Source organism: Paenibacillus sp. MAHUQ-45 (assembly GCF_058133325.1).
The window spans coordinates 114,701-172,371 of sequence record NZ_JBYUPV010000003.1; the positions used below are offsets into that span (position 1 = coordinate 114,701).

The window sequence follows — 57,671 nt, forward strand, 5'->3', positions numbered from 1 at the left end:
TTATTTCATAGAAGACTCGCGGACAATAAGCTCCACATCGAGTTCAATCTTTTTAAAATCAGACGCTGGTTCTTTCATTAATCTGAGCAGCTCTTCCATAGCCACTTCTCCCATTTTATAGCTTGGTTGCTTGATGGTTGAAATCGGTGGGTTCGTATACTGGGACATGTCAATCCCGTCGAACCCGACGATGGCTAATTCATCCGGTACCTTACGGCCCCACTCATGAGCAGCTTTTAATAAACCGATTGCCATCAAATCATTGGATGCAAACACGCCATCTATGTCGCTATGACGCTGAAATAATTCTTTCATGCAGAGGTAACCGCTTTTTACACTGAAATCTCCTTGGGCAATCCAGCTTTGATCAAACCAATCGGCATCTTTTACACAGTCCCTGTATCCCCACATGCGCTGAACAGCTGTAAAATCATCCTCTGGACCACGAATAAGTCCGATTCGTTGACATCCAATGTCGAGAAGATGCTTGGTAGCCAATTGAGCGCCTAGCCGATGTTTAACCCCGATAGAAGAAAATTCATGCGTTGTGAATGTCCGGTCAAGTGTAACTATAGGAATCCCGCTGGCATGCAGTTCTTCCAAGTCTTCTTTGTTTATGTTAAGTGAACTGATGATGATCCCATCAACATATCTTTCTTGAAGTGAAGCGAGGTATTTACTTACCTTTTCTCGTTCATCATCTGTATTGCATAGAAAGATATTGAGTCCATAAGCATTGGCTACATCTTCAACTCCGCGGGCCAGCTCTGGAAAGAATGGGTTACTGATTGTCGGAACAAGTAATGCCACTGTGCTGGAAGTCCGGCTGGCCAAGCTTCGGGCTACCACATTCGGCTTATAGCCTAACTCTTTAATGGTTGCTTGCACTCTTGCTATGGTTTCAGGTGTTGCCTGACCTTTATTATTAATAATCCTCGATACCGTAGCCACAGAAACTTTTGCTTTAGCGGCAACTTCTTTAATTGTAGTCAATGAAACGCCCCCTGCATACGCACATACCTTTACGTAACCGATTTCCAAAAGCGTAACACTCTTTAAATTATCCTGTCAACAAGCCACGGCTTATCACGCTTTTAACTGCTGCAACAGCATTTTTTGCTTTTATAGGATAATCCTATTAAGGGTATAATTCTTATATATTTCCAATATTAACCTTTCGTATATAAAATGAAATTGTCATCATTCTTGAAAGGCATTCGTGAAACAGCGCTACCCGAATGCTAAGTTTACCTTGGTGGATTTGAGCGAAGAGATGCTTAAGGTTGCTCGTCAAAGGTTCGGAAAAGATCCTAATGTTCAGTACATAGCAGCGGATTACTGTAATTATCCTTTCACGGAGCAATATGATATCATCATCTCCTCTTTATCCATTCACCATTTGACTCACCCAGATAAAAGCACTCTTTTTCAAAAGATATACAATCTCCTGGCTCAAGGCGGTATCTTTATCAATGCAGACCAGGCAGCTGGTTCATCTTCTTATTTCGATAATCGGTATAAAGAACAGTGGCAAGAAGCCGTGCACAAGTCGGGGTTAGCAGAACAAGCCATTGAAGCTTCCATCACGCGAAGAAAACAAGACATCAACGCCACAGTAGAAGATCAACTTCAATGGCTGCGTGCAGCCGGATTTGCAGAGGTGAATGTTGTATATAGCTATAACGAGTTTACGGTATTTTTTAACTTGAAGTAATTGAATTTCAACTGTAAAAAGCACAAGGGGACTGCAAAAGGCTCTCCATTAGCAACCTGTCGCAGTCCCCGAAACAATGTCCGCTGTGACTTCTTTAGCTCTATTTCGAAAATTATTTACTCAGGAGCTTGGCCTTCTGTAAATCAAATTCTTCTCTTGTAATTAAGTCTTGTTTTAATAGTTCAGACATTTTTAATAATTCATCTGCCACTGAGCCGTTTGAAGTTTCTGGCTTATCAGTGATCTTATCTTGCTTAACATCGCTTTGCAACTCATTTTGTCTCATCAAGATGCTAATAATACTATTCCACTGGGCTACTTGTTCTAATGCTGCTTTTACAACAGGTTCTTCCTTACTTTCCGCAGAAGAGCTTTTAAAAAAAGGGACATAGTAATTTGGTTTTAGAGTATCCTCTACTGTGATCTTTAATTGTATGTTTTTAACTTTCTCCTCTGATACTCTTTCTTTAAAAGGTCCTTCCAATAGCATGTTACTACTAATGATAACTTCATCAATTATTATTTCTGACCCTATAATTTGTTTGAAATCATACAACTCATTATCAAATTGTGAAGTGAAACAAATTCTCTTACTATTTTCATCATAGGAAAGGAGTAAGCTTAGCTCCGGAGTAAAATAGCTTTGACTAGGTGAATATGAAAGTATATTTTGAAGCATACTTCTAAGTCTTCCTTTACGGAATCCGTGAGACAATCACACGAGAGACGTTAGCACCGCCCATTCCACCGCTCAGCTTAATTACGTTGTTCGTACCTGGTTGCAGATCGATTAGCCGGTTCGTCCGGCCGGTGTAATTGCCCCAGCCTCCTGTACCTGGAAGGGAGAGGAAGTACCCATCTCCAGCTGTATCACCGCTGCTATTCACTTTAAAGGCGGCTCCGCTGTCGCCGGAAGCATAAAGAACGGTAAGCAAGGCCTTGCCGCCGTTTGTCCCCCCATTGATGCCGGACAACTGGATGTAGGAGCCGCTAATATGCATATTTTCCACACTATTGCCGGATTTGATAGCCCCGCCTCCGACGGTGACGTTGCTGCTGGTAATCGGATACTCTGTTTTCTGAGTGTATTGATCAAAATTTTCGTTAATTAAGTCATAATACTTTATTTCCGTAGCATTGGAACGAGGACCGACAGCGGAGACTCCGTCTGTTGTCTGAATGACCTTCTGAATCGTTCCATCTGGATTAAAGAATAGCTGATCCACACAGACAGAACGGAGCGTGCCGTTTGAAGAGATTTTGGAATTGTGGTAGAACAGATACCAGTTACCTTTGTACTCTACGATTGATCCATGTGTAGTCTCACTGCTGGTAACCGGGTCCAGCATCACCCCACGATTGACCCATGGTCCCAGTGGGCTACTGCTGGTAGCGTACCGCATTTTGTTGGCACCGGGATTGTTGTCGGAGTACATCAGGTAATAGATACCGTTCCGTTTGAAGACCCATGAAGCCTCATGGAAGTCCTGCAGCTCGGTGAATTGCTTGACCGGGCCATCGATCGACACCATGTCGGCTCCCAGCTTGACACCATAGCTCGTCCCGCCACCGCCAGCATATAGATAGTAACTGCCGTCGTCATCACGGAACACCGCAGGGTCAATAAGGTTGCTACCGGGAAGTCCCTGAATATAGCCTTGGACGGTGAAATCGGCGGCTGGCTTATCGCTGGTGGCGACACCGATCTTCCAGGAGTTGTTCCAATTCGTATCACTTGGGTGAGGGAAGTAGAAGTAATAGGTTCCATCCTTGTAAGCAGCGTCAGGAGCCCACATAAAACCGCCTTCCGGTCGTCCCCACGGCACATCATCCGAGCGCAGGATTTCTCCTTCATCCACCCAGTCGACCATATTATCTGATGAGAAAACATGATATTTATCCATTAGATCGCTGCCTCTGGAAGGAAAGATATCATGTGAGGCGTAGACATAAATCCGTCCGTCATTCCAAACATGCGCAGAGGGATCAGCGGTAAAGATGCTAGTGAAAATAGGGTTTCCTGACTTAATGTCGTTAGCCGAGGCTGTAGAAGAGGGGCCGATCCCAGGCAAAACGGACAACAGCATGGTTCCTGTCAAGAGTAGACGAATAAGCTTTTTCTTCATAAGTGTTACCTCCTCGTTACATGTATTTGTAATACATTCCCGATTTGCAGATTCCAATTCATACCCTAAGCCTGCTTGGTAACGAAAAAGCGATAATCCTCTAATCTTCACCTCCTTAATATTTAAAGTGTAAAAAAATGTAAAATATGATTCAACATCAGTGTACAGCAATTGTAAGCGCTTTTATAATGAGGGAATCTTAAACTAACAAGGTCATTCTTAGCTTGATGAAACCAACTATATTTCGCTGAAGGGGATTGGTAAAAAGCTCCCACTGGCCTTTGAAGCGGTCAAAGACTTGAATTGAGGCATTCTCGGCAATACCGTTTCCTCTGAAGGGCTGCATCAGGAAGAAATCGTTCACAAAATAATCTGTTCCTTCGGAACAGTGGGGCGGAGTAGCAATAAGGGCAAACCCAGCAGGAATATCATCGACTCTGAATAAAAAAGGATACAGACATCCTGGTTTTTCCCACCAGATGTTCTGGACATCATATTGATCGATTAATGTTCTGAACTCCAAACTTTCTTCAAAGATTCCATGTATATTGGGGATGTGGCCCTCAGTCAGGCCATAATGTCCTGATAGGTCGTATAAGTAGAGTGGATATAGATTTTTAATAATGTATGCTTCGTCGTGACTAGTCAGGGTAACTTCTAATTTCATCATAAGACCTCTTTCTTGTAGGAGTAGGAGTAGGAGTAGGAGTAGGAGTAAATCGTTAATGTGCTCACCCCATTTTAAAATAGTAATGCAGATTGGTATGGGTACATTTTCGATATAGCTGATCTTTATACACGCGAACAAGCCATTTATCCACTCTTACGCGCAGATTGACATCAGGAGGATACTATACTACAATCCGTAGTATGATGGAGCGTGATGGTCATGAAGATTAAGAAAATGAATGTCGGCGGTGAGGGGCTGAATCGTTTTTTTGGGCCGCTCGAAGCGAAAATTATGGACATCCTCTGGTCCTCCGAGGGTCTCAAGATCAAGGAAGTACAGTCGATCCTGAATCAGGAAAGCACCATTTCGGTAAATGCGGTGATGACAGTGATGAGTCGTTTGGAGAGTAAAGGACATCTGAAGAAAATGCTAGTCGGAACTGGTAGAACCCAAGCGGCGCAATACAGCACTGTACAATCTAGAGAAGAGTTTGTGTCCGAACAGACGAAAGCTGTATCGCATGGGCTAATCAAAGAATACGGCAGTCTTGTCGTAAGCCACATGATTGATGCGCTGGACGAGGTAGATCCTGAGACTATCGCTAAGCTGGAACGCAAATTGGGTGAGATCAAACGAGGGAAAAAAGAATGAACGCTCGGCTGAAGCTAAGATGGATGTCGGCGCTTATGCTCGTCTTCATCGCTGTGTTCAGTGTACAGATGGGAATCTTCGTTACCCGCCAAGTTGGAGAGAGTAGTCTTAAGGCATGTATCATGTTGTACTGGGCATTCGATCTAATTATTGCCTATACGCTTATCCGGGTGATGTGGCGAATCACAGCGCAAGCGTATTTATCGCGAAAATGGAACAGGCTATTCGGCTCCATGAAGCACGATAAATTAACTAAGACGCTAAATTACAAATACCGCAGCTTGGGAACGGAAATTATAGTCGTGCAGGACGAAGCCTTTGTTGCGCTGGCGCTGGGTCTTTTCAAACCGAAAATTGTCATCTCTACCCATGTCCTCGAACAATTCAGCGACAAGGAAGTAAAGGCTATATTGCTGCACGAGTGGCATCATTGCCGCAATCGCGATAATGTGAAGCTATTTCTGATGACTCTGCTTACTGAGGCTTTCGGTTACTGGCCGATCATGAAGCCAATTTTTCGTTACTATGAGACGTGGACAGAACTGCTGGCTGATCGCTTTGTCATAACCCGGATGGGAACCGAGCTGCATCTGGCAAAAGTTCTGTTGAAGCTATCGAGGTGGGGGAAGATTCAGCCTGCTGTAGCCGTACATTTTGCAGCATCCGCTTTGAATTATCGTATGATACAGGTTCTGGAGCCGAATGAGACGGTAAAGGTTAAGATAGCATTGCTTAGACCCTTGTTGTTCTCAATATCCATGCTGCTGTTGCTCATGTTGGGCGGGGATACGTAAGTCCCCTTTTTTTGCACAATTGTACTACGTATTGTAGTTTAATTAACAGGAGGATATTCGAAATGAGAGTTGTTTTATTTACGATCGGAAATTACCAAGTCCATTCTTATGGAGTCATTGTGGCTTTGGCGGTTTTATTGGCACTGGGGATGGCACATTATTTGGCTAAAGGGAGCATATATCGGGAGCATATCTTCAATATAGTGCCCTATGTGGCTGTGGGGGCGATTGTGTCTGCACGGATCTGGCATGTGTTCTTTTTCCAATGGGGGTATTACTCACAGCATGTAATGGAGATATTGTATATTTGGCAGGGCGGCATTTCTATTCAAGGCGCGTTAGTCGGCGGTTTTCTTGCTATCATCTATTATACGAAAAAGCATCGGCTATCCTTCTGGGAATTTGCAGATATTCTCGCCCCGGCTATTATTTTAGGTCAGTCACTCGGCAGAATCGCTTGCTTCCTTAACGGAGACGCGTATGGTTCACCGACCGGATCGGGCTTTGGTCTTGTTTACCCTCCGGGTTCGATGGCGTATGACGCTTATGGTTCCCAGCCGCTTTGGCCGGCAGAAATATGGGAAGGGCAGTGGGATTTGGTTGTATTCGTCATTCTAATTCTGCTGAAGAATAGAAAATGGCCAACGGGAGTGCTGTTCCTGGCTTACAATATTTTGTATTCGTTCGGGCGGTTTAACCTGGAGTGGCTGCGTGGAGATTCACCGAGGTACATGTTTAACTGGACAGCAGGTCAGTGGACCAGCTTCAGCGTGATTATGGTCAGCGTAGGCCTGATTGTTTATCTGGTTCTGCATGACCGGAGTAAAGTGCAGCTTGCGGGTGCAGGGAAGGGAATCTGATTCATAATGATGAAAAAACGAGCCCTAGATTAATTCTAGTGGCTCGTTTTAATGATCTTTTTAAGGACGCTGTTTTATAACTACTTCATTTCAGTCATGAACGCTCGGAAGTTCTCAGCAATCGCCTTGGACTGGGTGTGGTGTAAATAATGGTCTCCTTCAAGCTTCACCAGTTTCCCGTGTTCAGATTGTTTAATTTGCTCTTCGTGCAGCGGAATCCAATCTTTCACTCCTGTGTTATTAGCGGCTACAAAGAGAATCAAAGGCAGATTTGGCGGGAAGCTTAACTTGCGGGCACCCACGAAATTGTCATAAAGATTCTTCAATTCATTCAAGGTTGTGTCTTCGTTGCTATTTCGGTTCGAAAGCATTTTTAATAGTTCTCTAGTATGTTCATCATAGCCTAGAGAAGCATAAGGGTCGCTGCCCACCTTCAGTATCAATCGGAGCAGACCAGACTTATTAAGAAATTTAAATCCTTGTATTGGTAATTTAGTGTCCATTCCGCCTTGTGTAGGTACACTGGTATCGATTCCGGCAAAGGCAGTGACTTCATTAGGATATTTGTTTACATAATCCAAACCGTATATGCCTGTGATGGAGTGCCCCATCAGAATGAAACGGTTAATGCCGAGCTGCTGCAAAGCTTCATGAATTTCACTCACAATATTATCTGTAGTGCGTTCCTTATCGGTCGGGTCACTCAATCCATAACCAAAAGGCTCTACAGCGACTACTTTATAGTGTGGAGAGAGTTCAGCGATCAGCGGCTTGAAATCTAAAGCTGGACCTGCAGTTCCATAGCCGGGAAGGAGCACGATGGTTTCATCGCCTGATCCCTCAATATATACGTTCATTTTTTTGCCGTCTACAGGTACTAGTTGGCCATAAGCGTTTTCTAACTTCTTTTCCTCCGCTTTGGTACTAATCTTATCAGCAATAAAAGTAATTGCTAGAAAAAGTATGACGGCTGCAATAATTCCGCCAATTACTATAAGAGAGATTTTCCCTATTTTTTTGGCTATCGATCCATTCCTCGTTTTTACTACATCTGTCTGTGTCACAGTCATCTTCTCCTATCCTGATCTGTATATTCAGCTGCTTGAAAGAGCCATTGCAATCAGTCTAACCAACGAACATGTACTCTTCATGACCCTAATATGAACTGAATATGAACAGGTAAAAAGAAACTACGGAACGGATAACCCCCTTTTGATTTGGGTAACTTAGTGGAAAATCGGATGTTTTTTAGACGACTAAACTAAGGGGGATAAGATGCGATTCATTCATATAATCATACTCGTTGTTTCGATGGGAATAACGCAGACTTCATATTGCTACGCAGTGGGGGAACAGCCAACAGAGGATTCGAGAGAACTACAGCTACAAGATATGCTTGTCCTGCAGTTGTTACCGTATATGGACGAAAAACTTGCAGAGGTCTATTCGAATACATTAACGGCTCCGCCTGTTTTGTACCCTTATTATGTTGATGTTACACATACTGAAAGAGTTAATGGATTTCGCGGGTTTGATTTTCTAATTACTCTTGATGCAACCCCAGTAGTTGGTCCTCATATCCCTGTCGGAGAGGATCTTTTTACATATCAGGTATCACCTTTCGGGGTGAAGCTTAAGAAATTCGAACATTTGAAAGGGCCGAATCCCCATGAGTTCCCTCCTAATTACAAGGATTTATTAAAGTAATGGGAGATGGATAGTAAAAAAGGAACTTGCACTTAAATCACGAATCCTAATGTAATAGATCCCTATAATTTAACAGACAGGAGTTAAATCCAATGATAAAAGGTTTCGGAGGCGTATTTTGGAGGACTAAGAATATTGAAGTTGTGAAAAAATGGTACAGTGAAGTGTTGAAGATAGAAATAGGAGATTGGAATGGAACGATGATAAAGCCTCAATCCGGAAATGAGACGATCTTTTCTTTCTTTACCGAGGATGACAGTTATTTTCCAACAGAACAACAAGTGATGTTAAATTTTGAGGTATATAATTTAGACGAGACTATTCAACATCTTGAACGAATTGGTGTTCCACTTGCCAAGAAAAAAGAGAGTGGCGAGTTTGGAAAATTTATATGGATTGAAGATCCTGACGGTCGACTGGTCGAGCTTTGGGAGAGATAGTTGTATTTATTGGCTATTGAGCTCTAACGCGACATGAAAGCCAGTAGTACAAATGAGGGCAGGCAAGTAAAGCCGAGAGAGCGGAGACGCTTGCTGCGGCCGATCCTTTGCCTGCCCTCAACTTTTTTAAGAACGAGTCTGATTTCCAATCACTTCATAGGCTGATTCGTCATAGCGGTTCGCAGGAATGGACAGACCCAAATGATCACGTAAGGTATTACCCTCATATTCGGTACGAACCAGTCCTCTTGCTTGCAGAATCGGAACGACCAAATTAACGAAATCCTCCAGTCCGTCCGGTAGAGACGGTGCCATCAACATAAAGCCGTCAGCGGCTTCCTCCTGGAACCAGCGCTCTAATGTATCTGCAATTTTCTCCGGTGTTCCGACGAGATCATTACTGCTGAAGGCCCCAGTCAGCATAGAATAAAGCTCCCGCAGCGTCGGATTATCTCGTGCGATGATCGGCTGATGCTTTTTGAAATCGGATTTGGAGAGTTGAACCGTATGTAATCCAAGCTCGTATGCTCTCGCATCCAGAGTATAACCGGTAAAGTCGGTATTCGGAAAATAATCAGACAAGAAGTGAAGACCTGCTTCTTCCGTGACGAGAGCTTCAAGCTGCTGCCGTTTCTGCTCGGCTTCTGCTTCAGTTTTTCCAATAATAGGGGAGATCCCTTGTAAAATAAAGACTTTCTCCGGGTCTCGTCCTACCTGTGCCAATTGGTTCTTATATGACCGGTAGAACTCTTGTGCGTCTTCAAGGCGATGTTTGATGGAGAAAACAACCTCGGCTAGTTGCAGCGAAAAGCTCTGCCCTGCATCTGACGTTCCGGCCTGAATCAGTACCGGATGGCCCTGTGGCGAACGGGCAATATTCAGCGGTCCCTCTACCGAGAAGAATTCTCCCTTGTGATTCAGCCGATGAAGCTTGGAGGAGTCAAAAAACTTGCCTTTCTCTTTGTCGTATGTAAAGGTATCATCCTCCCAGGAATCCCATAACCCCCGCACTACTTCCAGAAATTCTGCCGCCCGTTTATAACGGTAGCTATGCTCCAAATGGTCTTCTGCGCCAAAATTCCGGGCGGTATTGCCCGACAAATCCCGGGTAGTCACAATATTCCAGCCTGCGCGACCTTTACTGATATGGTCAACCGACATCAACAGACGCGCCAGGTTAAATGGCTCGATATAAGAGGTGGAGGCGGTGGCAACAAGCCCAATTTTAGAGGTAGCCCCAGCCAGGGCTGCAATGAGCGTAATCGGTTCAAAACGGTTCAAAATATTGGGATGAGAGACTTCATTGATCGCCAGACTGTCCGCCAGAAAAGCGATATCAAATTTGCCGCGCTCTGCGGTCTGGGCCAGTTTCTTATAGTAGTCGATATCAATACTGGAGTTTGCCTGTGCTTGCGGCAATCTCCAGGAAGCGGTATGCATCCCGGTGCCGACCAGGTAGGCAGAAAGCTTGATTTGTCGTTTATCGGTCATCTTATTCATCCTCCGTGCTCTATGATTTAAATATTTCAATAAGAATAGTTGGATTTAATTTAGCGCTTTATGGATGGCGTGTCAATTTAAACTTTCCCTAGAATTTTAATTTAAAACTATTGACGTTTGGAAGATGTGATCCTATACTTTGGGAATAAGCACACTAAAACACTAGGAATAGTTATTATTCGGTTGTGATCGAACATCTGACTTCGTCTAATAACTAATGTAGTGTGGGTTCACATCATATGAGTTGTTGAATCGACAGCCAAGATCAAGCGAGAGGGAGGTTGCAGCAATGATTACCGTTGAGGGACTTAGCAAGAGTTATAACACCGTGCAAGGCTCTATCCAGGTGCTGGACAATATTCAGTTGAATGTTAGACAAGGGGATATTTTCGGTATTATCGGATTTAGTGGCGCTGGCAAATCTACGCTGATCCGCTGCCTGAACCGGCTGGAAGAACCTGATACCGGGCGTATTGTAATCGGTGATGAGGAGATCACGGCACTGAAGGGTGCAGCACTTCGCAAGGCGAGACAGAAGATTGGTATGATCTTTCAGCAGTTTAACCTTTTGGATGCCAAAACGGTCTACCAGAATGTGGCCTTTCCGCTCGAGGTTGTAGGGCACGACAAGGCACTCATTCGCACAAGAGTAAGGGAAATTCTGAATCTCGTTCAGCTGTCTGATAAGGAGAACAGTTATCCTTCACAGCTTAGCGGCGGACAGAAGCAACGTGTCGGCATTGCCCGTGCACTTGCAAATGACCCGACTGTGCTGCTGAGTGATGAAGCGACTTCGGCGCTTGATCCGGAGACCACCTTTTCCATATTGGAGCTGCTGAAGGACATTAACCGTCAGTTGGGTCTGACGATCTTGCTTATCACGCATGAGCTGGATGTGCTGCAGCATATCTGCAATCAGATGGCAGTAATCGAGAAGGGGAGAATCGTCGAGACAGGTACGGTCGACAAGCTCTTCTTCAACCCCGAAAGTCAGACGGCCCAGCGCTTTATCAACATTATCCATCAGTATCAGAACAGGCGATTCGCTGTGGAAGGGGTAGGGTCAGGCATATGAAGGACGATCTGTTTGATTTACTGCTGGAAGGGCTGGGTCAGACGCTGTATATGGTGTTCTGGTCTTCGATCTTTGCGATATTATTGGGGCTTGCCTTGGGCATTAGTGTAGTTGTGACGGAAAGGGGAGGGATATTGCCGGCTCCAGCGGTACATAAAGTCATCGGAACCTTCATTAATACTGTACGATCACTGCCATTCATTATACTAATTGTACTCCTACTCCCCTTATCCAGATTTATCGTAGGTACATCGCTTGGACCGACTGCTGCGATTGTCTCGTTATCCATCGCAGCAGCGCCATTCCTGGCACGAATTATTGAGAATTCTCTCAAGGAGGTTGATACAGGCAAGATTGAAGCAGCCAAAGCGATAGGCGCCTCTCCATTTACGATTATTTTTCGGGTGCTTATTCCTGAAGCTTTACCTGCACTCATTCGCGGGCTGACCATCGCTGTCATCGCTATTACAGAGTTCACAGCTGTCGCCGGAGCGATCGGGGCTGGGGGACTGGGGAGTTTGGCTATTCGCTTTGGATACCAGCGGTTCAGGGAGGACATTTTATTTGCCACCGTCCTCATTATTATCTTACTTGTGCAGAGTATCCAGTGGACCGGGGATTATACGGCCAAGCGGATTGAACGCAAGCGTTTCAAGATGGACTAGAGAACAATTTTCATGAAATGGATCTATACTTTAGACGAAAGCAGGGATTTATAATGAAAATGAAAAAAACGTATGTACTGACATCTGCACTTATTCTCTTGTTCACGCTGGCTCTGACCGCTTGCGGTTCGAACAATGGCGGTAATAAGGAAAGTAAAGCAAACACATCGACCAAAGCAGAAGAACCAGCTAAGAAGACTGTGCTCAAGATTGGATCGGCTGCTGTACCGCATGCTGAAATCCTGAACTTTATTAAGCCAAAGCTGGCGGAGGAAGGCATTGATCTGGATGTCGTTGTCTTCGATGATGAAGGACAGCTTAACCCGGCGCTGAAGGAAAAACAGATTGATGCGAACTTCTTCCAGCACGTGCCATACCTTGATTCTGTGAAGGGCGAGCAGGGCTACGACTTCGCTGTGACAACAAAGGTCCATGTGGAGCCGATCGGTTTCTACTCCGAGAAGATCAAATCTATTGATGAGCTGAAGGATGGCGCACAAATTGGTATCCCGAATAACCCTTCCAATGAATACCGTACGCTGGTACTGCTTCAAGAAAAAGGTCTGATTAAGCTGAAAGACGGACTCACTACATATGAGGCGACTCCAAAGGATATTGTAGAAAATCCGAAAAACTTGAAGTTTGTTGAAGCTGATGTTCCTACACTTCCACGTGCTTTGAAGGACTTGGATGGCGCGCTGATTAATACGAATGTGGTACTGGAGTCAGGAATTGATCCGAAGTCGGCCCTGTTCCGTGAAGATGCCAATTCGCCTTATGCCAACGTAATCGTTGTGCGCAGTGGCGATGAAAATCGTGATGATATCAAAAAACTCGACGCGGCTCTAACCACGCCTGAAGTGAAGAAGTTTATTGAAGACAAGTACGGCGTAGCGGTTGTCCCAGCATTCTAATAAAAGGTTGCGCTCTGTGCGTTGTATCAATCGAAAAACCGGTTCGTTCTGCCTGATGGCAGAGCGACCGGTTTTTTTTATAATATAAGAATTTATATGTTTTACGCTATAAAGCATCCTTATATTTCTCGCAGAAACGGATATCGTCCCTTACCGGACGGTAAAGCCGTTTCTACTTGGGCTGATGTAAATGCTGAGATGGCACCTCAAGTTTATTTCAAACTCAGGATGATTATTGTAGTTTCTTCTTCAAGAAAAATTGTTTTATCCCGTCAGGATATTCATCATTCACGGCGAAAATCTCATAGCCCATACCTTTATAAAATTCCGGGGCTTGATAAGTAAATGTACATGTATGAGCGAAAATACAACCCAGCTCTTTTCCCTGGCGTTCAGCCTCAGCAAGCATGATCTTTCCGTAACCTTTACTCCGGTATTCATCCGCGATCCAAAATACATCAAGGTACAAGCCATAAGACCAGGTCTCACAAAACAACCCGCCGACCACGTTGCCTGCGTCATCTTTGAGATAGAGATTAATATCTTTCCCTGGTTTCTTGAGCAGCCCGTTAGTTGCACGAACATTGTATTCATAGAGATTATTACATACCTGTTCATAATCCGTGTCAGTAGACTCCGTTGTAATCTTGATATTGTCTAAAGTGATCTCCAGCATAATGCTCCCCCCAATAGAAAATCTGTGATTATAATTTGAAAATTATACCACGCCCGTTGTGTGCCTCTTTGGTAGAAAATAATTTAACCTAAAAAGTCCAAGGGGTATCGGATATCATGTTTGTTCTATACCACAATGCAAGTACCCCCTGGTTTTCATGCAAGAATAGTTTAAAGCATTTTTTACCAATACATTTGAAAGCTGACTGGTACAATGAAGTGGAGGAAAATATTGGGGGTGCTTCACATGGAACATGGATTGGATACATTATTTGACCAGTATGCTAGGGACCATCATTTTGCCGGAGCTGCTTTGATTAAAGGCAGGGAACAAACCCAGTTCGCCCGTGCATATGGCTTCGCACATAGAGGCTTCAAGATTCCGAATACGATCAGCACGATGTTCGATACGGCGTCTGTCACAAAGCTGTTTACTGCAGTAGCGATTCTGCAGCTTGTGGATCGGGGAAGTCTTAAGCTGGACGACCGTATTACAGATATTATTGATCTAACCGGTACGAGAATTCCACAAGATGTTACGATCAGGCATTTGCTTACACATACTTCTGGAATTGCCGACGATGCCGACGAGGAACTGGGGGAGAGCTACGAAGAGCTGTTCGTAGATAAACCCAACTATTCGATCAGAGATTGCGTGGATTTCATTCCGCAGTTTGCCTACAAGGAACCGAAGTTCAAAGCAGGAACGGATGTTAGCTATAACAATTGTGCGTTTGTTCTTCTTGGGCTTGTCATTGAAAAGAAAGCAAACACAAGCTACCGAAACTTTGTCATGCAGAATATTTTTCAAACTTGTGGGATGAATTGTACATCCTTTGCGGCTAAAGACGAGGGCGATATCGCGGTGGCGGAAGGTTATGCTGCAATTTTTAACGAGAATAATGAAGTGACGTGGAAAAAGAATATCTATTCATTTCCTCCGATCGGCACTTCTGATGGGGGAGCTTTTACAACCGTAGGTGATCTGGATCTCTTCATGCGGGCCTTGGTGAATGGGCAACTGTTGTCAAAAGAGAGCACAGCAGAAATCATGAAGCCGCAAACGGAGCACGTACGAAGATATGAATGGGGAAGTATCATCAACGGCTTTGGTTTTCATTTTGTCTACGATCAAGCAGGAAAGCTTATGCGCATGTACAAGGACGGTTCTAATGCGGGAGTAGCTGCAATGTTGGCCTACTATCCAGAGATCGAGACCACAAGTGTCATATTGGGGAACCAGAGCTGTAATATATGGGAGCTTCATTGGAAAGCAGAACAGCTGATAGCACCATGAAATTTTCAAGAATAAATAGGGGGTGGGTATGTTGAATTGGCAATCATCATCAACGGATATGATGTTCATGTGGTCATTGTGCAAGGAGATCAGACCTGAAAGGTATTGGACAGAACTCAAAAGCAGAACAGATGATAAAAGCGATGAAAGGACTTATTTAGATGCAAAAGAAAAACACGTGGCCGATATTAAGTCCAGAGAAGCATAACATGGATCAGGAGTATCTGGACAAACTCGATAAAGCTGTGAAGAAAACGCAAGTGAAGAGTTGTCTGATTCTGAAAGAAGGATCATTAGTCTATCAGTATTACAAAAACAATAAGATTAGAGACAATCTGCAGCGGCTCAATTCATGCACCAAAAGTGTGATTTCTATCCTAATCGGAATCGCAATAGAGAAAGGATTTATACCTTCGGTGCATATGACCATGGAGCATTATTTTCCGAAAATCGTGAATGCTCAGGTAGATACTCGTAAGAAAAATATTACGATCGAACACCTGCTACAGATGAGCGTAGGCTTGGACTGGCCGGAATTTGGCGAATGGAACTACATGCCGCCTATGTTTGTTCACGATGTAGTAAAGTTTGTATTCGACAGGCCGCTGGTGGATGAGCCGGGGGTACGAATGAATTATAACTCGGGCTGTTCTCATGTTCTTTCTGCGATTATTACGAAAGCAACGGGCATGAAAACGTCAGCTTTTGCTGAACAATACTTATTTGGGCCGTTAGGGATTAAGGATTATCTCTGGTTTGAAGATGCAAAAGGCATTAGTCAAGGCTCAGACGGTCTCCGGCTACTCCCATACGATTTGGCTAAAATTGGCCAGTTGTATTTGCAGGAAGGAATGTGGAAGGGGAAGCGGATTGTGTCTGAAGAGTGGGTTAAGGAGTCCACGGAGCCCCGCCTTTTGACTTATGATTATATTGGCCATTACGCTTCTCATTGGTGGGTAGCGAAGTTAGATTCTGATCAGGATGATTTTTCTATGAACAACAGAATGATTTTTGCGATGGGAAGGAGCGGGCAATTTATTATTGTCATTCCAAGTCTGCAAACGGTCGTTGTATTTACAAGCACGCTGGAGAATACGATCAAACCTTTGGAGTTCGTACGTGAGTATATTGTGAAGTCGATGGTTCCGTGAACATGATGACGTAGGATAAGTACATGCAAATTAGCTAACCATTAATATGAAATAAAACATGCTTGCTTAAAGGGCTGTCTATCTCAACTTTCGGGTGATTGAAGGTTGAGATAAAATGCATGCCGATTTTTTGCATTACATTTTTCGAAGGAGTATTCACGTCGGCAGTAAAACTATAAATATCGCTAAAGCCCAATGTGTTAAATCCATATTGTAAGCAAGCAGCGGCCCCTTCCGTTGCGTATCCTTTTCCCCAAGCCTCTTTCTTCAGTCGCCATCCAATTTCTACGCAAGGTGTAAAATCCGCCTCAAAGGTTGCCCTATGGAATCCTATAAAACCTATGAACTCGTTACTTTCTTTTACTTCAACGGCATATAACCCAAACCCACATTCTTTAAACTCGGAGAGTATTGTTTTATAGAATGCAGCTGTTTCTTCGAATGATAACGTTTTGGGGAAATAGGTCATAACCTCTTCGTCCGCATTTAGTCGGCTAAATAGCTCTAAGTCACTTTCTTCCCAGTCGCGGAATAACAATCTCGCTGTCTCAAAATATATCATGAGTGTGCCTCCTTATTATCAGCCAGTTATTTTGATGGAAGGGATCTTGGCGAATCTCGTTTTGAAACGATAACTATATAATACGCTATTTTCAGATCCTTATCTCTATAAGGGTTAATGGAGAATGTAGCAAAAATAAATCAAAGTAAAATAATATGAATTTAAGGCTATTCAAATTTTAAGGTTCATGTTATAGTAATTTTGTAATTTAAATTACAAGTAAGCGATGAGGAGAATCATGCCGAAGAAAAAAAGTACCGCAGTGCTCTCCATCAGACTGGACGAAGAGGCCATCAAGGCCGTAGATCTGCTTGTCGAGTCGGGGCTTGAATCCAATCGATCGCGAGCGGTTGCCCACTTCGTGAATATGGGGGTGCGCGCATCCCATGACCTGCTGGTGCGGGCAAGGGAACAGGCTGACAACCTGCAGCGATTGCGCAATGAGATGTTCGAAGCGGTTAAGCTGCGCGATATCGACAAGGTTGCCGAACTGATTCACAAGGATGTAAGTCTGGTGAACGCCAGTAATCAAAAGGGGGAAACTCCTGTTCTGCTGGCTACGTTCATGAGGGCAAATGACATTAAAGAACTGCTGCTGCAGAATGGAGCGGGCAAGCTGAACGTATTCGAAGCCGCAGCCGTTGGGTATAGCTCACGGGTAAAAGACCTGCTAGACCGTTCCCCAGAGCTGCTGAACAGCTACAGTCACGACGGATTTCCGCTGCTATCTCTGGCTGCACACTTTGGGAATACCGAGACAGTTGAGCTATTGCTTAGCCACAGTGTTGATATTCATGCCCGCAGTCGTGACGGCAGTCTTAACAATATGGCCATTCACGCTACCATATTCGGTGGATACGGACATCTCGTGGACTTGCTGATAGAGGCTGGAGCAGATATTCATGCCAAGTGTGAAGGCGAACTGAGAAAAGGCTTCAATGTTTTGCATGTTGCCGCTTATTTTGATAACGTGCCGCTTATTGAGAAATTCCTCAGCTATGGAGCCGATATGACAGAGACGAATGCCAATGGTGAGACACCTTATGAGCTAGCAATCTCTCTTGGTCATACAGCTTCTGCGAATTTACTGCAAATTTGACCTAAGACTACCATTTTATTTACATACGACAACTCGACCGAACAGACGGAGAGACGCTGAAATTGTGAAGCGCGCTCGATGTCTGTTCTTTTTGTTGTATCCAAAGGAGAGAGAATACGAAAATGCAGTACAGGAAATTAGGTAGAACGGGTGTGAAGGTATCCGAAGTTAGCCTGGGAACAATGGCGTTCGGAAGATGGATTGATGAGCAAGCATCTGGAGCAGTATTGGATACGGCGCTGGAAGCAGGAATTAACCTAATTGATACCGCAGATGTGTATGGCAGCGGGATGGATAACTTTGACCATACAAGATTTGGTGAATCCGAAGCCATTCTGGGACGGCTCTTACGCGGCCGCCGCGATGACATTCTGCTTGCAACAAAATTCAACGCTCATATCGGACCGGGCGTTAATGATGGCGGACAGAGCCGGTACCATATTTACCGGGCGCTGGAGAACAGCTTGCGCCGGCTGCAAACTGATCACATTGATCTTTATCAGGTGCACGCATTTGATCCTGAGACACCGATCGAAGAGACATTGCGGGCACTTGACGATCTGGTCAAGCAGGGCAAGATTCGTTATCTGGGCTGCTCAAACTATGCAGCTTGGCAATTGGCCAAGGCGCACGGAGTTAGTACGCTGCATGGTTTGCACCGGTTCGAGAGTGTCCAGCCGGAGTATAGTCTTATTACAAGAGGAATTGAACGAGAACTTGTACCATTCGCTCAATCCGAGAACGTCGGCATTATTAGCTACAGTCCGCTGGGCAGGGGGATTCTGAGCGGTAAGTATCGTCAAGGTGAAGCGCCTCCGACTGACTCCAGGCTTGCGCTGGGTGAGAAAAGACTGGAGCTGCTGCTCGAGTCCAATCCATCCTATGAGCTAGTTGAGAAGATCGCACCACTGGCCGAGGCAAGAGGGTGGACGCTGGCTCAATTCGCGCTCTCCTGGGTGCTAAGTCATTCTTATGTAACCTCTGCTATTCTTGGAGCGTCGAAGCCGGAACAGATTCGGGACGCATTGCAGCATGTCGAAGAGAGGCTGACGCTGGAGGAGCTAGCAGAGATCGATCATATTTCCCGCAGTATCGGTCTTTTTTCGGCCTAAAACATACTATTCATATAGAAAAAATTAGATTCAGGAGGATGAACATCATGACTCAAACGAAGCGGCAACTCCATCTCGGCTTGTTCCTGTTCTCAACGGGCTACCATCCAGCAGGCTGGCGGCTGCCGGAAGCGGTAACGGATGGAGCGTTCGATCCGAAGTTCTTGCACCGGGTCGCTCAGCGACTGGAGGAAGCGAAGTTCGACTTCTTCTTTCTAGGGGATGCTCTGGCAACAAGCCCGGACATGCAGCATACCTTCCCTTCACAGATGGTTCGTCTCGAGCCGTTCACGATGATTGCCAGCATTGCGGCGGTAACAGAAAAAATCGGCCTTATTGTTACAGCAAACACGACTTACTCGGAGCCTTATACGATTGCACGCCTGACAGCGTCGCTTGATTACCTGAGCGGAGGTCGGCTGGCATGGAATGTCGTCACTGGCGCAGATGGGCGTGCGGCGCAGAATTATAGCCGTGAGAAGCACTGGGACAACTCCAAGCGTTACGATTATGCGGAAGAATTCGTGGGAATTGTACAGGAGCTGTGGGATTCATGGGAAGATGACGCATTTGTTCGCAACAAGGAGAGCGGTGTGTTCGTAGACGGGAGCAAGGTGCACCGAATCAATCACGTAGGGGAACACTTCTCCGTTGCTGGTCCATTGAACGTGGCCCGGCCCCCACAAGGACAGATTCCACTTCTGAACGCGGGAACATCGGAGCGCAGCCGCGATCTTGGCGCCAAGCTCTCAAGTGCAGTCTTCTCGGGACAAATTCTGTTTGAGGTGTCCAAGCAGTTCTATGCTGAGGTCAAATCAAAGGCTGTGAAGTATGGAAGAAATCCTGATGAGGTATTCATACTCCCGGGCCTTGTTCCCCTCGTTGGTCATACCAAGGAGGAAGCACATGCCAAGTACCGGGAGCTCAACAGTCTGCTTGTGACGAACTACGATTTAGCGCCTCTGTCAGCCAGAATTGGTATCGATTTATCCCCTTATCACTTGGATGGACCGTTGCCGGATTTGTCATTATCGACCCTCTCGGGCGACGAAGCCAAGTGGCTTGTCGAATTGGCACAGCGAGCGGAAGGCCGTGAGGACATCACTGTGCGTGAATTGTTCCACTACTTCGCCGCTACATCAAGAGGTCATCTGCTAATTGTCGGTGATCCGGAGGAAATGGCAGATCAGATGGAAGAATGGTTTCTGCAAAAAGCAGCCGACGGATTCAATATTTGCCCTCCATATATGCCGGGTGGAATAGACCTCTTCATTGATTTAGTCATACCGATTCTTCAGGACCGCGGACTCTTCCGTACGGAATATGAGGGTGATACGTTCCAGGGACACTTCGGCCTCTCCCGTCCGGAGAACCACTTTTCCCGAAAGGCAGCGCTGGAAGGTGCAAGCGAGTAACGGAAGAAGCTACTGCAAGGCGGCGGGCTGGAAGAAGGAGAGAATGTTATGAGCAACCAGAATCATAGGAATCGCTATAGATGGCGTATTTTAATTGGACAAATCGTGCTCTTGATCGCTTGTCTGGGCATTATTGAATACCTCGTACGGGCGGGAATTGTCGGCAGTTTGTATCTGTCGAAACCAACACAAGTGATCGAAGAGATCTACAAACTGTTTTCGAATGGTGAAATCTTTCATCATTTAGCTATTACGCTTAAGGAATTCGCTGCGGGCTATCTGCTTAGTGCGTTCGCTGGAGTCGCAACGGGACTGCTTCTCGTACTTATTCCACACGCGGAAGTGTTCTTCCGGCCGTTTCTCTCAGCGCTTCTTGCCATCCCGAAGGTGACGATTATCCCGCTGCTGATGCTCTGGCTCGGCATTGGGTTGTCACACAAAGTCGCAATTGTATTTCTCTTTTGCTTTTTCACCATTGCGTTCAATACCATTACAGGGATCAAGCAGACAGCAGAAGCTCATCTCAAGGTTGCCAGGGTGTTCGAGGCTTCCAAGCTACAGACGATTATGAAGGTCATTCTTCCGTCAGCAGCGCCAACCATCTTTGTTTCCCTGCGGGTATCGGCGGCAACGGGGCTTGTCGGGGCCTTGTTCGGAGAGATGGTGGCATCGAAGGACGGACTCGGCAATCTGCTGGTGCAAGCGACGTCTTTGTATGATACGGCGAAGGCTTTTGCGATTATTACGATCGTGACGGTGATCTCTGTGCTTATTATTGCTGTGATCGATCTGCTGGAAAAGCGGATTGTGCTTAAATGGAAATCATCATAAAGAAGCTTTAATTATAGGAGGAGAAAGAAACCATGTTAAAGAAAAAATGGATAGGAACCGGAATCGCAACGCTGACACTTGTACTACTTCTCGCAGGCTGCGGCAGCAGCAATACTCCGCAAGGAGCTGCTCCTGAAGCTTCGAGTGAACCAACAAAGGCAAATTCAGCGTCGGATAACACTTCAGCCGGACTTCAGAAGATTAAATATGCATCATTTAACGGAGTGAGCGGCCTCGCTGTACGGTTCGGAATCGAGAAGGGATTTTTCAAGGAAGAAGGTCTGGACGTTGAGCTGATCTCTACGCAGAACCCGATTGAAGCTTTAACAAGCAATGATGTTGATATCGCCGACAGCGCGACAACGAACGTTATTGTGGCTGCCGGTAAGGGAGCACCGCTCAAGATTATTTCGTCGTTGTTCCGTACAAAGGGACCGTTCTATCTGATTGCGAAGCCGGGAATTGAGAGCATTGAGGATTTGAAGGGCAAGAAGGTCGGAGCGGCAGCACTCGGCAGCGGTCTTGACGTATATACCCAGACGATCCTGAAAAAACACGGCTTAAGCAAGAACGACGTTACGTATCTGGCCAACGGTGTGAATGATGCGGCCTATGCGAGCCTGACTTCAGGACAAGTGGATGCGACTATTATTCATGAGCCGTTCGCTTCTCTTGCAGAGAGTGAGGGTACAGGCAAAATTCTTGCCAAAGGTTGGGATTATCTGCCGACCTTCCATACTGGCGTGCTAGTTTCACGCGATAATTTTATCAAGGAACACCCCGATCTCGTAGAAAAGCTGTTGAGCGGATACTTTAAATCCCAGGAATATGCGAAGAGCCATCTGGATGAATACAAGAAATATTTCCTCGAAAATGTGAAGGTAGATGCGGCCGTAGCCGATAAAGCGTTCGCACGCGAGGACGTGCTCTGGGAGAACAACCCGGACGTGGATTTGCAGGCGCTGGAGGATACTCAGAAAATTCAAGTTGAGCTTGGCTTCCAGGACAAAATTTATGATGTCAAGGATTTGCTGGATCTAAGATTTATTCCAAAAAAATAAGTGGAGCGAGGTGATCGTATGGAGGGGTTCTCAATCCGTGGCGTATCCAAGGTATACGGGGGGGCGACTCCGACGGAGACGCTCTCGGATATCAATCTAACGATCGAAGACGGGGAGTTTCTCAGTATTCTTGGTCCAAGCGGTTGCGGTAAAAGCACGCTTCTGGAAATTCTGGCCGGACTCCAGCTGCCCACTTCGGGAGAGGTATGGTTCAGCGGGAAGAAGCTTAAGGGACCGGGGATTGAACGTGGGGTTGTTTTTCAAGATCCATCATTATATCCGTGGAGAACGGTGTATAAGAACGTCGAACTGGGGCTAGAATTCCGAGGGGTCGCCAAGAGTGAGCGTAGAGAGGCAGTCCAGCGGTATCTCGATCTGGTCGGGCTGTCAGGATTTGAGCACAAATATCCCCATCATCTATCAGGTGGTATGAAACAGAGAGCGGGTATTGCCCGGGCGCTGGCGAACAATCCTGAGGTACTGCTGATGGATGAGCCCTTTGGCGCGGTCGACCATCTGACGAGGCTGCAACTGCAGGACGATCTGTTAAACATCTGGGAAGCGGAAAAGAAGACGGTCGTGTTCGTCACCCATGACGTTTCTGAGGCAGTGTTTCTGGGGGACAGGGTGGTGTTGCTATCCCCGAGACCGGGGCGGATCAATCAAATCTTTCAAGTACCGAAGCCTCGTCCGCGTAAGCGGGACGACATTGAGCTGCTGAAGATTCAGAATGATATCTATGCGGCTATTCATGAAGTGAAGTCTTCGGACAGTCTTGAATTTACCATTTGAGAAATCAATACAGAGGAGTGTGCGAAATTATGTCATCTAACATAGTGAGCGTGGAGCAATTGAAAGCCAGACTGGAAAATGGAGAGCGAATCGTGCTGCTGGATGTTCGATTTAATCCGAAGGAGTCGGAGTATGGTCATGAGGCTTACGCTAAGGGACATATTCCGGGAGCATTATTTATCGACTTTAAGGCCGATCTGACCGATCCAGCCGAAAAACATGGAGGACGGAGCCCGCTTCCTTCGCCAGAGCGACTTGCAACATTGTTCGGGTCGCTTGGCATCGATCGTGATACGGCTGTTGTCGCGTATGAAGATGGCAATGGACCGGCCGCTTCAAGGTTATGGTGGGTGCTTCGCTATTTGGGTGCGGAGCAAGTTCAGGTACTGAATGGAGGTTATTCCGCTTGGACTGACGCGGGTGAAGCTGTTTCAGTGGAACAGGTCATCGTCACAGAACCGCGCGAATTCGTGGTAGCGCCGCAAGCCGATTGGCTCGTCGGCGTAGAAGAGGTACGCGAAGTGGCCGGTGGTCAAGGCAGCGCGAGACTTGTTGACTCGCGTGATGCCGCGCAGTACGCAGGACTTGAGGCGCCGTTCGATCCAATCTCGGGGCATATTCCTGGAGCGGCGAATTACTTCTGGAAGGACGCGCTTCAAGGTGACGGCTTCTGGAAATCGCCGGAGCAGCTTCGCCAGCGGTTTGCTAATCTACCGAAGGAAGACGAGATCATCGTCTATTGCGGTTCTGGCATCTCGGCAACTCCGAACGTGCTAGCACTGGACGAGGCGGGCTACGAGAATGTGAAGTTGTATGCGGGAAGCTGGAGTGATTGGATTAGCTATAGTGAGAATCCGATTGCGACTGGGGAAGAGTAGAAGTATTTAATAAATATACAGGTTATGAACTGGAGTACATCGCTCATGTGGCGATGTACTTTTTTGCGTAATGCAGGGATGTGCCGAAATCAACAGAAAGTCAACGCTTGTTTCTTAAAACATTTTCAGAAAGTCCCGAATCCCTGCCGTTGGTTGGTCATAATAAAACTACACGATGTATTCAATCCGTCTCCCTCGCTTACCTAAGCATAAATACAACGTTCTCTAGGAACGGTAGTTGAAGCGATGCATTCCCTTGGTGCATTCATAGTGATAACTTAAAAATAAACAAGTATCTGGGATGGTCAACAAGGAGTAAACAAAGCTTGTTCGAGAGTATCTGTTGTCTGCTAGTAGATATTAATTCTCACATATATTCCATATATGTGAGCTGTTGTCCTCAGTTATGGCAGCTGATGCACTAGAGAGATAAGTATAACGTTGATCATGAGATATCATCTTCTGATTACAATTATACATGTTATCGTTAGCAATTCTTATCAAGATGCGAGGAGATAGTTACTAATACTGACTTGACCTTAGGTCAAACCTAAGGTGTATGCTTCTTTATATAACCATGATTATTAGAAGGAGGTTATCTGGATGAAAAGAGAACTCACCATAAGCGAGTTAGCAAAACTGATGAACGTGTCTGTTCATCAAATTCGTTATTTTGAGGAAAAAGGCGTATTGTTTCCTGCTTACTTAGATGAAAACAAATATCGTATGTACGGTACTGACCAGATTTATCGACTGGCACATATATTACTCCTGAGAAAGATGGGGTTATCTGTACAAGCGATTGCAAGTTGGAGTGAAGATGGGACTCCAGATGAGATGCAGGATTTGCTTCTACAATCTGTCTCTAGAATAGAGTCTCAAATAGACCAATTGCAAACATTAAATAGTCTTATTCACAAAGTGTTGGATGAGCACAAGCGCTTTGGGCAAGAAACTTCTTCAATTAAAATCATTCATCGTGATGCATTTGTTCTATCGTCATGGTTCGAAACTGATCTCGAAGCGGACCTTGATGCACGTATGTTAGCTCAACAGGATAATGTGCTGCCAGAGTTGTTTGAAGCGGATATCCATTACGTGTATGGGGAGGAATCTCGATTAACAATTTGTACGGAAGCGAATGGTGTGGAAGGGGATATGATTCTGCCAGCAGGAGAATATTTGTCTTTTACGTTCTCCATTCAGAGTGATACAGACCTAGAGAGACACTTCGAGTTATTTCAAACCTTTGCTGAGAAATCTTCTTTTATTCTCACAGGTCCCGTAATTCTTGTGGAGAAATCGTATCTGTCTCTATTTGCTCAGGAAAGTATACATTATGAGTTACTTGCATGTATTGATCGTGGTTCCGATTTAGCTATTAAACAGGAGAAGAAACGATGAACATTCATATTGAGTGTATGAAAGAGGAGTATGGCGTTACAGTCAGCCAATTGCTTGTACAAGGATTTCGCAGCAAATTTCAGTTTGGTACGAAGATGAATGATATGAAATTGCAGTTGCTATTAGAAAAAATGCTTGTGTTGGACAAACAACTAGGCAAAGGCAAGCGTTTTGTTGCTGTACAGGAATCGTCTATAATAGGCAGCTTCTCAATAAAATTTCAGGAACAAGTGAAAAAGCAACACTCGAGTATGACGATCACAGAGCTGTTATCTTTCTGGAAAGGAATGAAAGAAGTTGGTTTGGGAAATGCGCTTGGATTTTCTGTACGATTAATATGCTTGAACCATCGTCTAAGACGTGGTGAAGTGTACATTTCTGATCTAGTTGTTCATGAGAGGTGCCAGGGATCTGGTGTGGGCAAAACCATGCTGGAATGGGCGATTGGACAAGCAGCATTGCAACCAGGAAACCAATTTGTTAGCCTGCATGTTTCTGATAGCAACGTAGGAGCCAAACACTTATATGAACGAATGGGATTTAGGACATTGGAAATTCAGAACAGCACACTTTTGGCATGGTTGATAGGCGAAAAAAAATGGAATTACATGATTTACAAAGGCTAAGACTATTATCAGAAAAGGAATTTCATAAAAGCATGAAAAAGAATTGGGGAATAAGTCTATTAATTATCCTACTGTTTTTGGGAGGTACAGGCGCGTATGTTTTGCACCAAAATACCTTTGCTATGGATGAAAAAACGGTGGTAATCGAGTCACCACAAGGTAAGTTGACGGGAATTCTCACGCTACCTAAGACATATAAAGACAAGGTTGGTCTAGTATTGTTCATTCACGGAGATGGTCCAATTGATGCGACCCATAATGATGGATATAAACCACTTTGGGAGCGCCTTGCCTCACTTGGTTATGCATCACTCTCATTGGACAAGCGAGGCATTGGAGGTTCAGAAGGCAACTGGCTAGATCAGAGTATTGATGATCGAGTGCAAGAAGCACAACAGGCGTTGGTCTGGGCAAGACAGCAACCAATAATCGATACAGATCGTATTGGCATATGGGGAGCAAGTCAGGCAGGATGGGTTGTCCCCAAACTGGCAGATAAAGAGTCACTAGCTTTCAGCATTCTTGTATCGCCTGCGATCAACTGGTTGAGGCAGGGTGAATACAATACACGCAGTCAAATGGTAAAGGAAGGACGATCCTCAGATGAGATTGAGCAGCAGGTGAAAGCAGATAACAAAGTCAAAGAACTCCTAAAATCAGGAGCTTCATATGATGAATACATGAGCCTTGTGGGTAAGAAAGATACCATGTCAAGAGAACGCTGGACGTTTGTTAGTAAGAATTACACAGCGGATGCAACAGAAGATATTGCAAATTTCAACTCCCCAGTCCTGCTTATGCTAGGTGATCATGATGGTAATGTAGACGTGAAGGAAACGGAGATGGTATATCGGGAACGTTTACGACAGTATGAATTATTGCGTGTCAAAGTGTTGCCCGATACAGAGCACTCCATGCTTCCTACCAAGACAGCCAACTCGCCGATACGTGCGTTGTTAATTAGCTTATTTGCGCCAAGGGACATTACCAAGAAGGGCTACATGGATGAAATCACAGATTTCCTACAAAACGATTTTCCTATACAAGGAATACAGTAGATAACATAAATTGAAATTCTCTGTGTTAAGGTATAGTCAATGCGAAAATGTATGCGGGTAGCTGGAGTGATTGGATTTCGTATAGCGAGAATCCGGTGGCGACAGAGGAAGAGTGAGAAACGGGAGTCCGTGACTGACGCGGGTTTAGGGGTTGTGACAGGTTGCTAAATGGTGACTTGTTGCGGCCCTTTTTGTTTTTTGTCAACAGCTTGCAAACAGTCCTCCCAAAGTCTACATGCCGCTTGAAACCTTGCTACTCCTTGTGTCGTAGAAAAACAAAGGATACGTTTCTTACGTACATATGGAGGTGTTACAATTGCGTTTGGTCATTGAGGATATCGTTAAACAATTTGGGGATAAACAGGTTCTTCAGGAAGCAGGATTCACTTTTGAAAAAGGGAAGATTTATGGTCTCCTCGGTCGTAATGGAGCGGGTAAGACGACGCTGTTCAACTGCTTAAGCGGAGAGATAGCTACAGAAGGTGGACAGATGCTTCTGGAGGACAATGGTCACATACGTAAGTTAAGTGGGCAGGATGTCGGGTATGTCTATTCGCTACCGATTCTCCCAGAATTTCTAACAGGTTATGAATTCGTCAAGTTTTTTATGGATATTAACCGGGACAAACTGCAGATGGACAAGAGGATTGACCATTATTTTGATATAATGAGCATGACCATGGAGGACCGACACAGACTTATTAAAAACTACTCGCACGGGATGAAGAATAAGCTGCAGATGCTGTTGTTTCTTATGACAAAGCCGCCAGTAATTCTACTAGATGAGCCACTCACTTCCTTTGATGTGATTGTTGCTTTGGAGATGAAGAATATGCTGCGGGAGATGAAGCGAGATCACATTCTGATTTTCTCTACGCATATCCTTCAGTTAGCCTCGGATCTGTGCGATGAACTGGTCTTATTGAACAATGGAAAATTATCTGGCGTGCCGTCTGAGCTGCTGAATAGCAATGAGTTTGAGCAATCTGTCATTAATCTGCTGAAGGACGATACTCATGTTTAGAACGATTAATATACTGTTGGCTATTCGCATATCCATTATGGTTAATCTGCTCATTTATTACAATCAGAAGTTGCCACTGATCGGCAAGCTGATAAAAGATAGCTTCTACGAAAATCGTAATTTCAAAAAAGTCGTTTCTGTCATCGCAATTTTGCTTACCCATTTGTGGGGATTTATGACTAGCTTCGCTTATGTAGGGATACTTGTCTACTTGCCTGTTGCCAGTTTAGGGGAAGGGTTGACAGAGGAACAAAGCTTGCGGCAGTTTGTTCATATTTTTGCACTTATCAGCTTTGTGGTGGCTAGCGTTAGCAGTGTGACCGTTCTAGAGCCGAAGCGGGAAAAATATGTAGCGGTGAAACTCATGAGACTATCTCCAACGAGGTACATGAAGGCTTCACTTGGATATCGTTATGTGACATTTCTAGTCTATCTATTACCTGCCGTGCTCCTGTTCACAACGCTTGTGGGAGCCACTATTACAGAGGGAGTTCTACTGACAGCCTTGGTAACGCTGTGGCGAATTTTGGCGGAGTATGCGCATCTCAAACTTTTTGAAAAAACTGGCATGGTGCTGGTCAAGCAAAATGTCATCGTCTGGAGCGTCATTGCTCTTGGATATGCTGTTGCGTATTTGCCGCTGCTGATCAACTGGGTACCGCCAACTGAAACGTTTCTGCTGAGTCTGCCTGCCTATCTCGTAATTGCGGCGGGTGGCCTATTAGCAGCGGTTAAGCTAGCCCGTTATTCCGGTTACAGAGAAGCGGTTGATGCCGCTAGCAAAAGGGATGACCCGCTGCTGAACCTAGGTAAAATGATGTCGGAAGCAGAGAAGAATAGCGTTAGAGTGAAGGACGGCGATTATAAGGCGGAGCGGGAGCAGCAGGGCAAGCTAGAGTCAAAGAGAGGCCATGCCTATCTGAACGCTCTCTTTTTCGTCAGACATCACAGTCTGATCAGAGGACCGGTTAACAAACGTTTAGCCATCATCGGTGCTCTCGGAGTAGTAGGTGTAATCCTTATGGTTGTATTTCAGGAGCTAGTACAGCGCCTTAATTGGGGATTGGAAAAAATATTCCCTCTCTTGAGTTTTTTCATGTATTTCATGACCGTAGGAGAAAAGATATGCAAGTCAATGTTCTACAATTGTGATCTCAGTATGCTACGGTATGGCTTTTATCGAAACGCGGCTTATGAACATTTTCGGATTCGGTTTGGAAAAGTGTTAGGAATGAACCTATCGATTGCGGCCGCCCTTGGGGTGTCAGTGACAGCTATCGCCGCTTCAGCCGGAGGAGAGTGGCTTAGTAGAGAACTCATCATGATTTGGATATGCGTTATTTCTCTGTCTGTCTTTTTCACTGTTCATCATTTATTTATGTATTACATTTTCCAACCGTATTCTACGGAGTTGAATGTAAAAAATCCTCTGTACTACTTAGTAAATATGGCCGTATCATCCGCGTGCGGAGTCAGTATTGTTTTGCCAACGCCAGGCCTCCTTCTTACAGAGATTATTTTTATTTTGACATTGATTTACCTATTAGTCGCGTTTGTTTTGGTACGCAAGTATGGGTTTCGCACTTTTCGCGTGAAGTAGCTACGTGCCCTGCTGCAGCCTTCTTTGGGCTTTTTTATCAATAGCTTTCAAACTTACTGAATTAATTTGTATTAGAGCTCCTGCATAAAGAAATCATGTTTAGAAACTATTCCAATGGCAAAATGGATACGGAGACCAGAGGGATATCAGAGTTTAGGGAGCTGGCGAAAAAGTCTGCAGAGATTTTTTCTAGTTGGTGTCAAACGGTCAATAACTATAGTGCTATTCCCGGCAAAGCCGAGGTACAAATTGATTATGAGGCGATGTTGTCAGTAGATTTACCCAATGGATTGAAAAAAGGAGATAGGCTCCAGCTTAAGGGGAAGTCTGTATTTGAAATCCTAGAAGGAAAAATATCGGTAATAGAAGATTATAGTTAAGTAGGCTGTATGGTTGGTGAAATAATGCGCATTGCCATGTAGCTACTTTCAATGAAAATATGACAGCTGGAGTGACTGGATTAGCTATGAGGAAAATCCGGTTCGATGATCGGCGCGCATCAAATGAATCTAAAGGCGATTTGTAACAAAACACCTTCAAGTCCCTGACTAGATCAGTGGGTTCTTGAAGGTGTTTTTAATTTTATTACAGTTACCATGTGCTGCTTTTAACCACATCTTACCCTGTTGTCCGATATACTTCACGGATTGCGTCCTCAATATCCGGCTCTTGAACGCTAAGGTCTCGAATTGGCAGCTTGCCTGAAAGGTCGGCGATCAGTTCAGCTGCCGTAATTCCAGCCTTGTCAAACTGATACCAGAGCTTTAGACCTTCCTGCCGTACAAGCTGTGCCCGCAAATGTTCCGGTGCCTGGGCTTCCTCTGACAATTCAATAACGAGCAGGCGGCTCGGAGCGAGCTTATTAACGATCGTATCCAGTGGACCATCTTCTACGATGTGGCCATGATTGACGACAAGCAGGCGTGAGCATAATTGCTCGACATCGTCTAAGTCGTGTGTGGTGAGGAAGACGGTCATGCGGCGCTCCCGGTTCATTGTCTTAATAAACTGCCTGATCGCATGCTTGGCATCAGCATCAAGTCCAATGGTGGGCTCATCGAGGAACAATACAGAAGGCTCGTGGATCATCGAGGCAGCCAAATCGCCGCGCATACGTTGTCCAAGTGACAGCTGTCGTACCGGTGTATCAATGAAATCCTGAATGCGTAGCACATCGTTTAACATGTCCAGCGTATGTTTGAACTTTTTATCTTCAATTCTATAGATCCGTTTTAGCAGCTCGAATGTTTCTCCAAGGCGCAGATCCCAGTACAGCTGTGTGCGCTGGCCGAATACGACACCGAGCTGTCGTACGACCGCTTTGCGTTCTTTTTGCGGAGACAATCCGCAGACTCGGATGTTGCCTGAGGTTGGGTGAAGGATGCCCGTTAGCATCTTGATTGTGGTGCTTTTTCCAGCCCCATTAGGGCCGATATATCCTACAATGTCGCCTTGCTCAATATTGAAAGATAGGCCATCTACACCTCTTACAATCTTCTTATCGGGCATAACTAGACTGCGTACAGCACCTGCTAGCCCTGTTTTTTTGCGGACAACAACGAATTCTTTAACCAAATCATTGACTTCAATAATGGACATCATCAAGCCTCCTATGAACCAGCACTTTCATACCTGCGCAACCCTTGGCGAAAAACCATATAAGCGACAGCCATACATACAAGCCCCACAATCAATGTTCCGATGGTCATATCTACCGGCAGCTCAAGCGATGTCTTTTTCTCCAGAAAGCTCTCTGCAGGGTAGAAGCTAATGAACCCGATAGGTAGCAGAAAAGTCAGAACTACTTGCACTACATAAGGGTATAGTGTGAGCGGATACATTGTTGTTCGTTCTAATGTTGCAATGGTCATCCCAATGAGGTTGCCGCTGCGTTTAGTCCAGAAAGCCACTGCCCCAACAATCGTATAGATGCCTCCCCGTATCAGAACACCGCCGATAATGGTAATGATAAGCTTAAGAATATTAAGCAGCTCCCAGTTGAAGCCTACTGCATGTGCAGCATACAAGAAGATGACAACACCTGGAATTAGATCAATCAGACCGATAAAGTTAAAGTAACCGGTGATGAATTGGAAAAATACGTTCAGCGGACGCAGCAGAAGTCTATCGAACTCTCCACGTAGTACCGCCGACTCAGTACCCCAGGTGGGAATGAAGAATACAACAACAAGCCCATGGCTTAATAGACCGAGACCATATAAGAACGCCAGATCATTGAAAGTCCATCCTTCTAAGGGCTGGAACTTGTCAACAATTATACGAAGCATCCATATTCCGGCAAAATACTGTGTCGGGATCATCAGCAGCCAACTGACGAGAAATAACGGATATTCAAGCTGCCGCTGAATCGCAAGCTTCGCATAGTAGCCAAATACAGTGAAATAATGTTTGACCCCACTCATGACTGTATCATCCTCCTTGCACCATGACTTTGCCGCGCGCTCTTGACCATATCCAGCTGAGTAGAGCACTGAGCAGAACGATCCAAATCAACTGTATGCCCATTCCGCGTAGTGCTGCCTCTGGCTTCATGAGTCCGATGTACACACTGAGCGGCAACTGGTACGTATACTGAAACGGCAACCAAGCCGATACTTGCTGCAACCATTCCGGAAACAGCCATAGCGGAACAAGACTTCCAGATAGTATACGGATAAAAGCATCCTTCACCATTCCGAGATTACCTAGCTCTGACACCCAGAATGCAACAAGTCCGACCATGGCACTCATCAGCCATAGAATCAGAAAGCTGAGTATGCAGCTGATAACGAACAATACTGCTGCTATCGTACTATCAGGCATCGGAAAGCCAAATAGCAGGGTAGCCATCAGTACGAGCGGAATGGCTTTATTCATCACTGAGCTGACTATGTTGCCTAAATCCTCGGAAAAGTAGATGGCAAGCAGATTCAAAGGACGCATGAAATCAAGAGCGATGTTGCCATCGCGCACTTGGTGGTAGATAGTATCCTGTACACTGGTACTAAATACTGAAGCCATTAGCGTAGAGACCACCGTATACGTAATCATACCGTTCAGTCCGATCACGGAAGCGCCTGAGCCGAGAATGTCACCACCGTAAGCTGCTTTCCAGATGAATACTGACGCTGCAAGCAGAATAATATCGCCGATCATACCAATCCACACATCGAAACGATAGGCGAGTGCAGTCAGCATTCGCATTTTCATCAAATAACCGTAAGCTCTCATTTGCAACCTCTCCATAATTAGAAAAATAAGGATAGCAAAAAATACAATATCAGAGAAAGAGAGATCGGTCACGGTAAATTTTACTTTAATGGGTTTTTTACCAAATGATAATCGAGCTTGTATTACATAAAGCTGAAAACGAAAAAAGCGGCTCTTGTGTATGCAAGGCCGCTACTTGGATATTTTTGAATCGACGATTCTGTAGGTTAGAGAGCGAATCTGTTTTTAATGATTTCGGCAACTTCATCAGGGTTTAGCTTCGTGTTGTTAATTCTGATATAATTTTCCCGCTTAATTTCGCCTTCGAATGAGTTCAATCGATGATGCTCCATCGTTTGTTTCAGATCATGTTCAGAGCGAGCAATATCCCTCTTTGTGGGTTTATGTTCAAGTCTGTGAGGGGTTTTATTACGTTCAATTCTCTCTTCAAGATCGGCTTCAAGTTCAACAAAATAAATTTCTCTGCCTTTGTCTTCGAATATTTTACAAACACCATCTATATAGTCCCAGTCGTCCTGCATATCGAATGCCCACACATAAGTGAAAATTATTCCATGCATATCGCTTGCAGCGGTAGCTTCAAAAATGTCTTGCCGAAACTTACTTACTAATATCCACATTTCAGGACTAAAGTTAAAATAGGGAGCTAACAATTCAATAGTCATATGGTTGTGGAATAACTTTAACTCAGTGATCTTTTCAAGCTCATGTCCGACTGTCATTTTCCCTACTGCCTGCGGACCAAATATTACAACAAATTTCATGAGGCCACCCCTTTGGAATATATTACAATATAGTATCATAATTCGAATCAAGCAGGGTGTTTTTAACAAAACATCTTAATCCGATCGGATAAAATTAAATTAACATTGACAAGGAAAATTGCGGAATGTAATATGAAACCATAGTTATCTACTATTAATAATTTATTACCGCATAACGATACTCACCATACAGTTGGAGGTTCGGAAATTTCGTTAACAGATGGATGTTAACGGAGTTCTGCTGACCTCCTTTTTGTATGCAAAAAAAGGAGTGGAAATCATGAGTAGTCAGTCCAATCAGAACAACTTTCCAAATGCTGCAGAGGCATGTGGGCGAAGCGAGGAGGATTCCCTATCCCAGCGTAGCGTACTGAAGTTGAGTGTTTGCCAATTTTGCGGTTCGAAGATTAGGCTTGAAAAATTTGAAGGGCGTCTGCAGGTGCTCGTGGCTGATGAAGTGATTGCCGACAGCACACGCGCGATCTTGTTCCGTGAAGCGGAGCGGCCGCCTGCCGTGTATTTCCCTCCTGAAGATGTACGTGTTGACTTGCTTCAGCCAACGGATTTACAGACGGTTTGCTATTACAAGGGAGATGCTTCTTACTGGTCCATCCATACAGGCGAGCGTGTAATAGAGAATGCAGTTTGGAGCTACAAGGATGCGTCGGAAGATAGTGTTGCTATTCGCGGATATTTGTCATTTTATTGGAATAAAGTGGATGGATGGTTGAAGGACGGTGAGCCTTTCGAGGATCGTCTTCAGTCTTTATACGCAATATAATGCTCCTAGTAGCTATCAAAAAAACGGAGACCCCTAGTGGTCTTCGTTTCATTTTCTGGTGATTACAACTAAGAAGAGCCCGAAGGTCTTAGCTTTTGGACTGTTCGTATACTTTACTACATCATTAGTGTTTTTATGTTATTGCTATATTATATAAAAGTTATATATATTAGGATGTGTGGGGGTGGAGTATATTTCCGCTGGAGGAGATGCAATGAAACGTATTTACCTGTTGCTAGGGATTTTATTTACTCTTAGCGCATGCGAACAGGCTAATACAAATATTAGCGAAAAGAACACTGCCGTTGTGGCGGGAGATGTTAATACGAAGGATGCTGAAAACACAGAAGTATCATCCATCACGAAAGAGGATTTATCGAAGAATCCCTCTGTTTTTTTAGCTGAAGACGAAAGCGATCCCTTAGTTTGGGATTTTGAAACGGCTTATAAAATGTGTACGGAGGCTCTGTCTGAATATTATAAGGCGATTTGGAATGGCTCGGATATTGATTTGGATACTTATATCGATAACGAAAACCTTAAACAATACATGCACACAAAGATAACTTCTCAATATGAGCTTTTCCTCAAGAACAAGCTTACAGATAATCTGGTGACCGGTATTGATATTAATGCTAGCAAAGTAGAGCAAGTTGGCGGGGATAAGCGTTTTTTCTATTTGAAATTAGATGCACGAGTTGAAAAGGATGTAGGCAGCTTTGCTGAACCCACTGAATTTCTTGTGCAGTATTTGAATGGAAGGTTAGTTATTGTGGATTGGTATACCAATGGAAAGGATAGTTATGATTCTATTGTACGTGAGAAAACCAGACTATAGATAATCCTGAGATCTGGAATAATAATGATTGGGCAAAAAAACTAACGAATTAAATTTTATGTGCGAAAGATCTTTTCGGCTTGTTTCAAAAACTAATGAGTGCTGCCGCCCAATTTGGCGGTCTTTTTTAAAATTACGTTCTATTGTATAATACCAAGTAAGTATATATGTATTATATAATATGGCGTATAGGAGGGCGAGGGCATGAGTAACAAACTAGCGGTAATTCTAGGCGCAGGACCAGGGGTAAGTCTGCATGTAGCCCATAAATTTGGTCAGAATGGCTTTCGCGTTGTATTGGCAGCACGCAATAAAGTCGCTCTTGAGGAGTTTACATCGCAACTACGAGAAGAAGGTATTGCCGCCGACTATATCCTCGTGGATGCGGGCAGCACGGCTTCCATTGAAGCTGGCTTCAAAAGTATCAAAGAGCAATATGGCTCACCAGATCTATTAATTTATAACGCAGCAGTTATTGCGGGCGGCAAGCCGTCTTCCTTGACAAGCGAAGTACTCACTCAGCATTTGCAGGTGGATGTTGTTGGAGCGCTGGAAAGTACACGTCAAGTATTGCCTGATTTACTTGCCAAGAAATCCGGCACCATTTTGTTTACGGGTGGCGGCCTATCCTTGTTCCCTTCAGCCCAGAATGCTTCTTTATCGATTGGCAAAGCCGCAGTGCGCAATTTCGCGCTAACACTTGCTGAGGAATTGAAGCCAGAGGGGATATTTGTCGGTACAGTAACCATTGCTGGTACAGTGAAGCCTGATACGTATTATGACCCGGCGATCATAGCAGATGCTTATTGGAAGTTGTATACCGAGCGCGAGGAACATGAAATTCTGTTTAAGCAGCCATAATAACTAATCTTTTATAGAATAGATCAGGATTTAAGCCAGTCATTCTCATGTAGAGTGAACTGGCTTTTTTGCTTTATATCTGATCAATGACTCACATAGAACAGGTACCTATTTTTGACGAACTGACTCACATAGGCCTTGTTCACATGATATGAAACGACGATTGACAAAATAGAGGATCTACCTAATACTAATTGATAATGATTATCAATAATTGAGATAAAAACCTTACATAGATTGTGGAGCAGAACGGAGTGAAAGGCAAAAATGAAGCTGGAAGATCATATTGTCGCATGGAATCATGCTGCTGTTAAAGTATTGGACATCCGACACACTGTGATGGAGCCTGGGGACAAGCTGCAAGGCTATATATTACCTGCATGTGGATTTATCTATACTGTGAAGGGCAAGGCCAGCATGAATCTGGGCGGCATAGATTACGACGTAGACAGTTACTTTATTATGCATGGTGGCAAAGGAATGAGACTCAGCATAGAACCAGAGGAGATTTTTGAATATTACCTATTATTCTATAGAGCTTCGTTGCCAGGGAGAAAGGATTTAGCAAGACTTTTGGAACGCAGCAATCCATTTCGGATGCAGTATGGCTTCGAGTTATTGGAGCCATTGCCATTGCACTATCAACTAATGGCAATGGAACAACTCTGGGCCCAAGGAAGTCTATTGGATAGAATCCAAGTTAAGGGCTTGTTCTATCAGTTCGTGCATGAATTAATGAAGCAGTTTGCCAAGGATGGGATTAACCGCAGGCAACCGGATGTTATTGGGCAGGTTGTTCGCTATATCGAGGAGCATTATCGTCACAATTTATCGCTAGAATCTATAGCCGAGCAATTTAATTACAGCCCGCGTCATTTATCGACGCGCTTTAAGGGAGAGACGGGCTTCAGCTTGATCGAATATTTGATCCGATTCCGGCTTCAACAAGCAGAAGAACTATTACGATTTACCGATGCTCCACTTCGCGCTATTGCAGAAGAAGTTGGATATAACGATGTATATTATTTCAGTCGTATGTTCCGTAAATATAATGGTCAATCTCCTATCCGATTCCGCAAGGAAAGCAGGCAGATGATCCCATCGGAGAATTCTCCATTTACCGCCGCCGGATTGTCCATTGGCGAGAACATATCATCTCGCTATAATGTGTTTGAATATGATAATCATTATCAACACAAAAATATCGGAGGGTCTTCACCTATGCGAGTAACAAAGACATCAAGTTTTATTGTAGTGATGCTATTGAGCTTTACCTTGCTTTTAAGTGCATGTGGATCTGCAAACGTGGGCTCGAATGCCGCGAATTCTAATGGATCTAAAGCTTCAGAAGTCACAACATCAGCAGCTAATAATGCAACTGACCATACCAATAAGGAGGCACAGACAAGAACCATCTCTACGCTGAAGGGAGATATTGTCGTGCCGGCTAATCCCGAGCGGGTTGTCGTGTTATATCTTCAAGGAGATCTTATTGCACTTGGCATTAAGCCGGTAGGTACTTCGGATGTCTTTGAAGGAGCGCCCTTTGCAGAAATGATGGAGGGTGTTAAAAATCTGGGTGCATGGTATGAGCCTAATCCAGAGGCTATTATGGCACTAAAGCCGGATTTGATCTTAGTTCCTTCTGAAGAAACTTACGATAGGGTTAAGGATATAGCACCGACCGTTTATATTCCTCAAGATACAATGGCGACGGATGAACGTGTAATGAAGATTGGCGAAGTGTTTGGTAAGGAGCAGGAGGCACAAGCTCTATTAGATCATTTCCACGAGAAGGTGGAGAAGAGCAAGCAGAAGCTTGATGAACTGGGAATTTTGGATAAGACAGTAACCATTATCGAAGGCGGCAAAAAAGAGATGGCGGTGATCGATAGCAAGCTTTACGGAAGGGGCTCTCAGATTATCTATGAATATTTAGGACTAAAGGCGCCAGAAATTATTCAGAAGAAGATTGATGGAAGAGAGAAGGCTACTGGAGGGTTTGTTTCCTTAGAAGTGTTACCTGAGTACATAGGAGACTTCGTGTTCCGTTCTGTATGGGATGGGGCTGATGATTTGACGGACAATCCAATTTGGAACAGCATTCCAGCCATCAAAGAAGGTAGATTGATCGAAATTGGATTTGATTTTTCATATTATTCCGATATCTACTCTCTTGATAAACAGCTCGATTTTGTAGTTGAGAAGCTAGTGTCAGCGTATGAAAAAAAATAGAAAGCTAGATGATAGAACAACCGTAATACCTCATCTTGAGCGGAAATCGTATTTCGGTCTGTTTTTACTCATAGGGATACTGCTGCTGCTGCTTTCGGCAGCAGCTTCTATCTCTTTTGGTTCTGCTTCCATGAGCCTGACAACGGCATGGACAGCGATTTTTAATTTTGATCCAGAATTGACTGAACATCAGATTATTCATGCCCTTCGTATTCCGCGTACGGCGGCTGATATTATTGCAGGCATGTGTCTCGCGGTAGCAGGAGCGGTTATGCAAGGCTATACGCGAAATCCGCTGGCTGATTCGGGATTAATGGGAGTAAATGCAGGAGCAGCTTTTGCAATGGCCGTTACACTAGCTTTCCTTCCAGGGCAGCTGCAGACAACTACACTGCTAGTTAGTTTTATTGGCGCAGGGCTTGGTGCAGGATTAACGTATCTTGCCTCTTCATTGAATCGTTCAGGAATGACGCCGCAACGACTGGTGCTAGCTGGAATGTCAATTACTATGCTATTTGGCGCTATAGGATCATTTATCTCATTAAACTATGGAATTGGTTATGCCCTTGCTTATTGGACATCAGGTAGTGTGGCAGGAGCGACATGGATGGAGATAAAACTAGTCATTCCTTGGTTCTTGGGTGGGCTGGCTTTGTCACTATTCATTTCACGCTCCATTACTGTTTTAAACTTGGGAGAAGAGATCGCGAAAGGATTCGGGCAACGGATCGGTTTCGTTAAGATGCTAGCTACGCTTGCAGTTCTTTTACTTGCTGGTGTATCTGTTGCACTTGTAGGGCCAATCGGCTTTGTAGGGTTGATTGTACCGCATATCATGCGTTTTTTTGTAGGCGTAGATTATCGTTACATTATTCCGGCGTCAGCCATTTATGGGGGCGTACTTATGGTTGTAGCGGATATTGCGGGAAGATTGATTAATCGTCCGGCAGAGACAGCGCTGGGCATTATTTTTGCAATGATTGGTGTGCCTTTCTTCTTGCTAATTGCGAGTAAAGAGAGGAGAGCTGTCAAATGAGTGTTGTTAAATCTTATAAGGCGACAATATGGGTTCTATCTCTCTTAATACTGCTTATTGTAGGAGCTATTCTAAGTCTTAATATGGGGAAAATGTCTCTCAATCCACTTGAAGTATTCCAAGTATTGATTGGACAGGGCCCTGAAGAGCATCATCTCGTTGTTTATAAGTTTCGTCTTCCGCGAATTGTATTAGCGATACTTGTTGGATTTGGGATGGCCCTGGCAGGCGCTGTTATGCAGGCGCTGTTGCGCAATGATCTAGCTGATCCCGGCATGCTTGGTATTAGCTCAGGTTCAGGTCTTATGGTGCTATTAATTATCTCGACTGTAGGCATTCAAGGTGCCACTACAGCATTTTTATTGCCGTCTATGGCATTCGTGGGTGGTTTGCTGGCAGCCGCGCTGATTTATGTTCTAGCTTATAGAAAACATCGTATGATTTCATCTACACGACTTGTTCTGACTGGCGTTGCGATTAATGTGGGGTTAAGTGCACTAACGTTATTTCTGACGTTAAAGCTGGATGACCAAAAGTATGAGTTTGCACAGCGTTGGCAAGCGGGATATTTATGGGGAGACAAGTGGCCCTATATTAGTTTGTTGTTACCATGGGTATTGTTATTATTCATATACATTGTGGCCAATGCACGAATATTAAATGTTTTGGTGTTAGGCAATGAAACATCGATAGGACTAGGAGTTGCTTTAAAGCGGAAATTTCTATGGCTGTCGATTGCGGCTGTCGCCATTGCTTCTGGTTGTGTAGCGCTGGGGGGCTCCATTTTCTTTATTGGCTTGATTAGTCCGCATGTGGCTCGCAAGCTGGTAGGTCACGATTACAAAGTACTTCTACCAGCTTCAGCGCTAATTGGTGCGATATTGCTGCTTGCAGCGGATACGATTGCTCGAACGGTCAGCTTTAAGACGGATATTCCCGCAGGGATTATTGTTACGATGCTGAGTGTGCCTTACTTCCTATATCTATTAATGCGTTCCAAATGAATATGGATTATGTTAAAAGTCTTTGAGCATGCTCGAAGGCTTTTTGGCATACGAAAAAGATACGAAGCTGTTTGACAGTGAGCTGTAAGCTAGCAATGCATAAATAAGTAGTAGCAGGGCTGTATTTGTTGTCTATGCTGAGCCTAATTCGGGGTTTTGGAGAGCTGTAGAGGCAATGTTATTGCATCCATTTTCGGGAGAGAACGTAGCTTATCTTTCATGTTTCTGTTTTTTGACGTATAATACCAAGTAAACAGATGCGCATTTTATTTATTGGGAGGGTATACTTATGAGTACACAACAAACAGCAATTTCAGCTGAGAGATTGCAAAAGGCTTTTGCAGAGGCGCTGACATTTGAACAGTTCGTCGATCAGGCTGAAGTGAATCAGGAAAGATTACAAACGAATTTTGAAGGCTTTGCGCTAAACGATGAAGATCGGGCTTATTTTGCATCATGGGCTGAACCGGTAAATGTGCTGGTGTTGGCTCACGATTGGTGCGGCGATGTTGTGTCCAATTTACCGCTCTTCGCAAAAATTGAGCAGGAAACCGGTAAGCTGAAGCTGCATATTTTGAACCGTGATCCTGATAATTTAGATATCGCAGAATTATACCCGCATCCAGACGGCAAAAGCCATATTCCTACTTATGTATTTTTTAATGATAAGGGAGAAGAGCAGGGCATCTTTATTGAAAGACCCGAACAAATTACAGCTTTGTTCCCTAAGTGGGGAGAGCAGTTCTGGGACCTGAATCCGGAATTGGAAGGACGGAATCAAGCGATTGCTGAATTAGACCCGGCAGTGAAACAGGCTTATTATAAATATTTGCTTTCACAGCGTGCAGATACTAAGGATGTCGAAAAACAAGGAATCATCAGCATCATTCAATCCATCGTAAAATAAAGCTTTTTTACTTTAATAATACTGACATACTGATTAATACCGCCGCAGTTTGGCGGTTTTTTTGTGCAGTCACAAACGTTAAATGGTCTTTACGAATCATTTTCCTAGGAAGGACTTGTACCTCCACCCACTGGAGAATGTAAGCTGTGTTTTAGCTAGCGGCTAGCATTTAACTATAAACGGAGGTTCAATGCTTATGAGGTTATTTGAAGTTTTGATTATTGTTTTCAATATATTGTTGATCGGCTGGATTCTATTATTCAAGAACAAATCGCAACGAGGACTGCTTATGGGCTTCGGTGTTTCCGCCATCATTATGTTGGTGCATGGGGTCGTTGAAGGGATGCGCTGGCCGATGATTCCGGCTTATGTCATGACGGCGTTGCCACTCGTGATCTTCGCTGTCAGATTGAAGTCGAAGTCTCGCCAAGCGGGGGAACAATCAGCTCGAAAAAGATCCATTGTAAAGCTCGTCTTGCTGACCTTGCTGACCGTTATTTATTCAGCAGTTACGGTAGCCTTGCCGGTATTACTTCCCGTATTCACCTTTAACAAGCCGGCAGGTCCTTACAAAATCGGCACAGTCACTTATGATTGGAAAGATGATCAGCGGGACGAAGTCCTCACGCCAGATACGAGCGACAAGCGCGAGTTAATGGTCCAAGTCTGGTATCCTGCTGATGCAAAAGCGAAAGGAAAAACAGAATTTTATCATCCTGAGCCTGATATTTTTGCGGAAGGATATAGTAAAGTTTTTAAGATGCCCAAGCTATTGTTTACGGCTTTCGGTAAGGTCCGTACACATGCCATAGAAAATGCGGAGATTTCCAATGCGGAGTCGTCTTACCCGGTGCTTATTTTTTCGCATGGCTTGAGCGGAACTAAAATGCAGAACACCTTTCAAATTGAACAATTAGTTAGTCATGGTTACATTGTAGTGGGCATAGATCATACCTACAGCAGTACAGCTTCCATTTTCCCGGATGGGCGTGTGGCGTATTATCAACCGATAGACATGACCTCCACTGGCCCTATGGACCAATTGAATGATCAATGGGTAGGGGATGCTGAATTTGTGCTGGATCAAGTGGAGAAGCTGGCGGCGAATGATCCGGAACATCGTTTTACAGGCCGAATGGATATGAATAATGTGGGGATGTTTGGCCATTCCTTTGGCGGGGCAACAAGCGTTCAAATGGTAATGAAGGATGCTAGAGTGAAGGCTGCTATTAATATGGATGGAGTGTTATATGGTAAACTGCGTATTCCGGAAGAAGGACTGAACAAGCCGTTTCTGATGATGAGTGCGGATAGCAGTCTGGAGGCTTTACAAAGCACGGATAATAGTGAGCTCTCTTATCTTGGGAAGAAGCTCATGGAGCGCTTTGATCATATAGCTGACGGCGGTAACTACTGGATGACCATAAAGAACATGACACACATGGGCTTCACCGATATTTATCTGCTCTCACCACTGTTTCAATTGCTTCAAAAGGGTGATATTCGAGAGGCGCACAGCCTTATTAATGATTACTCGCTGGATTTCTTCGATCATTATTTAAAAAAGAAGCCACTTCGGCTATTAGAGCAAAATATTGGTGAGCATCCGACGTTCACGCTTCAAAAAGACTGATATGAAAAAAAGACTTGAATCTCCACCTACTGGAGATTGTAAGCTGTATATTAGCTAGTGCTAGCAACTTACTATCAACATGGAGGTTCAATGCTTATGAGGTTTTTTGAAATTGTGTTGCTTGTTTTCAATATTTTGCTGATCTGCTGGATTTTATTTTTCAAGAACAAGACACAGCGTAATTTGCTAATTGGATCCGGGATTTCCGTCATCCTCTTGCTGCTGCACGGGGTCATCGAAGGTATGCGCTGGGCGATGGTTCCGGCGTATGTGTTGACGGTAGTGGCATTATTGTTGTTCGTTGTCAGATTGAGATCGAAGTCTCGTGAAGTGGGGGAACAGCCTGCTCGAAAAAGATCCATTGTAAAGCTCGTCTTGCTGACCTTGCTGACTGTTATTTATTCAGCTGTAGCGGTAGCCTTGCCGATATTACTTCCCGTATTCACCTTTGATAAACCTACGGGCTCTTACAAAATCGGTACAGTTACTTATGATTGGAAAGATGATAGTCGGGACGAGGTCCTCACGCCAGATCCAAATGACAAACGTGAGCTAATGGTACAAATCTGGTACCCTGCTGATGCCAAAGCGAAAGGGAAGATTGCGGCCTATCATTCGGATGCCAATGCTTTTGTTGAGGGATATAGCAAGATGTTTAACTTCCCTAAACTGTTATTTTCATCTATAGGTTATGTCAAGACGCATGCTATAGAGAATGCAGCGATTTCTAATGCGGAGCCGTCCTACCCGGTGCTTCTATTTTCACATGGTCTGACTGGAAATAAAATGCAGAACACTTTCCAAGTCGAACAATTGGTTAGTCATGGTTACATTGTGGTCGGCATAGACCATACCTATAGCAGTACCACTTCTGTTTTCCCGGATGGACGGGTAGCACCATTAATTATGCAAGACATAAAGTCTATTACCGATCTGGATAATGCCAATGAACAATGGGTAGAAGATGCCAAGTTTGTATTGGATGAGGTCGAGAAGCTGGCCGCGAATGATCCAGACCAACGTTTTACCGGCCGGATGGATATGAATAATGTGGGGATGTTCGGCCATTCCTATGGGGGAGCGACAAGTACGCAAGTGTTGATGGCGGATTCCAGAATCAAAGCAGCCATTAACATGGATGGTGTGTTATATGGTCAGCGGCGTATTCCGGAAGAAGGGCTTGGCAAGCCGTTTATGATGATGAGTGCAGATTCCAGTGTAGAGAATATTAACTCCACTACAGAAGGCAGCCCGATCGATATGAAGCAGGAAGTCCTGCCGCGGTTCGCTAATATCACTAAGGGTGGTAACTACTGGATGATCCTGAACAAGACGACGCATATCAGCTTCACTGATTTTGTTTCGTTCTCACCACTTTTCCAACTGATGCAAGGACGCAATATTGGGGAGGCTTACAGCCTAATTAACGATTATTCGCAGGATTTCTTTGATCATTACTTGAAAAATCAGCCTTTCCGGCTATTGGAGCAAAATATTGGAGAGCATCCGGATTTTACAATTTTGCATGACTAATGAAAACTGCGAACAGCCCGAAGCCTTAGCTTTTGGGCTCTTCGCAGTTATAGGTCATATTACAAATTCATTTTTCGCTGCAAGTTTTGAAAGAACACGAGATTCCCTTCTGAGAATAAATTTATTTGCGGACTCATGATGGAACATAACCTGTTGAGGCGTTCAATAAGAGGTGTACGAGTCTGCCGGGCATGTTTCATATAGGATTTAAGGAAATCCTCGTTATAGATGGTTTGTTCAACATTGCCGTATAGCGAGAACGACTCTTCAATGATCGCCTGAACTTCAGGACTGTCAGCTGATTTTTTTGTCTCCACCGCCTGGGTCAATCGAAGATAGAAATGATCCAGTTTCTTGATCCATCTAGCTGCATCATAACGGGGCTGAAGTTCTTTAATGAAGAATGTATAGTTAGTGTTCTTCACATCTTCGAAATATTGAGGATCATTTAAGATTTCTTGCAGCTCATTCCAGGCAGCTATTTGTTTCGCTGTTGTTTTCTCTTGATTGACAATATATTTATTGAAATAATGCAGCATAGGATCCTGCCATTCTGCGGGAACTCCATCAAAGAGATCAGAAGATTCCACTTTCTCGCCAATAAATTGTTTGCGTTTATCAGTATTCGATGCTTTAGCTTGAACAAGATCGTAAATGTAATTAATGGACGAATCCCCTTGTTGCTGCTTTGCTTGTTGTAAAATAGAGATCATATTCGTAAGTGCGCTAACCTGAATGGACAGTGATTCAATCTGCCAATCGAGTGCTTTGTCAACCGATAAGGCTCCAGATAAGAGCTGACTGATATCTTCAATACTAAAATCCAAATAGCGCAGCGTTGTAGTAAGCTCTAAACGCCGAATATCTTCCATCGTATATAACCGGTGCCCTCCCTCCGTATGAGTGGAGGGCTTAACCAATCCAATCTCATCATAATAGCGGATGGTTCTGACCTTAGAGCCAATCATTTTGGCAACTTCCCCGATTGAATAGGTCTGTAGTTCTGTATCGCTGTCTGAATACAAATGCTGTACCTCCAATGCTAGAACTTCTGTCTTCATGATTAAAGTTTTACTGCAATTATACTGCGCACTGCTCATTGAATTCCAGCCGTATTTCCTGCATTAAGATAGAATCAAAAGGACTCGAATCTCACCTACTGGAGATAATAAGTTGTATTAGCTAGTGCTAGCAACTTACAATCTGCATGGAGGTCATTACATATGAGGTTTTTTGAAATTTTGTTAGTGGTTTTCAATATTTTATTGATCGGCTGGATTCTATTCGCTAAGAACAAGACGCAGCGTGGCCTGCTCATTCTATTCGGGATTTCCGTCATCATCATGCTGATGCATGGAATCATAGAAGGTATGCGCTGGCCGATGATTCCGGCGTATGTGCTTACGGCTGTGCCACTTTTGTTTTTCGTTATCAGATTGAGATCGAAGTCTCACAAAGCTGGAGTACAAACACCTCGAAAAAGATCAACTGCAAAGCTCATTTTGGTGACCTTGCTGACCGTTATTTATTCAGCTGTTACGGTAGCCTTGCCTTTGTTACTTCCCGTATTCACCTTTGAGAAGCCGCGAGGTCCGTACAAAATTGGTACGGTTACTTATGATTGGAAAGATGATAGTCGGGACGAGGTCCTCACGCTTGATCCTAATGACAAACGTGAATTAATGGTACAAGTCTGGTACCCTGCTGATGCTCAAGCGAAAGGGAAGGTTGGGGTCTATCATTCGGACATCAAAGCCTTTGCTGAGGGATATAGCAAGGTGTTTCATGTCCCTAAGATGTTGTTTACTTCTATAGGTTATGTGAAGACACATGCTATAGAGAATGCAGAGATTTCTAATGCAGAGCCGTCCTACCCGGTGCTTCTATTTTCACATGGTCTAACGGGGAATAAAATGCAGAACACCTACCAGGTCGAAAAATTGGTCAGTCATGGTTACATCGTGGTCGGCATAGACCACACCTATAGCAGTACCGCTTCTGTGTTCCCTGATGGGCGGGTGGCACCATTAATCCAGGAAGAGAGCAAATCCATCACCGATCTGGATCATGCCAATGAACAATGGGTAGAGGATGCCAAATTTGTACTGGATCAGGTGGAGGGGCTGGCGGCGAATGATCCAGACCAGCGTTTTACCGGGCGGATGGATATGAATAATATGGGGATGTTCGGTCATTCCTACGGCGGAGCGACCAGTGTGCAAATGTTAATGACGGATTCCAGAATCAAGGCAGCTCTTAACATGGATGGTATATTATACGGACAGCGGCGTATTCCGGTGGAAGGCTTAGGTAAGCCGTTTCTGATGATAAGTGCGGATTCCACTGTAGCGTATATTCACACAACCACAGATGGCCCGATTGATATGAAGAAGGAGGTCCTGCCGAGGTTCGCTAATATCACTAAGGGCGGAAACTACTGGATGATTCTGAATAAAACGAGGCATGGCAGCTTCACCGATTTTGTGCTATTCACACCGGTTTTCCAATGGATGCAGGGAAGCGATATCCGAGAGACCCATGATCGCATTAGCGATTATTCGCAGGATTTCTTTGATCATTACTTGAAAAAGAAGCCTTTCCGGCTATTGGAGCAAAATATTGGAGAACGTCCGGCTTTTACGATTTTACATGACTAAATATAACTACGAACAACCCAAAGGCCTTAGCTTTTGGGCTGTTCGCTTGTCTGGTTGTGTGATTCCAGCTTCCGTTGCAAGTTTTGAATAAACACAAGGTTTGCTTCTGTGAGCAAGTTTAATTGTGGGCTCATTATGGCACATAACCTGTCTATGCGTTCAATAAGCGGTGTACGAGTCTGCTCGGCCTGTTCGAGATAGGATTTAAGGAAATCCTCGTTATAGAATGTTTCCTCCGTATTCGCATACAGCGAGATTGTTTCTTCTATAATGGCCTGAACCTCAGGACTGTCAGCAGATTTCTTTTTCTCCACCGCTTGCGTCAATTGGACATAGAATAGATCCAGCTTCTTGATCCAGGTATCTGCATCATAACGGGGCTGAAGTTCTTTGACAGAAGAGGCAAAGCCCGTATTTTTCACATCGTTAATAAACTGGGGATCATTGATGATTTCTTGCAGCTCATTCCAGGCGGCTATTTGTTTTGGTGTAGTTTTTTCTTGTTGAACAATGCATTTATTGAAGAAATACAGCATGGGATCCTGCCATTCCAAGGGAACTTCGTCAAAGAGTTCAGTAGCGGCTACCTTTTCGGCAATAAACTGTTTTCGTTTTTCAACATTTGAGGCTTTGGCTTGAACAAGATCGTACAGATAACGCATGGAATCCCCTTGCTGCTGCTTCGCTTGCTGTAAAATAGAGATCATATGAGTAAGCGCATTAACCTGGATGGAGAGGGATTCCATCTGCCAATCGAGTGCTTTATCGACAGATAAGGACCCTGATAGGAGCTGGCTGATCTCTTCAATGCCAAAATCCAGATAGCGCAGCGTTGCTGTAAGTTCTAGACGCCATATATCTTCCATTGTATATAAGCGATGCTTACCCTCAGTATGGCTAGTGGACTTCACTAATCCAATTTCATCGTAGTAGCGAATGGTTCTGATTTTAGATCCAATCATCTTGGCCACTTCCCCAATCGTAAAGGTCTGCGCCGGAAGGTTTGAATCCATGCCTTCTTGATCTTGCAGTTCGGTCTCGGTGTGCGAATACAAATGATTTCCCCCCTAATGATATCACTCTCTATCACTATCAACTATAGGTTTAGTAATCATTATACTGCTCAGAGCACTCATCTTCTACTTGGGGGAGTATTCCAGATTAATATATGCCAAATGGGATGTTAGTTTAATTTTTTTGTAAGGAGTATTTCCAATGGTTGTGTATCAAGGATTAAGCATCCTGCATCTTTGTAGCCTAGTTTTCTATAAAAATGTTGGGCTTCCTCATCAGCCTGAGTGGATGTCATAATCAGATTGTAGTCCTTTTGTTTCATTTCTTCTTCCCAGAAAAGCCGATATTATTTTCATCCTGATTTCGCAGAATGTATATCTCTTTTTCCTTTATTTTTGATAGTATTAAGCTCTCAGAAATATGCTGGTCACGGTTTCGGATGTATTCATAGTCTGAGTCATTTGCATAGACGATCCTCAACTTTATTCCTCCTATATACGATACTAAAATCTAATGATATTCTAACAAAACCCAATTAACACAAACAATAAAGAACGTTTTTAATTAAACTCTACTGTCCGTTAACTTAATACCTTCGACAGTCTAGTGCTTTATTTTTCGATCTTAAAGAATCGCCCAATCGTCCTCTGTTTACATAGAATACATTAGAGATATCAATCTTGAGGAGCTGATATTTTGGTCCGTATTCTAGATAAAGCTGCTGTCCAGCCGCGTAACAAATTCAACTTAGCAAATTCATTTATAATCCGACGCTCACCAGCAAAAAGCCGCATTGCAACAATCAATATTCGGATCCCAAGAAATGCTCAACCTAATCGGGTAGATTTGGTAACAACCGTGGGTGTGCGTGGTGTCACTGGCATTGCGCAAATTCTCTTTAGAATCTTCCGTGATGGAAAAGAGATATTCAACACACTACAAGGTATTGAATCTGTTGGTTCTGAACAAAATTATGCAGTTACGTTCCAAGCAGAAGATCGGAATGTAAAAGCGGGAACGCATGTTTACACAGTCACAGCAGAAAACCGTACTGCCAATACAAGGGCTGATGTTGTCGGTCCTATATCGTTTAGTGGATTAGCCGTAAAAACGAGAACCTAAAAACCACTTACATTAATAACATCTCTAGTTGTCTCATTTTCGTTGCCGGGGAACTGTACTTCATGCTTATATGAAAAGAGGTTGCATGAAAAGCCACTTCATGATGAAGTGGCTTTTTTAAAAGACCGATGGGTACTATCCTTGTTTTTTTCTACCAAACAAACGTCTATCAATAAATGAGGCGATAATTATAGCTAGCATACTCAGTAAAGCAGGTAGACCAAAGGCTTCAATGGAAAAAGGTTTACCTTCCAGCTTCAAGTGGTCTGTAGCACGATATTCAAGACGTTTTGCGGCAAATTTGGCAGTTTGGATATCCTCCTGTTTGGCTAAATCCTCAAACGCAGGGTCCATTGCAAAGCGCTCGGACATATCACGGTGCAGGAACAATAGCTCCGCATTATGGTCACTGTTATTCCATTGCTTGATGTCGTCAGCTGCTCTCGTCTCAGCATCGTGACCAACGACAATCATTTTACTGAGCTTAGGTGCATTCGGTGTTTGATAACGCGCGACTAGGTTCAGACCATGTTTCGTTACGATGGGTTCATTTTTATTGGATACCGTTAGTGTTCTTGTCGTACCGGAAGCACCATATGTATCAAATGCAGCAGATAAATCCAGTTCATCTGCGCCATTGTACAGGAGTACGCCTACGTTGGCTTTTTTCCATTGAAAAGCATTATTTAATACGTATGTGATATCGCTAAGTCCGGCATTAAAGGGTTTCATATTTGGATCTAATACATACTTATAAGAAGGATAGTTCATATTATCTGCTACTTTTTTTGCAGCTGCATCGCCCAACTGCTGGGAGATGACATATAACGTAGCATCAATTCCTGATGTCAGACCCGCGGAAGATACGATATTTCCTTGCGGAACATAACGTTGATCCTTCACCCACTGAATGTCTGGATATTTTTTAATAAGTCGATTAATGTCTCCCCAATGTGTAGCAGCTGATTTACCCTTCAACAAACCAGTATCGGCCAAGTTCTCTGCCCCGTTACAAATAGAGAGTAAAATCGTTTGCTTATTCGCATGCTTTTGAATCCATTCTCGAACAGGAGCATGCTTCTTATCGTCTAAAATCGGCATGAATGGAATGACAATAATATCTGGACTTTTACTTAACAGCTGATCCATCTCGTCGAATGAATAGTGAGGTATAACATCGAGTCCCCCAGTAAGAGATTTGATTTTACGGTCAGGTGCAACCCCATATACATTGTAAGACTCTGTCATCGCAAACATTTCGTAAGGAACGAGGAAATCGAACACCTCTGTCACTTCGTTCGCTAGTAGTACAGCCACTGTTGGTTTTTTAGCGTCATATTGTGGTATTTGGACATTCGTTAATGAGGGCGGGGTTTTATCGTAAACTGACATACCGGAATTCATTGTATTGATAAATCCGACGGCTCCTGTTCCTCCCACGATTAATATAAAGACGATTAGATAGATGGTGATGCGTAATACGGTTTTCATTTGTTGATTCTCCTTCGCTGTATGAATATATAGATTGAACCTAGGAGTATACATGGGGAAGTTTGGCATTGCGGAAAATGTTTGGACTTTCGGCCGCTGTTGTCTCCAGATTTCTTGGGATTGTACCGCTATTTGCGGATGAAATCCGGAGAGCTTAAGCTACCGAAGCGAGCTTTCCTTCGGAAAGCTTTTAGGCCGTCGCTAGCGCTCCTTCAGTTCCAAACTTTTCCTCCATTCGCTCTCCTTATGTTGAATTTTTTAATTCAATCTATCTAGCTAGTAAAATATAACAAGCGGGGCGGGATTTATCATCAGTCTCGGGAGTGTAACGGAGCTGGACCTAAAGAGGGGAAGGGGCTAGCCTTAAGTCTGTGCTGTTTCTTTCACAAGACTATTTCGGGCATTGTGATCCTTTTATTGTGAAAAATCTCGTAGGATTACCTCAAGAATAACTCCTTGCGGTGATTGCTAGAGATGATATAATACAGTCACCATAAATTATGGAAGTGAGGTATCTTGTTGAGAAAAACTGTAAGTATATTACTTGGAATAGCCTGTCTTATCTTTATAGTCCTTACTGTCATGTCAGCCAGCCGCCTATTCTCGCTTGACCAAAAGCTTGTTCAATCCTCGAATCAAGTGCAAGAAAGTGACAAGCAGGCGCAATACCGGCTGGTTCTGATCACGCGGGATCTGGACACACCATTCTGGAACCAGGTGAGCTATGGAGCCAAGAAGGAAGCAAAGAAGGATGGGGCGAATGTTGAAGTGTGGGGGAGCTATGGAGAGGATCAGGATAATTTCCTTAAAGGGATTGAAATTGCGATTGAATCACGGGTCGACGGAATTATTGTTCAAGGTCTGGATAGCGATGAATTCAAGAACTTGACCAAGATCAAAGCAGCTTTCTATGGCATTCCGATTATTACAGTTGCCAATGATGTCCCTATGAGCGAAAGTCTTCGTAAGACATATGTTGGCTCTGATCAGTATTTAGCTGGAGAGATGATTGCTAAGCAGCTGGTTGCTGATATAGATAGTCAGGGGATCGTTGTAGTCATAGGGGACAGCCGTAACGAATACTATCAGCAGCAACGGTTACGGGGCATACAGGATGTTCTTCGCGGGTATCCAAAGATTGTGTCGGAATATGTGTCAACGGGAGCTGCAAGAGAACAGGTGATAGCGTCTATACGCGAAACGATGAATATGCAGCCTGGTGTAAACGCGTTTATCTCAGTGAATGCTAATATTACGGGTTCAATGATTCAAGAGATCAGCAGAAGGTCCCGAATTGAGCCCTATGCGATCTATTCGTTCGATGATAGTCCAGATGCGATGGTCTTACTCAAGGAGGGTAAGCTTGACGGAATACTCAAGCAATCTCCGGAGGAGATGGGGAAGATAAGCGTGGAAATGATGATGAAATGGCTAAAGGGTGAAGTCGTTCCCTTGAATACGGCGGGATATCTAACGGATATAGAAATCCTGAAGGAAGTAGGCACCCCATGATTAGTATCCAGCGTAAAATATGGACACTTGTTGCCGTTATCATTTTTTTTATGGCTGCGATCTGGATTGCTCTAACCTATTACAATCAGAAGACGCAAGACCAATATAATCATATTCTGCAGCGGTATTTAAGAATGAATGAGGTGACAACAGCGAGTCAGAAGACAATTGCTGCGCTTTATAATTTCCTGAAAGACCCTTCGCCAAGCAATCGCCAGCAACTGCATTGGAGTGAGGAGCAGCTCCGGAGTGCCAAGGATAGTATAAGCATTTTGAAAAACAATGAGAACGCTTTCACTTTAATGAATTATATAAATTTAATTGACAGTTTGTTGGAGACTGCAGATAGGTCGGTGCTATTTCAGACTGAGAAGGAGACAGAGGACTCCAGTAACGCATTTTCAGAGGCGACGCGTATCTCGAACTATATATCTGAGATGACGTTGTCCCTGCTTAACTCGGAGCTTAAAACCTATGACCGTTTCTATCGCGGCATTATTGAACAATCTACAGAGCTGAAGAAGCTTGGTATATGGCTGTTGCTATCCATCACGTTCTTCCTCCTGTTATTCACTTATTGGTTCTCGCTAGGCATTACCCGGCCGGTTCTTAAGCTGACACAGGCGGCGAAGGAGCTGTCCAGAGGGCGCTTTGATCTGAAAGTAGAAGTATCCTCAAGGGATGAAATTGCTTTTCTAGCAAGAATGTTCGAGCAAATGAGAGTTAACATTAACAATTTGTTTCAGGAAATCAAGGACAAAGCACAGTTAGAGAAGGAATTGCAGCAGAGCAAGCTGCTGCTCCAAGAGAGTCAGTTACGTAGCCTGCAAAGCCAGATTAATCCGCATTTCTTGTTCAATATGCTGGATACCATATCCAAGAAGGCATATCTGGAAGGCTCTGAGGAGATTAGCGATCTGCTTGTCAGCATAGCTGGGCTACTTCGTTATAACTTGAAGCGACTGGACCGTTCAGTGACACTTTATGAAGAAGTTAAAGTATTCAAGCAATACATGGAAATTCAGTCCGCTCGATTTACGGATCGACTTAGGCTGATTGTTGACATAGAGGAAGATTGTCTACATATTCAAATCCCGGCACTTACCTTACAGCCGATTGTTGAAAATGCGGTTATTCATGCTATTGAGCCTAGTGAAGACGGTGGCATCATTAACTTTGTCATTCGTGATGAGGGAGAACGCGTAAAGATTGTTATTAGTGATGATGGTCCTGGAATGGCTGAGCATAAAATAAAACAGATATTAGAAGAAGAACCTTCGCCTGAGAATGAGGGACATTCCACGGGGATTGGGTTCAGTAACGTTGTACGCAGGCTGAGATTATTTTACGGCCTGGAAAATGTTATTGATATAGACAGCCGGTTAAATGAAGGAACCAAGGTGATATTGCGCATACCGAAGACAAGGGGGATCGGCGGACATGGTTAAGCTTATGATTGTAGATGATGAGCAGGTGGTACGTGAAGGCTTGGTAGCGATATTGGGTAAAGGGTTTCCAGAGCTTGATCTGGAGATCTGGCAAGCAAAAAACGGTAAGATGGCAGTTGAGATGGCTCGACTGCACCAGCCGGAGTTGATACTGATGGACATCAAAATGCCGGGAATGGATGGTCTTGAAGCGACAGAAGAGATAAGCAAAGAGCATCCTGCCATCAAATTCATTATGGTAACTGCTTATGACACCTTTGATTATGCAAGAAAGGCAATTCGCCTTGGAGTGAAGGATTATTTGCTTAAGCCTAGTAAGGCGAGCGAGATTATAGCGGCTGTAGGAGCGGTATTGGCACAGATTGAAGAGGAACAACTGCTTCACTCCGTTAGTCAGCGTGAACGAGAAGCATTACAGAAGGTATTGCCTGTTGTAGAAACGGATATCGTTACCCAATTGTTATTCGATCATGTCCATGAGGTTCATTCCAATGAGTTAATGGCGCTGCTCGGAGTGACGACAGCGGATGCTATGTTTACTTTGAATGTGCTGTTGCCCCCTGCGTCAGAGGGATTGTACCCGTTAGTGAAGAGCAAGATCAGAAGCATGGGCAGCGGCTGGGTAGGCGCCTTGTTTGGCCGCCAAATTGCTGTCATTGTATTCCGTGAACAAGGGAAGACATATCGAAGCCAGGCAACAGCTACAGTTCAAGAATTGTTAGGCTTGGCTGGACGTGCGAAACCTCAAGCAGGCTGGTTTGTTGGCATTGGCGGAGAATGCCGGTCACTGGACCATATTCGCCAATCCTACCAGGAGGCCATGCTGGCTTCAATGGACCTGACGCTTCCTGGCAGGTATCGTTTCTATGAAGATATGCCAACACTCGGCGTTGTCCCTGATGGAAACTCAGCTATGCAGTGGGAACGTAAAATCGCTGAACGCATTCGGCTGGGCGAATGGGAGCAAATCCAGGAGATCATGCTGGAGATGATTCGTCGTTATGAGAGTGAAGGTGCAAGTCTGCTGCAAACTCAGCAGCGAATGCTGGAGCTGGTATGGGTAGCTGCCAGGGGGATGATGGAGATGGGAATTGAATTTGAGAGACCGTTATATTCATTCCAAGCCCAGGACTATCGCCAGCTACGAAGTGAAGCCAAAGCTCTGCTTAAGGGCATGGAGCGGACTTGTGCAGGACACTTAGAGCATATGAATCCTGATGCTGTTCAACAGCTAAGACAGTTTATTGTTGAACATTCACATGAGGACATTACTCTGGAGAGTATGGGGCAGATGGTAGGACTAAGTCCATTTTACATTAGTAAGATGTTCAAGGAGCAACTCGGGATTAATTATATTGATTTTTTAACGGAATGCAGAATTGAGCATGCCAAGCGAATGATGAGTGATCCCGCCAAAAGTCTGAAAGAGATTACCTTTGAGATAGGCTACCATGATCCCAATTACTTCAGTAAAGTGTTCAAGAAAATGAGTGGTAAGTCTCCAACTGAATATCGCAAGCAACTGCTAGGAGGTAGAGGTTGAGATTCAGGAGCATGTCCTGAGCAGAAGCAGCGAATAATCGAAGGGGGCAGTGTAGATGAAAGTGAATTGGAGATGGGGAAGTGCAATATGTGGTGTACTGTTGGTGCTGCTGCTGATTTCGTATTTCCCTGCCCCAAGCAATCCAGAAGATCCCAGGGATGAGTCTGATATAGTAGAGACCTCCAAGCCAAGAGAGCACAAAATCAAGGTGGGTTTTGCAATGGATACATTGATCGAGGAACGGTGGTTAAAGGATCGGGATTTATTCTGTTCAGCTGTTGAAGCTTTAGGGGCTGAGGTAGTGGTCATGGCGGCGAGCGGCGATGATGCCTTGCAGATCGCGCAGGTGGAGACAATGATTAGCGAAGGCGTAGATGTGCTCGTTATTGTGCCACATAATGCCGAAGCTATGGCAACGATTGTGAAAAAGGCGCATGCAGCTGAAATTAAGGTACTGTCTTACGACCGGCTGGTGAAGAATTCCGACCTTGATTTGTATGTGTCGTTTGATAACGAACAAGTTGGGCGTTTACAGGCCTTAGCCATGACAAGATGGGTTCCCAAAGGCAAATATGTCTACATCGGCGGGGCTGATACCGATAACAATGCACTTATGTTCAAAAAAGGGGTGTTTGAGGTGCTGCAGCCATACATTGATAATGGGGATATTGTTGTGGTCTATGATCAATGGACCAAGGATTGGAGACCTGCGAATGCGCTGGAGAATATGCGGCAGGCACTGAAGGCCAATCATAACGATATTGATGCTGTAATTGCAGCTAACGATGCTACCGCCGGTGCAGTCGTCAAAGCACTCGCCTCTCAAGGGCTGGCAGGAAAAGTTCCGGTTGTAGGGATGGATGCGGATCTTGCAGCCGCCCAGCGAATCGTAGCAGGAACACAAGCGATGACCGTCTACAAACCGATTAAGCAACTGGCTATCGAGGCGGCTGTGCTTGCCGTGCGGTTGGCACAGGGAGTAAAGGTGGAAGCCAATAGTAAAGTGAATAACGGCAAAATTGAGGTGCCTTCCGTCCTGTTATCTCCGATCGTGGTTGATTATACGAATCTGAAGGAGACTCTCATTAAGGACGGATTTCACCGGCAGGAAGACGTATACGGTGTAACTCACGAGAAGGACGAGCCTAGCATAAAAAAGTGAAGATGTTTACAAAAAAATGCTAATGATAAGCGCTTTCAAGCCCCGGAAGAGATGATATAGTTGCTCTTGTTAGAACAACAGATCATATCGAAAGGGGCTTATTAAATGAAGAGAAGGTTCAAAGTAATTTCCCTGTTATTGATCATTACAGTATTTGGGGCCATGCTGTCAGCTTGTAATAACGGTAGCGGCAGTGGTAGTGGCAGTGGCAGTGGTAAGAAGGTAGATGTGGGGATCGTACTCCCGACAAAGGATGAACCAAGATGGGTGCAAGATGAGCAACGCTTCAAGGATGCGTTGTCGAGTACGAAATATTCTACAGATATTTTATTCAGCCAGGGCTCATCTGCTAAAGAGAAAGAGAATGTGCAGACTTTAATTAACAAGGGCATCAAAGTATTGATTATTTGCCCTCAAGATGGAGATGCGGCAGCATCAGCTGTAGAAGAGGCTAAGAAAGAAGGCATTACTGTAATCGCTTATGACCGTCTGATTACGAAGACAGAAGCCGTTGATTACTATGTAACTTTCGACAGTAAGGCCGTAGGAGCGGCGCAAGCACAATATTTGGTGGATCACGCCAAAGGTAATGGTCAGCCGCTCTACCTTTATGCAGGTGCTGCATCTGACAACAATGCCTTCCTATTCTTCGAAGGTGCTTGGACAGTGCTGCAACCTAAAATTGCTGACGGAACGTTTAAAATTGCTAATTCCAGTGAAGCTGTAGCTCTGCAAGGGTCTAAGGAGCTATCCCGTGACCAGCTTGGCAAAATCATTGGTCAGGTAACAACGAACTGGGATGCGAATGAAGCCAAGAACAAAGCACAGACTCACCTGACTTCTGCTACAGCTGATCTTAAGGGAGATGTCTCGATTCTAGCTCCTAATGATGGTACGGCTCGTTCTATCGCCGATGTATTCGCTGCAGATTCTGCGATTACTAGCTTTGTTGTTACCGGGCAAGATGCTGAGAAGGCTTCCATTCAATACGTCATTGATGGTAAACAATCCATGACCGTATTCAAGGATGTACGTACACTCGTTAAGGATGCCATCAATACAGCAGTTAGCGTTCTGGATGGTCATACGCCAGAGACAACCGGTGAATACGATAACGGGACAAAAAATGTTAAGGCGAAACAAACGGATGTTATTAGTGTGGATAAGGGCAATGTGAAGAAGGAAATCATTGATTCCG

General features: G+C 44.4%; 55 protein-coding genes and 2 pseudogenes (1 of these 57 cut by a window edge). 41 read left to right on the forward strand and 16 right to left on the reverse strand.

Annotated elements, in window-relative coordinates; translation table 11 throughout:
* A complete protein-coding gene (locus AC3Y23_RS07790; protein ID WP_379197400.1) occupies positions 1-993 on the reverse strand; it encodes a LacI family DNA-binding transcriptional regulator in 993 nt (330 codons plus the stop codon).
* Positions 994-1,219: 226 nt separating this feature from the next.
* Between AC3Y23_RS07790 and AC3Y23_RS07795 the strand changes: the two genes are divergently transcribed.
* A complete protein-coding gene (locus AC3Y23_RS07795; RefSeq protein WP_379197402.1) occupies positions 1,220-1,714 on the forward strand; it encodes a class I SAM-dependent methyltransferase in 495 nt (164 codons plus the stop codon).
* A gap of 112 nt (positions 1,715-1,826) precedes the next feature.
* Here the strand turns inward: AC3Y23_RS07795 and AC3Y23_RS07800 are convergent, their stop codons facing one another.
* The 3 genes from AC3Y23_RS07800 to AC3Y23_RS07810 form a co-directional block, all read right to left on the reverse strand.
* A complete protein-coding gene (locus tag AC3Y23_RS07800; RefSeq protein ID WP_379197404.1) occupies positions 1,827-2,393 on the reverse strand; it encodes a hypothetical protein in 567 nt (188 codons plus the stop codon).
* A gap of 16 nt (positions 2,394-2,409) precedes the next feature.
* On the reverse strand, positions 2,410-3,840 hold the full coding sequence (locus AC3Y23_RS07805) for a family 43 glycosylhydrolase (RefSeq protein ID WP_379197406.1): 1,431 nt from the start codon (positions 3,838-3,840) through the stop codon (positions 2,410-2,412).
* A 199-nt stretch (positions 3,841-4,039) separates the two neighbouring features.
* Positions 4,040-4,507: a GNAT family N-acetyltransferase gene (locus AC3Y23_RS07810; RefSeq protein ID WP_379197408.1), complete on the reverse strand. Its 468-nt coding sequence runs from the start codon at positions 4,505-4,507 to the stop codon at positions 4,040-4,042.
* Between the two features lie 222 nt (positions 4,508-4,729).
* Here AC3Y23_RS07810 and AC3Y23_RS07815 point away from each other — a divergent pair, with 222 nt between their 5' ends.
* The 3 genes from AC3Y23_RS07815 to lgt all read left to right on the forward strand — a co-directional run bounded on the left by AC3Y23_RS07815 (position 4,730) and on the right by lgt (position 6,815).
* Positions 4,730-5,161, forward strand: coding sequence for a BlaI/MecI/CopY family transcriptional regulator (locus tag AC3Y23_RS07815; RefSeq protein ID WP_379197410.1), 432 nt, complete (start codon positions 4,730-4,732; stop codon positions 5,159-5,161).
* Positions 5,158-5,955: a M56 family metallopeptidase gene (locus AC3Y23_RS07820; protein ID WP_379197412.1), complete on the forward strand. Its 798-nt coding sequence runs from the start codon at positions 5,158-5,160 to the stop codon at positions 5,953-5,955. The genes AC3Y23_RS07815 and AC3Y23_RS07820 overlap by 4 nt, the downstream gene beginning before the upstream one ends.
* Positions 5,956-6,017: 62 nt before the next feature.
* A complete protein-coding gene (gene lgt, locus AC3Y23_RS07825; protein WP_379197414.1) occupies positions 6,018-6,815 on the forward strand; it encodes a prolipoprotein diacylglyceryl transferase in 798 nt (265 codons plus the stop codon).
* A gap of 80 nt (positions 6,816-6,895) precedes the next feature.
* On the opposite strand, the gene AC3Y23_RS07830 is transcribed toward lgt, so the two are convergent.
* On the reverse strand, positions 6,896-7,885 hold the full coding sequence (locus tag AC3Y23_RS07830; protein ID WP_379197416.1) for an alpha/beta fold hydrolase: 990 nt from the start codon (positions 7,883-7,885) through the stop codon (positions 6,896-6,898).
* 205 nt (positions 7,886-8,090) lie between these two features.
* Here AC3Y23_RS07830 and AC3Y23_RS07835 point away from each other — a divergent pair, with 205 nt between their 5' ends.
* On the forward strand, positions 8,091-8,522 hold the full coding sequence (locus tag AC3Y23_RS07835) for a DUF3888 domain-containing protein (protein ID WP_379197418.1): 432 nt from the start codon (positions 8,091-8,093) through the stop codon (positions 8,520-8,522).
* A gap of 92 nt (positions 8,523-8,614) precedes the next feature.
* Entirely contained in the window at positions 8,615-8,962 is a 348-nt protein-coding gene (locus AC3Y23_RS07840; RefSeq protein ID WP_175374718.1) for a VOC family protein, read from the forward strand.
* 126 nt (positions 8,963-9,088) lie between these two features.
* On the opposite strand, the gene AC3Y23_RS07845 is transcribed toward AC3Y23_RS07840, so the two are convergent.
* Positions 9,089-10,453, reverse strand: coding sequence for an LLM class flavin-dependent oxidoreductase (locus AC3Y23_RS07845; protein WP_379197420.1), 1,365 nt, complete (start codon positions 10,451-10,453; stop codon positions 9,089-9,091).
* 298 nt (positions 10,454-10,751) lie between these two features.
* On the opposite strand from AC3Y23_RS07845, the gene AC3Y23_RS07850 reads away from it, so the two are divergent.
* Genes AC3Y23_RS07850 through AC3Y23_RS07860 form a run of 3 tightly spaced genes read left to right on the forward strand, consistent with a single transcriptional unit; the run spans position 10,752 to position 13,116 of the window.
* The gene (locus tag AC3Y23_RS07850) at positions 10,752-11,537 is read left to right on the forward strand and encodes a methionine ABC transporter ATP-binding protein (RefSeq protein ID WP_379197422.1); all 786 of its coding nucleotides are present in this window, start codon (positions 10,752-10,754) and stop codon (positions 11,535-11,537) included.
* Positions 11,534-12,202, forward strand: coding sequence for a methionine ABC transporter permease (locus AC3Y23_RS07855; RefSeq protein ID WP_379197424.1), 669 nt, complete (start codon positions 11,534-11,536; stop codon positions 12,200-12,202). Before AC3Y23_RS07850 ends, AC3Y23_RS07855 begins: the two co-directional genes overlap by 4 nt.
* A gap of 59 nt (positions 12,203-12,261) precedes the next feature.
* On the forward strand, positions 12,262-13,116 hold the full coding sequence (locus tag AC3Y23_RS07860; protein ID WP_379198544.1) for a MetQ/NlpA family ABC transporter substrate-binding protein: 855 nt from the start codon (positions 12,262-12,264) through the stop codon (positions 13,114-13,116).
* A gap of 232 nt (positions 13,117-13,348) precedes the next feature.
* Here the strand turns inward: AC3Y23_RS07860 and AC3Y23_RS07865 are convergent, their stop codons facing one another.
* Positions 13,349-13,792: a GNAT family N-acetyltransferase gene (locus tag AC3Y23_RS07865; RefSeq protein ID WP_379197426.1), complete on the reverse strand. Its 444-nt coding sequence runs from the start codon at positions 13,790-13,792 to the stop codon at positions 13,349-13,351.
* 246 nt (positions 13,793-14,038) lie between these two features.
* On the opposite strand from AC3Y23_RS07865, the gene AC3Y23_RS07870 reads away from it, so the two are divergent.
* Positions 14,039-15,088: a serine hydrolase domain-containing protein gene (locus AC3Y23_RS07870; RefSeq protein WP_379197428.1), complete on the forward strand. Its 1,050-nt coding sequence runs from the start codon at positions 14,039-14,041 to the stop codon at positions 15,086-15,088.
* Between the two features lie 161 nt (positions 15,089-15,249).
* A complete protein-coding gene (locus AC3Y23_RS07875; protein WP_379197430.1) occupies positions 15,250-16,239 on the forward strand; it encodes a serine hydrolase domain-containing protein in 990 nt (329 codons plus the stop codon).
* Positions 16,240-16,273: 34 nt separating this feature from the next.
* Here the strand turns inward: AC3Y23_RS07875 and AC3Y23_RS07880 are convergent, their stop codons facing one another.
* The gene (locus tag AC3Y23_RS07880) at positions 16,274-16,801 is read right to left on the reverse strand and encodes a GNAT family N-acetyltransferase (RefSeq protein ID WP_379197432.1); all 528 of its coding nucleotides are present in this window, start codon (positions 16,799-16,801) and stop codon (positions 16,274-16,276) included.
* Between the two features lie 238 nt (positions 16,802-17,039).
* On the opposite strand from AC3Y23_RS07880, the gene AC3Y23_RS07885 reads away from it, so the two are divergent.
* The 14 genes and pseudogenes from AC3Y23_RS07885 (at position 17,040) to AC3Y23_RS07950 (ending at position 30,081) form a co-directional block, all read left to right on the forward strand.
* A complete protein-coding gene (locus AC3Y23_RS07885; protein WP_379197434.1) occupies positions 17,040-17,900 on the forward strand; it encodes an ankyrin repeat domain-containing protein in 861 nt (286 codons plus the stop codon).
* Positions 17,901-18,022: 122 nt separating this feature from the next.
* Positions 18,023-19,012, forward strand: a complete 990-nt coding sequence (locus AC3Y23_RS07890) for an aldo/keto reductase (RefSeq protein WP_379197436.1) — start codon at positions 18,023-18,025, stop codon at positions 19,010-19,012.
* A gap of 47 nt (positions 19,013-19,059) precedes the next feature.
* Entirely contained in the window at positions 19,060-20,427 is a 1,368-nt protein-coding gene (locus AC3Y23_RS07895) for an LLM class flavin-dependent oxidoreductase (protein ID WP_379197438.1), read from the forward strand.
* 48 nt (positions 20,428-20,475) lie between these two features.
* Complete coding sequence (locus AC3Y23_RS07900) at positions 20,476-21,258, forward strand: ABC transporter permease (RefSeq protein WP_379197440.1); 783 nt, start codon at positions 20,476-20,478, stop codon at positions 21,256-21,258.
* 32 nt (positions 21,259-21,290) lie between these two features.
* Entirely contained in the window at positions 21,291-22,319 is a 1,029-nt protein-coding gene (locus AC3Y23_RS07905; RefSeq protein ID WP_379197442.1) for an ABC transporter substrate-binding protein, read from the forward strand.
* 18 nt (positions 22,320-22,337) lie between these two features.
* The gene (locus AC3Y23_RS07910) at positions 22,338-23,111 is read left to right on the forward strand and encodes an ABC transporter ATP-binding protein (RefSeq protein WP_379197444.1); all 774 of its coding nucleotides are present in this window, start codon (positions 22,338-22,340) and stop codon (positions 23,109-23,111) included.
* 29 nt (positions 23,112-23,140) lie between these two features.
* Positions 23,141-23,989 carry a sulfurtransferase gene (locus AC3Y23_RS07915; RefSeq protein WP_379197446.1) on the forward strand — a complete coding sequence of 283 codons (849 nt, stop codon included), beginning with the start codon at positions 23,141-23,143 and terminating at the stop codon, positions 23,987-23,989.
* A 603-nt stretch (positions 23,990-24,592) separates the two neighbouring features.
* Positions 24,593-25,393, forward strand: a complete 801-nt coding sequence (locus AC3Y23_RS07920) for a helix-turn-helix domain-containing protein (protein WP_379197448.1) — start codon at positions 24,593-24,595, stop codon at positions 25,391-25,393.
* Entirely contained in the window at positions 25,390-26,019 is a 630-nt protein-coding gene (locus AC3Y23_RS07925; protein WP_379197450.1) for a GNAT family N-acetyltransferase, read from the forward strand. The genes AC3Y23_RS07920 and AC3Y23_RS07925 overlap by 4 nt, the downstream gene beginning before the upstream one ends.
* Positions 25,992-27,077: an alpha/beta hydrolase family protein gene (locus tag AC3Y23_RS07930; protein WP_379197452.1), complete on the forward strand. Its 1,086-nt coding sequence runs from the start codon at positions 25,992-25,994 to the stop codon at positions 27,075-27,077. Before AC3Y23_RS07925 ends, AC3Y23_RS07930 begins: the two co-directional genes overlap by 28 nt.
* 29 nt (positions 27,078-27,106) lie before the next feature.
* Positions 27,107-27,193: pseudogene (locus tag AC3Y23_RS07935) on the forward strand (sulfurtransferase); the annotation flags it as partial.
* A 200-nt stretch (positions 27,194-27,393) separates the two neighbouring features.
* Positions 27,394-28,101 carry an ABC transporter ATP-binding protein gene (locus AC3Y23_RS07940; protein WP_379197454.1) on the forward strand — a complete coding sequence of 236 codons (708 nt, stop codon included), beginning with the start codon at positions 27,394-27,396 and terminating at the stop codon, positions 28,099-28,101.
* The gene (locus AC3Y23_RS07945; protein ID WP_379197456.1) at positions 28,094-29,701 is read left to right on the forward strand and encodes a hypothetical protein; all 1,608 of its coding nucleotides are present in this window, start codon (positions 28,094-28,096) and stop codon (positions 29,699-29,701) included. Before AC3Y23_RS07940 ends, AC3Y23_RS07945 begins: the two co-directional genes overlap by 8 nt.
* 122 nt (positions 29,702-29,823) lie before the next feature.
* A complete protein-coding gene (locus AC3Y23_RS07950) occupies positions 29,824-30,081 on the forward strand; it encodes a nuclear transport factor 2 family protein (protein ID WP_379197458.1) in 258 nt (85 codons plus the stop codon).
* Between the two features lie 238 nt (positions 30,082-30,319).
* On the opposite strand, the gene AC3Y23_RS07955 is transcribed toward AC3Y23_RS07950, so the two are convergent.
* The 4 genes from AC3Y23_RS07955 to AC3Y23_RS07970 all read right to left on the reverse strand — a co-directional run bounded on the left by AC3Y23_RS07955 (position 30,320) and on the right by AC3Y23_RS07970 (position 33,696).
* Complete coding sequence (locus tag AC3Y23_RS07955) at positions 30,320-31,300, reverse strand: ABC transporter ATP-binding protein (protein WP_379197460.1); 981 nt, start codon at positions 31,298-31,300, stop codon at positions 30,320-30,322.
* 11 nt (positions 31,301-31,311) lie between these two features.
* Entirely contained in the window at positions 31,312-32,124 is an 813-nt protein-coding gene (locus tag AC3Y23_RS07960; protein WP_379197461.1) for an ABC transporter permease, read from the reverse strand.
* A gap of 7 nt (positions 32,125-32,131) precedes the next feature.
* Positions 32,132-32,932: an ABC transporter permease gene (locus AC3Y23_RS07965; RefSeq protein WP_379197463.1), complete on the reverse strand. Its 801-nt coding sequence runs from the start codon at positions 32,930-32,932 to the stop codon at positions 32,132-32,134.
* 206 nt (positions 32,933-33,138) lie between these two features.
* A complete protein-coding gene (locus AC3Y23_RS07970; RefSeq protein ID WP_379197465.1) occupies positions 33,139-33,696 on the reverse strand; it encodes an AAA family ATPase in 558 nt (185 codons plus the stop codon).
* A gap of 280 nt (positions 33,697-33,976) precedes the next feature.
* Here AC3Y23_RS07970 and AC3Y23_RS07975 point away from each other — a divergent pair, with 280 nt between their 5' ends.
* The 9 genes from AC3Y23_RS07975 to AC3Y23_RS08015 all read left to right on the forward strand — a co-directional run bounded on the left by AC3Y23_RS07975 (position 33,977) and on the right by AC3Y23_RS08015 (position 44,524).
* The gene (locus AC3Y23_RS07975; protein WP_379197467.1) at positions 33,977-34,477 is read left to right on the forward strand and encodes a DUF427 domain-containing protein; all 501 of its coding nucleotides are present in this window, start codon (positions 33,977-33,979) and stop codon (positions 34,475-34,477) included.
* Between the two features lie 214 nt (positions 34,478-34,691).
* Positions 34,692-35,315 (forward strand): hypothetical protein, encoded by a 624-nt coding sequence (locus AC3Y23_RS07980; RefSeq protein WP_379197469.1) that lies wholly within the window; start codon positions 34,692-34,694, stop codon positions 35,313-35,315.
* Positions 35,316-35,519: 204 nt separating this feature from the next.
* Positions 35,520-36,176, forward strand: a complete 657-nt coding sequence (locus AC3Y23_RS07985) for an SDR family NAD(P)-dependent oxidoreductase (RefSeq protein ID WP_379197471.1) — start codon at positions 35,520-35,522, stop codon at positions 36,174-36,176.
* 267 nt (positions 36,177-36,443) lie between these two features.
* Entirely contained in the window at positions 36,444-38,411 is a 1,968-nt protein-coding gene (locus tag AC3Y23_RS07990; protein WP_379197473.1) for an AraC family transcriptional regulator, read from the forward strand.
* Entirely contained in the window at positions 38,398-39,447 is a 1,050-nt protein-coding gene (locus AC3Y23_RS07995; protein WP_379197475.1) for a FecCD family ABC transporter permease, read from the forward strand. Before AC3Y23_RS07990 ends, AC3Y23_RS07995 begins: the two co-directional genes overlap by 14 nt.
* A complete protein-coding gene (locus tag AC3Y23_RS08000; RefSeq protein ID WP_066369909.1) occupies positions 39,444-40,451 on the forward strand; it encodes a FecCD family ABC transporter permease in 1,008 nt (335 codons plus the stop codon). Before AC3Y23_RS07995 ends, AC3Y23_RS08000 begins: the two co-directional genes overlap by 4 nt.
* Positions 40,452-40,740: 289 nt before the next feature.
* On the forward strand, positions 40,741-41,358 hold the full coding sequence (locus AC3Y23_RS08005) for a thioredoxin family protein (RefSeq protein WP_379197477.1): 618 nt from the start codon (positions 40,741-40,743) through the stop codon (positions 41,356-41,358).
* A 196-nt stretch (positions 41,359-41,554) separates the two neighbouring features.
* Positions 41,555-42,991: an alpha/beta hydrolase family protein gene (locus tag AC3Y23_RS08010; RefSeq protein WP_379197479.1), complete on the forward strand. Its 1,437-nt coding sequence runs from the start codon at positions 41,555-41,557 to the stop codon at positions 42,989-42,991.
* A 96-nt stretch (positions 42,992-43,087) separates the two neighbouring features.
* Complete coding sequence (locus AC3Y23_RS08015) at positions 43,088-44,524, forward strand: alpha/beta hydrolase family protein (protein WP_379197481.1); 1,437 nt, start codon at positions 43,088-43,090, stop codon at positions 44,522-44,524.
* Positions 44,525-44,583: 59 nt separating this feature from the next.
* On the opposite strand, the gene AC3Y23_RS08020 is transcribed toward AC3Y23_RS08015, so the two are convergent.
* Positions 44,584-45,585 (reverse strand): MerR family transcriptional regulator, encoded by a 1,002-nt coding sequence (locus AC3Y23_RS08020; protein WP_379197483.1) that lies wholly within the window; start codon positions 45,583-45,585, stop codon positions 44,584-44,586.
* 162 nt (positions 45,586-45,747) lie between these two features.
* On the opposite strand from AC3Y23_RS08020, the gene AC3Y23_RS08025 reads away from it, so the two are divergent.
* The gene (locus AC3Y23_RS08025) at positions 45,748-47,181 is read left to right on the forward strand and encodes an alpha/beta hydrolase (protein ID WP_379197485.1); all 1,434 of its coding nucleotides are present in this window, start codon (positions 45,748-45,750) and stop codon (positions 47,179-47,181) included.
* Positions 47,182-47,207: 26 nt separating this feature from the next.
* On the opposite strand, the gene AC3Y23_RS08030 is transcribed toward AC3Y23_RS08025, so the two are convergent.
* Positions 47,208-48,236 (reverse strand): MerR family transcriptional regulator, encoded by a 1,029-nt coding sequence (locus tag AC3Y23_RS08030; RefSeq protein ID WP_379197487.1) that lies wholly within the window; start codon positions 48,234-48,236, stop codon positions 47,208-47,210.
* Positions 48,237-48,364: 128 nt separating this feature from the next.
* Positions 48,365-48,675, reverse strand: a pseudogene (locus AC3Y23_RS08035) (N-acetyltransferase).
* A gap of 216 nt (positions 48,676-48,891) precedes the next feature.
* On the opposite strand from AC3Y23_RS08035, the gene AC3Y23_RS08040 reads away from it, so the two are divergent.
* Complete coding sequence (locus AC3Y23_RS08040; protein ID WP_379197489.1) at positions 48,892-49,317, forward strand: exosporium protein C; 426 nt, start codon at positions 48,892-48,894, stop codon at positions 49,315-49,317.
* A 135-nt stretch (positions 49,318-49,452) separates the two neighbouring features.
* On the opposite strand, the gene AC3Y23_RS08045 is transcribed toward AC3Y23_RS08040, so the two are convergent.
* Positions 49,453-50,808, reverse strand: a complete 1,356-nt coding sequence (locus tag AC3Y23_RS08045; RefSeq protein ID WP_379197491.1) for a DJ-1/PfpI family protein — start codon at positions 50,806-50,808, stop codon at positions 49,453-49,455.
* A gap of 582 nt (positions 50,809-51,390) precedes the next feature.
* Between AC3Y23_RS08045 and AC3Y23_RS08050 the strand changes: the two genes are divergently transcribed.
* The 5 genes from AC3Y23_RS08050 to AC3Y23_RS08070 form a co-directional block, all read left to right on the forward strand.
* On the forward strand, positions 51,391-52,320 hold the full coding sequence (locus AC3Y23_RS08050; protein ID WP_379197493.1) for a sugar ABC transporter substrate-binding protein: 930 nt from the start codon (positions 51,391-51,393) through the stop codon (positions 52,318-52,320).
* Positions 52,317-53,768 (forward strand): sensor histidine kinase, encoded by a 1,452-nt coding sequence (locus AC3Y23_RS08055; protein WP_379197495.1) that lies wholly within the window; start codon positions 52,317-52,319, stop codon positions 53,766-53,768. Before AC3Y23_RS08050 ends, AC3Y23_RS08055 begins: the two co-directional genes overlap by 4 nt.
* Positions 53,761-55,311: a response regulator gene (locus tag AC3Y23_RS08060; RefSeq protein ID WP_379197497.1), complete on the forward strand. Its 1,551-nt coding sequence runs from the start codon at positions 53,761-53,763 to the stop codon at positions 55,309-55,311. The genes AC3Y23_RS08055 and AC3Y23_RS08060 overlap by 8 nt, the downstream gene beginning before the upstream one ends.
* A gap of 55 nt (positions 55,312-55,366) precedes the next feature.
* The gene (xylF, locus tag AC3Y23_RS08065) at positions 55,367-56,473 is read left to right on the forward strand and encodes a D-xylose ABC transporter substrate-binding protein (protein WP_483874842.1); all 1,107 of its coding nucleotides are present in this window, start codon (positions 55,367-55,369) and stop codon (positions 56,471-56,473) included.
* 105 nt (positions 56,474-56,578) lie between these two features.
* On the forward strand, positions 56,579-57,671 hold the 5' portion of the coding sequence (locus tag AC3Y23_RS08070) for a sugar ABC transporter substrate-binding protein (protein WP_379197499.1). It continues 35 nt past the right edge of the window; the window shows 1,093 of its 1,128 coding nt (coding positions 1-1,093); it begins with the start codon at positions 56,579-56,581; its stop codon lies beyond the right edge, outside the window.

What these genes read in the sequence shown, in the direction of transcription:
- AC3Y23_RS07800 (WP_379197404.1), bottom strand. Translation starts at nt 2,393, where the DNA reads ATGCTTCAAAATATACTTTCATATTCACCTAGTCAAAGCTATTTTACT.
- AC3Y23_RS07805 (WP_379197406.1), bottom strand. Translation starts at nt 3,840, where the DNA reads ATGAAGAAAAAGCTTATTCGTCTACTCTTGACAGGAACCATGCTGTTG.
- AC3Y23_RS07810 (WP_379197408.1), bottom strand. Translation starts at nt 4,507, where the DNA reads ATGAAATTAGAAGTTACCCTGACTAGTCACGACGAAGCATACATTATT.
- AC3Y23_RS07815 (WP_379197410.1), top strand. Translation starts at nt 4,730, where the DNA reads ATGAAGATTAAGAAAATGAATGTCGGCGGTGAGGGGCTGAATCGTTTT.
- AC3Y23_RS07820 (WP_379197412.1), top strand. Translation starts at nt 5,158, where the DNA reads ATGAACGCTCGGCTGAAGCTAAGATGGATGTCGGCGCTTATGCTCGTC.
- lgt (WP_379197414.1), top strand. Translation starts at nt 6,018, where the DNA reads ATGAGAGTTGTTTTATTTACGATCGGAAATTACCAAGTCCATTCTTAT.
- AC3Y23_RS07830 (WP_379197416.1), bottom strand. Translation starts at nt 7,885, where the DNA reads ATGACTGTGACACAGACAGATGTAGTAAAAACGAGGAATGGATCGATA.
- AC3Y23_RS07835 (WP_379197418.1), top strand. Translation starts at nt 8,091, where the DNA reads ATGCGATTCATTCATATAATCATACTCGTTGTTTCGATGGGAATAACG.
- AC3Y23_RS07840 (WP_175374718.1), top strand. Translation starts at nt 8,615, where the DNA reads ATGATAAAAGGTTTCGGAGGCGTATTTTGGAGGACTAAGAATATTGAA.
- AC3Y23_RS07845 (WP_379197420.1), bottom strand. Translation starts at nt 10,453, where the DNA reads ATGACCGATAAACGACAAATCAAGCTTTCTGCCTACCTGGTCGGCACC.
- AC3Y23_RS07850 (WP_379197422.1), top strand. Translation starts at nt 10,752, where the DNA reads ATGATTACCGTTGAGGGACTTAGCAAGAGTTATAACACCGTGCAAGGC.
- AC3Y23_RS07855 (WP_379197424.1), top strand. Translation starts at nt 11,534, where the DNA reads ATGAAGGACGATCTGTTTGATTTACTGCTGGAAGGGCTGGGTCAGACG.
- AC3Y23_RS07860 (WP_379198544.1), top strand. Translation starts at nt 12,262, where the DNA reads ATGAAAAAAACGTATGTACTGACATCTGCACTTATTCTCTTGTTCACG.
- AC3Y23_RS07865 (WP_379197426.1), bottom strand. Translation starts at nt 13,792, where the DNA reads ATGCTGGAGATCACTTTAGACAATATCAAGATTACAACGGAGTCTACT.
- AC3Y23_RS07870 (WP_379197428.1), top strand. Translation starts at nt 14,039, where the DNA reads ATGGAACATGGATTGGATACATTATTTGACCAGTATGCTAGGGACCAT.
- AC3Y23_RS07875 (WP_379197430.1), top strand. Translation starts at nt 15,250, where the DNA reads ATGCAAAAGAAAAACACGTGGCCGATATTAAGTCCAGAGAAGCATAAC.
- AC3Y23_RS07880 (WP_379197432.1), bottom strand. Translation starts at nt 16,801, where the DNA reads ATGATATATTTTGAGACAGCGAGATTGTTATTCCGCGACTGGGAAGAA.
- AC3Y23_RS07885 (WP_379197434.1), top strand. Translation starts at nt 17,040, where the DNA reads ATGCCGAAGAAAAAAAGTACCGCAGTGCTCTCCATCAGACTGGACGAA.
- AC3Y23_RS07890 (WP_379197436.1), top strand. Translation starts at nt 18,023, where the DNA reads ATGCAGTACAGGAAATTAGGTAGAACGGGTGTGAAGGTATCCGAAGTT.
- AC3Y23_RS07895 (WP_379197438.1), top strand. Translation starts at nt 19,060, where the DNA reads ATGACTCAAACGAAGCGGCAACTCCATCTCGGCTTGTTCCTGTTCTCA.
- AC3Y23_RS07900 (WP_379197440.1), top strand. Translation starts at nt 20,476, where the DNA reads ATGAGCAACCAGAATCATAGGAATCGCTATAGATGGCGTATTTTAATT.
- AC3Y23_RS07905 (WP_379197442.1), top strand. Translation starts at nt 21,291, where the DNA reads ATGTTAAAGAAAAAATGGATAGGAACCGGAATCGCAACGCTGACACTT.
- AC3Y23_RS07910 (WP_379197444.1), top strand. Translation starts at nt 22,338, where the DNA reads ATGGAGGGGTTCTCAATCCGTGGCGTATCCAAGGTATACGGGGGGGCG.
- AC3Y23_RS07915 (WP_379197446.1), top strand. Translation starts at nt 23,141, where the DNA reads ATGTCATCTAACATAGTGAGCGTGGAGCAATTGAAAGCCAGACTGGAA.
- AC3Y23_RS07920 (WP_379197448.1), top strand. Translation starts at nt 24,593, where the DNA reads ATGAAAAGAGAACTCACCATAAGCGAGTTAGCAAAACTGATGAACGTG.
- AC3Y23_RS07925 (WP_379197450.1), top strand. Translation starts at nt 25,390, where the DNA reads ATGAACATTCATATTGAGTGTATGAAAGAGGAGTATGGCGTTACAGTC.
- AC3Y23_RS07930 (WP_379197452.1), top strand. Translation starts at nt 25,992, where the DNA reads ATGGAATTACATGATTTACAAAGGCTAAGACTATTATCAGAAAAGGAA.
- AC3Y23_RS07945 (WP_379197456.1), top strand. Translation starts at nt 28,094, where the DNA reads ATGTTTAGAACGATTAATATACTGTTGGCTATTCGCATATCCATTATG.
- AC3Y23_RS07950 (WP_379197458.1), top strand. Translation starts at nt 29,824, where the DNA reads ATGGATACGGAGACCAGAGGGATATCAGAGTTTAGGGAGCTGGCGAAA.
- AC3Y23_RS07955 (WP_379197460.1), bottom strand. Translation starts at nt 31,300, where the DNA reads ATGTCCATTATTGAAGTCAATGATTTGGTTAAAGAATTCGTTGTTGTC.
- AC3Y23_RS07960 (WP_379197461.1), bottom strand. Translation starts at nt 32,124, where the DNA reads ATGAGTGGGGTCAAACATTATTTCACTGTATTTGGCTACTATGCGAAG.
- AC3Y23_RS07965 (WP_379197463.1), bottom strand. Translation starts at nt 32,932, where the DNA reads ATGAGAGCTTACGGTTATTTGATGAAAATGCGAATGCTGACTGCACTC.
- AC3Y23_RS07970 (WP_379197465.1), bottom strand. Translation starts at nt 33,696, where the DNA reads ATGAAATTTGTTGTAATATTTGGTCCGCAGGCAGTAGGGAAAATGACA.
- AC3Y23_RS07975 (WP_379197467.1), top strand. Translation starts at nt 33,977, where the DNA reads ATGAGTAGTCAGTCCAATCAGAACAACTTTCCAAATGCTGCAGAGGCA.
- AC3Y23_RS07980 (WP_379197469.1), top strand. Translation starts at nt 34,692, where the DNA reads ATGAAACGTATTTACCTGTTGCTAGGGATTTTATTTACTCTTAGCGCA.
- AC3Y23_RS07985 (WP_379197471.1), top strand. Translation starts at nt 35,520, where the DNA reads ATGAGTAACAAACTAGCGGTAATTCTAGGCGCAGGACCAGGGGTAAGT.
- AC3Y23_RS07990 (WP_379197473.1), top strand. Translation starts at nt 36,444, where the DNA reads ATGAAGCTGGAAGATCATATTGTCGCATGGAATCATGCTGCTGTTAAA.
- AC3Y23_RS07995 (WP_379197475.1), top strand. Translation starts at nt 38,398, where the DNA reads ATGAAAAAAAATAGAAAGCTAGATGATAGAACAACCGTAATACCTCAT.
- AC3Y23_RS08000 (WP_066369909.1), top strand. Translation starts at nt 39,444, where the DNA reads ATGAGTGTTGTTAAATCTTATAAGGCGACAATATGGGTTCTATCTCTC.
- AC3Y23_RS08005 (WP_379197477.1), top strand. Translation starts at nt 40,741, where the DNA reads ATGAGTACACAACAAACAGCAATTTCAGCTGAGAGATTGCAAAAGGCT.
- AC3Y23_RS08010 (WP_379197479.1), top strand. Translation starts at nt 41,555, where the DNA reads ATGAGGTTATTTGAAGTTTTGATTATTGTTTTCAATATATTGTTGATC.
- AC3Y23_RS08015 (WP_379197481.1), top strand. Translation starts at nt 43,088, where the DNA reads ATGAGGTTTTTTGAAATTGTGTTGCTTGTTTTCAATATTTTGCTGATC.
- AC3Y23_RS08020 (WP_379197483.1), bottom strand. Translation starts at nt 45,585, where the DNA reads ATGAAGACAGAAGTTCTAGCATTGGAGGTACAGCATTTGTATTCAGAC.
- AC3Y23_RS08025 (WP_379197485.1), top strand. Translation starts at nt 45,748, where the DNA reads ATGAGGTTTTTTGAAATTTTGTTAGTGGTTTTCAATATTTTATTGATC.
- AC3Y23_RS08045 (WP_379197491.1), bottom strand. Translation starts at nt 50,808, where the DNA reads ATGAAAACCGTATTACGCATCACCATCTATCTAATCGTCTTTATATTA.
- AC3Y23_RS08050 (WP_379197493.1), top strand. Translation starts at nt 51,391, where the DNA reads ATGTCAGCCAGCCGCCTATTCTCGCTTGACCAAAAGCTTGTTCAATCC.
- AC3Y23_RS08055 (WP_379197495.1), top strand. Translation starts at nt 52,317, where the DNA reads ATGATTAGTATCCAGCGTAAAATATGGACACTTGTTGCCGTTATCATT.
- AC3Y23_RS08060 (WP_379197497.1), top strand. Translation starts at nt 53,761, where the DNA reads ATGGTTAAGCTTATGATTGTAGATGATGAGCAGGTGGTACGTGAAGGC.
- xylF (WP_483874842.1), top strand. Translation starts at nt 55,367, where the DNA reads ATGAAAGTGAATTGGAGATGGGGAAGTGCAATATGTGGTGTACTGTTG.